Here is a 56,551-nt window from a genome sequence, read left to right as displayed (position 1 = left end):
CCAGCCTGAGGTCGATGCCGTCGAGCACGTGCAAGGTGCCGTCGAACGTGTCGAACGCCAGACGATAGTCGCGGATCTCGAGCAGGCTCATCCGCGGTTGCTGCGCGGATCGAGGATGTCGCGCAACCCGTCGCCCAGCAGGTTGAAGCCCAGCACCGAGGCATAGATGAAGGCGCCGGGAAAGATCGCGTACCACCACCAGTCCGGCAGGTAGCCGCGCGCGATCGAGATCATGGCGCCCCATTCCGGCGTCGGCGGCTTGGCGCCGAGGCCGATGAAGCCCAGCGAGGCGACGGCGAGGATGGCCTGGCCGATATCCATGCTCATCTTGACGATGATCGGGGAGATGCTGTTGGGCAGCACGTGGCGCCACAGGATGCGCAGCCTTGGCGCGCCAGCGACGCGCGCGGCCTCGATGAAGGCCTCCTCGCGGATCGACAGGGCCTTCGATTCGGCGAGCCGCACGTAGCCCGGCCACCACACCAGCACCAGCGCGATCATCGCGTTGACGATGCCGGCGCCGAGGGCGGCGACAAGGGCGATGGCCAGCACCAGCCCGGGCACTGACAGAAAGAGGTCGGTGAGGCGCATGATGATCTCGCGCACCCGGCCACCCACCGCGCCGGCCAGGATGCCGAGCGGCACGCCGATCGCCGCCGCCGCGAACGTGATGCCGATGCCGACCAGCAGTGACAGCCGGGCGCCGATGATGGTGCGGGTCAGCACGTCGTTGCCGACCTCGTCGGTGCCGAACCAGTGGGCGGTGCTGGGCGGTTGCAGCTTGCCCGACAACCGCACCGCGCCCGCAACGTCGTCGGGATAGGGCACGATCCATGGGCCGATCAGCGCCAGCAGCACGATCAGCGCCACCAGCACCAGCCCGAGCATCGAGGCGAAGCTCCGGCCAAGCTGCCAGGCCGCCAGCCGCAGGCCGCGCGACACCGCCATCAGGCGTGCCTCAGGCGCGGATCGAGCACGCCGTACAGGAGATCGACGATCAGGTTCACCAGCATGAAGTTGAGGCCGATGATCAGGGTCACGCCCATCACCGGCTTGAAGTCGCCGGCGATCGCCGACGACACCGCATAGAGGCCGATCCCCGGCCAGTCGAACACCGTCTCGACCAGCACGGTGCTGCTCATCATCCAGCCCCAGCGCAAGCCGATGATGGCGAGCGTCGGCAGCATCGCGTTCTTGAGCGCATGCACCGTCACCAGCCGCCATGGCGACACGCCATGGGCGCGCGCCGCGGTGATGTAGTCGGCGCGGAGCGCCTCCACCATCTCGCTTCTGTTGACACGCAAGATCGAGGCGAGGCAGGGCAGCGACAGCACCAGCGCCGGCAGCAGGACATAGGACAGGCACTGCACGAACAGCGGGCCGTTGCCGCGCAGCAGCGAATCGACCAGCAGCAGCCCGGTGATCGGATCGCCGGGGTCGGTCGAGACGCCGATGCGGCCGCTGGTCGGCAGCCAGCCCAGCCAGGCGGCGAAGCCCAGCTGCAGCAGCAGGCCGAACCAGAACGGCGGCAGGGCGATGCCCGAGACGGCGAATATCCGCGTGGCGTGGTCGAGCCATTTGTCCTTGAACAGCGCCGACAGCATGCCGAGCGAGATTCCCGCGACCAGACCGATCGCCATCGCCACCAGGCAGAGCTCGAGGGTGGCGGGAAAGTAGCGCGCGAGATCGCGGCCGACCGATCGCCCGGTCGCCACGCTGCGGCCGAACTCGCCGCGCGCGAGGTCGCTGACGTAGCGCACGAACTGCTCGGGCAACGGCTTGTCGAGCCCGTAGTCGCGCCGCACCTGCTCGATCTGGGCGCGGCCGGCATCCGGTCCCGCCGCCAGCGCGGCGGGATCGGACGGCGCCACGTTGGCAATCGCGAAGGTGAGGCAAACCAGGCCGAACAGCATCAACCCTGCCAGCGCAATGCGCCGCAGCAGGTAGACGAGCATCAGGCGTCGATCCACATCGGGTAGAGATCGACCTCGCCGGTGAAGCGCACGGGGCTGAACTCGAAACCCTTGACGTAGTCGCGCATCGACCAGGTGCGGTTCGGAATCATGCCGAAGATCTCGGGCTGGTCGGCGACGATGCGCTTCTGGATCTCGCCATAGAGCGCCAGGCGCTTCTGCTTGTCGGTCATGCCGCGCGCCTCGGCGATCATCGCCCAGGCTTCCTTGTCCTCGTAATGGGACATGCCGTAATAGAGGCCCCACGAATCGCGATGATACTGGTAGGCCACGGTGTCGGGGTCGGTACCGATCGGCGTGACGTAGACCGAGGTCATGTTGGCTGCGGTGTCAGGCTTGGAGCCGCGCGCCACCATGGTCGGCCACGGCTGGCCGACGATGTTCAGCTTGATGTCGAGCGCGCGCAGGCTGTCGAGCAGCACCAGGCCGATGCGGCGCGCGTCCTCAAGGCCCTGGACGTGGACATACTCGAGCTCGAGGCCGCCACTCGGCACCTTGCTCTTGGCGAGGAACTCCTTGGCCTTGGCGACGTCCTTGCGCGGGATGCCGGGCACGGAAATGTAGCCCTCCATGGTCGGCGGGAACGGGCTGTCCATCAACGTCGCACCGCCATTGTGAATGGTGATCAGCGCCTCGTAGTCGAACGCATAGGCGATCGCCTTGCGCAGGTTGATGTCGGCGGTCGGCCCGTTCTGGCAGTTGAACTTTATGCCGAAGGTGGTCGAGCCGGGATGATCCTCGTTGCGCACGCCGGGCAGCTTGGCGAGCTGCTGCATGTCGTCGGGCGACATGTTGGTGATGACGTCCATCTCGCGGCGCTGCAGGCCGGCGCGCCGCGGCGCCGCCTCGCGCACGATGCGGTAGATCGCGCCGGCCAGCCGGTTCTTGTCGCCCATCGGCCAGCCCTTCCAGTAGTCGGGCACGGCATCCATGTGGATCAGGGCGTTCGAGTCGAAGCGCTTCAGCTTGAAAGGCCCCGAGCCCGCCTCGTTCTCGGTCAGCCACTTCTTGCCGTAGTCGCCGTCGACGAGGTTGGCCTGGACCTGCTTCGGATTGACGATGTACCACCACGGCACGTAGCTGATGAACGGCTGGAATGGCCGGTCAAGGACGAAGCGCACGGTCCTGGCGTCGACCGCCGTGATTTTCTCGGGCTTGAGGAAATCCTTCAGCATCCAGGCGACGCCGGCATTGAGCTTCAGCCCGCGCTCGAACGAGTAGCGCACCGCCTCGGCATCGACCGGATCGCCGTTGTGGAACTTGGCGTTGCCGACCAGGTGGAAGGTGTAGGTGAGGCCGTCGGGCGAGGCCTCGTACTTCTCGGCCAGCCACGGGATGATTCGCGGCGGGTTGCCGACGTACTTCAGGAGCCCGTCATAGACCGACTGCTGGATCATGCGCGTCGACCAGTCGTAGCGCATATGCGGATCGAGGACCGGCACCGCCTGGTTGCCGGAGAACACCAGGATCTTGCGATCGCCCTCCTTGTCGAAGGCCCAGCTCATCGACGGCGCCAGCGCCGACAGGGCGGCGCCATGCAGGATAGCGCGACGGGTGGTGGTCATGGTCTTTTCGCTCCGCTTGAAGATTCGTGAATTCATTGGACGCATATCATTCTCCTCCCCAGCTTCGCTGGGGAGGTGTCCGCGTAATCGCGGACGGAGGGGTCATGAGCAGCGGGACTGAGGCTCATGACCCCTCCGCCCCGTATGACGGGGCACCTCCCCAGCAGAGCCGGGGAGGAGAATGAGAGGCGGACCCATATGCGAATGCCCCCCGTAAGACGGGGGAGGAAAACTGGTAGTCACAATCTCTCCGGTGTCAGTTCGCGCTGGCGCAAGGTCGCCTCGATGTCGATACGGCCATCGGCGGTCATCACGCAACCATAGTCGCGCGCCGCGCCTTCGGGCGTGATGTAGCCGTTCTCGAGGTCGCGCGCGATGTCCTCGATGGTGCGCTCGTGCGGCGGGTCGAAGCCCGAGCCGCCGGCGATCATGACGTCGATGACCAGCCGCTCGTCGGTCATCGCCACCGTCTCGCCCGTCGCCACGTCGTGGACCGTGCCGTCGGCACGCTCGACCCTGCCTACCGCGCCGCCCCCCGGCAGGCCGCCGAACAGGCCCTTCACGTGGATGCCGTGGCCCTCGGGGTACAGGCCGACCATGATCGGCTCGCCGTCGACCAGACGGCGTGCACGCATGCGCTGGCCGAGGCCGCCGCGCCGCCGTCCCGGTCCGCCGCTGTCGGGCACCAGGCTCTTCTCCAGGATCACGACCGGCATGCGACTTTCCAGCAGCTCGACCGGCGTATTCGCGGCGGAGGTCGGGAACAACAGGCCGGACTTGCCGTCCTGACGCTGCGAGGCGCCCTGCCCGCCGCCCATGAAGAAGTGATCCGAGGCAACGCGGCCCTGCAGGTTGCGGCCGTAGAAGCCGAAGGCTTTGGGCATGCCGGTGAAGGCCTGGACCTTGTCCGGGATGGCCGGCGCCAGCGCACGGTACAGGTTGGGCCCAAGCCACCACGAGATGCGCGTGCGGTAGGCGACGGCGGCCGGCGGATCGCAGTTCAGCGAGCTATGCGGCGGCGCCGTCACCGTGATCGGCGCGTAGCATCCGGCATTGCCGCGCACACCCGGCGTCAGCATGCACTTCACCGGGTAGCTCGAATGCGCCGCGGTGACGTTCATGGTGCAGTTGACGCCGCCCTTCGGCACCTCGGGCGGCGGATCGACATGCTCGATGCGGATGGTGTCGTCCTTCTTGTGGACGCGCACCTTGAAGCGAAGCAGGTCGACGGCACCGGGCCGCGCGTCGAGCTCGCTCTCGTAGACGCCGTCCGGCACGGCGCGGATGGCCGCCCGGGTCGCCGCCTCGCTGCGCGCCCGCACGACGGCGGCCAGGGCCGTGAGATCCTCGAGCCCGTACTCGGCCATAAAGGCCAGCAGCCGCTGCCCGCCCAGCGCATTGGCCGTGATCATCGACTGGATGTCGCCCAGCACCTGGTCGGGGTTGCGCACATTGGCGTGCAGCAGGCGCAATATCGACCGGTCGGGCTTGCCGGCCTCGTAGAGCTTCATCGGCGGGATCAGCACGCCCTCGTCGAACAGCTCGCGCACCACGCTGGAATCCTTGACGCCGCCGATGTCGCTCACGTGCCCGACGGTGCCCATCAGCGCCACCAGCCTGCCCTCGCGGAACACCGGACTGACCAGCGCGATGTCGAACAGATGTCCGGCGCAGAGCCACGGGTCGTTGGTGACCAGAACGTCGCCCTGACGCAGCGTCTCGGGCGGGAAGTGCTCGAGGAGCGACTGCACGCAGCGCGTCAGGGTGAGGTTGAACAGCGGCATGGCGCGCGGGCTGTGCGCCAGCGGGTTGCCCTGTGGGTCGAGGATCTCGTTGGCGAAATCCTGGCTCTCCGAGATGATCAGCGAGTAGGCGGTGCGGCACACCGTCTGCCACATCTCCTCGACGATCGAGATCAGCCGCGACCACATGATCTCGAGCCCGATCGGATCGGCCTCGATCCGCGCCATCGCCGCCTCCAGCGACATGCCGGGCGTCACGATCGCCTGCGCGTCCTGGGCCGCCGCGACGTCGATGCGCAGGTTGCGCGCCGCATCCACCCTCAGCCTGTCGCCCGGCGCGATCACGGTCGTCGCCTCGCGCTCTTCGACAATGGCCGGGCCTTCGACCGTCTGACCGGGCGCCAGCGCATAGCGGTCGTAGACCGGCGTGTCGTGGAACCTGCCGTCGAAGAAGGCCGGCCGATGGCCCTTGAGCGCTGCCCCGGCGGCGCTGCCCGCGACTGCGCCGCTGAGGGCAATCTGCGGCTCCGGTGCGCTCGCACGCACGCGGAAGGACAACACCTCGATCTCGGCATCCTCGACTACGCGCGTGTAGAGCACGCGGTAGGTCTCGGCAAACGCCGCGCGCAGGTCGGGCAGGCTGTCGCCCGAAAGCACGCCGTCAGGCAGCCGCACCATGATCTGATGCAGCTGGCCGACCAGCCGCATCTCGGCGTAGCGCTCGGCCTTGATGACGCCGTCGGCGACACCGGCCGCATGCAGCCGGCTGCGCGCCTGCGCCTCGAGCTCGCCGAGATCGACGTTAGCCTGCGCCCAGTCGGTGCCGTCGCTCAGCGCCGTCAGCGCGCTGCGCGACTGCTCGAAGGCGAGCGGCGCCACCAGGAAGCCCAGCGCCGAGGCGGCGCCGGAGGCCGGCGGGATCAGCACCTGGCCGATGCCGAGCACGCGGGCGACGCGCACCGCATGCGCCGGGCCGGCGCCGCCGAACGCCACCATGGCATAACGCCGCGGGTCCCTGCCCTTCTCGATCAGATGGACGCGAGCCGAGCTCGCCATTGCCTCACAAACGACGGCGTGAATCCCGGCCGCCGTCTCGATCGCCGGCAGGCCGAGCTTGTCGCCGAGCCGTGCCAGCGCGGCCTCGGCGGCCGCCTTGTCGAGCGTCATGCTGCCGCCCAGGAAGAAGCCCGGGTCGTAGTAGCCCAGCAGCAGGTTGGCGTCGGTGACCGTGGCGTCCTCGCCGCCCTGGCCGTAGCAGGCGGGCCCGGGCGAGGCGCCGGCGCTGAGCGGCCCGACCTTGAGCAGGCCAGTCTCGTCGAGGCCGGCGATCGAGCCGCCACCTGCACCGATCTCGATCATGTCGACGACGGGCGCCTTGATCGGCAGGCCGGAGCCGCGCTTGAAACGGCGCACGCGCGCGGTCTCCATCATCGGCACGACGGCGGCGCGGCCGTTCTCGATCAGGCACGATTTTGCGGTCGTGCCGCCCATGTCGAAGGCGATGGCGTCGGGCAGCCCGGCCTCGCGGGCAAACAGCACGGTGGCGAGCGCCCCGCCGGCCGGGCCTGACTCGAGCAGGCGGATCGGGAAGGTGCGGGCGACCTCGGGCGCGCACAGCCCGCCGTCGGACTGCATCAAGCGCAGCGTGCCGGCGAAGCCCAGCGAGTCGAGCTCGCGCAGCAGGCGGCCGATGTAACGATCCATCAGCGGCTGCACGAAGCCGTTGGCGCAAGTCGTCGCCAGGCGCTCGTACTCGCGGATTTCCGGCGCCACCTCGCACGACAGGCTGACCGAGACGTTGGGAAAGGCCTGGCGCAGGATTCGGCCGGCTGCCTGCTCGTGCGTCGGATTGGCGTAGCTGTGCAGGAAGCAGACGGCGATCGCCGAGCAGCCGTCGGCCACCAGGCGTGTGCCCTCGGCCAGCACCGCCGCCTCGTCGAGCGGCCGCAGGACGCGGCCGTCATAGGCCAGCCGCTCGGTGATCTCGATGCGGCGATGGCGCGGCACCAGCGCGTCGGGGAAGCTCAGGAACAGGTCGTAGATGTCGTAGCGCTGCTCGATGCCGAACTCGAGGACGTCGCGGAAGCCGCGCGTCGTCAGCAAGCCGAGCCGCGCGCCGCGATTCTCGATCAGGGCATTGGTGACCAGCGTCGTGCCGTGCAGCAGCTCGCCGACATCGGCCACCGAGATGCCCGCGGCCGAGCAGATGCTGCGAATGCCCTCGAGCGCCCCGTCCGCCGGATCGTTCGGCGTCGTCAGGCACTTATGGAGCGAAATCCCGCCGGTCGCCGCGTCGAGCAGCACGAAGTCGGTGAAGGTGCCGCCGATATCGAAGCCCAGCCGATACCGCGGCGACGCCGGAGATGCCGTCCCGGCAGATGCCAGATCAGGAGATGCTCGCCCAGTGGCCATCATTCGCCCTTCCAGAAAACGCGCGCGCGACAGGAGGCAAATCCTAGGCCGTGGGGGACGGTCGTCAATCGCTTCGCATCGTCGGGCGGACGGCTGGGGGCGCAGCCCTGCGGGCGGCCAGTCCGGCACTCGCTTCCGTGAAGGCTGATCTACCTCGCCTGAAATGAGGATATTCTCGCCTTGCCCGGCGGAGGGGACTCAAGTGGGTAGTGATACAGCTTGGAGACTGCAGCCGGCGGCGGTCAGGATTTGGGCGTGTAGACACGCCGGCAAGAGCTATAGGAATAGGTCAGGTAGAATGGGCGGGGTCCGCTGCCCGGAGCGAGCGTTACGTAGAACTCTCGCTTCTTGCCGTCTTTGCCGACAAATCTTCCAGAACCATCAGGTTGCAACGCCTTCAAGTCGACAGTGAATGAATGGTTCGGAATTGGGCTTGTACTTGTAAAGGTGAGCGTGTTCCCCTTTATGTTGACCTGTCCGTCAGCCCGCCCGACCCATTCCGGCATGGGAATCGTACCGCCCCCGCAGTAGGGCGAAATGCCATCCTCCAGGGTGCCAACGGCAGCCCACGTTGCGTCTGTCGAGATGGAGGTGGCGGCGCTGGAGATGTGAGAAGCACCTGCCAGCCCGATCAATGCCGCAAGAAACAGTCCCAATCTCACTATCGCCTCCACTGGCTCTGTAGCCGTGGGCGCATATCAACCCATGGGTCTGGGTTCGTCAAAGCAAAGATCAGTCTGCGAAGCGGCTTCACCTCGTGGATGATAATCATTCCCGATATGCGGGAGCCGATCATGGGCGCCAACTTTGCCGGAAAGGCGCGTCAGGGGAACATGCCACTCCAGCGGTGCATTCTCACCAAGAGGGCGCCCATCGTTCGAGTACCCGCTTCGCGCAAGTGGATGGGCGAAAGCCGGCCTACTCCGGAGCCCTGTCGAGAATCGCCTGCAGCGTCTTCGCCCCGTGCGCGTCGGCCGGTGGCGCGTGGCCGGCGTCGGCTATGCGGCGGCGCTGCGCGTCCTCCCAGTGGCGGCCGTCGAAGAAGCGAGTGGGCTTCAGGCTGGGCCCGTCGATGTCGTCGAGGCAGCGCGCATTGACGATGACCCGGTGCGGTTGTGAGCGCGGGATGTAGAAAGGGTGCATGCCGCAATGGGAGCAGAACGTATGCTGCGCGACATCGGTGCCAAAAGTGTAGGACTTGAGCGCGCTCTTGCCGCGCAGCAGCTGGAAGGTGGCGAGGTCGGTGCCGAGGTGCAGCATGCCTTTCTTGGTGCAGACCGTGCAGCTGCAGTTGGACATCAGCTCGAGGTCGACCTCAGCGCGAATCCGCACCCGACCGCAATGGCATCCGCCTTCCCGTGTTTCCAGCATCTCGCTTCCTCCCCTTGACCGGACCATAGCCTAGCACACGCCGGCGGGTCGGAGCGCAGGCGATGCCGCTTGTCAGCGACTGCGACGGTCTATCGGGCCCGCACTCCGGGACGATCACCGGCGCGGCGGACTTACCATCTTGAGATTCATCAACTTCCTGGGGTCGGCGCTTAGGGACTGTCACGAAATAAGTGCTTCATTTCGCGGAGTCACTGGGAGGCCGCCGTGGGACGAAGGTGTAGTTCCATTCAGGATGAAAAGCGTCGTATCTGATCTTGAGATTTGCGATCTCGCAGTCGGAGACCTTGGCTTCCTGGATATTGGGAGCCGTCGATGGCAGAGGCGATGTTGGGGACCGGAGTGGTCTTGGTGGCGGCGATGAGCTGGACGATGACTTTCAGCCAGTGGTAAGGGCTTGCCCCTCCAGTTCTGGCTGATGCAGAGGAGCCGGAACGCTGATGCTCGATGCAGTTTAATTCCGCTGGCGTGCCGGGCGGGTAGTGACGATGAGATCGTCAGCGCACGGTCTGGTCGGCGAGCTTCAGCTCGACCTTCCATGCTCGACGCGCGCACCATTGTTGCCGCCGCAATCGGCGGTGATCAACAGGCGCGTGGCGGCGGGATAGCGCTTGCGACCCATGCACTGCCACCAGCGCCGGATGCTCGACGGCGAAGGCGGCGGTGTCGTGATCGACCCCGACACCGACCAGCTCTTCATTGGCGGCAATGTCGTAGACCCCATAGATGGCTCTGCCCTTGCCGGGAATGGACGTCGACGCGGACGCCTCGGGCCGGCCCCTTGCGCCGCAACTCGCGACCGTTGTTCTTGAAATCGCCGACCAGCTCTTTCTTCTGGTGTCGACCGAGATGGCCGGCTGTTTGCCACGTCGAAAGCGCTCGATGGCATCGTTGATGTACTTGAACTGCTCGTCGCGATCGGGATGCTGGCCGCCTTCACGGTCTTGGCGTTGGCTTGCAGGCTGAAGCCGAGGTCGTTGAGCAGGCGGCCGACCAGGCTGCGGCTGGCGCGGTATCCTGCTCGGCGAGCGCCGCCGACAGATGCCGGTGGCTGCGGCTGACCCACAGCAGGTCGGCCTGCGGATCACCGCGCGTGGCCGACGCCACCAGGGCGCAGCAAGGCTTTGCGTAAGCCAGGTTGTTCGACGCTTGCTGCTTTACGCCCACCGCCACTACGACGGATCCGGCCGTGAGGCCGATTTCACCGCTTCCTGTCGAGGTCCTTCAGGCCTCGTCCAATCGTGCTGCGTGCGATGCCAGTAAGCTGCGACACCAGGCGATGCCGCCCGCCCGGCGGCGCGCGCCTCACTCGCAGCAAACAACCGCAGTCCTCGCTCATCGAGATGGCCAGCCACGGCCTCGTAGCGCATACGAATGGCGTCAGCGTCGATCACGCCCTACAAGATATCGCATTGCTCGCCGACCTGACTTATTTTAGTTGATTCGTTAAATGCGTTGTTCAACCCGTTTCGATTCGATTATTTCGTGACAGGCCCTTACCCGGTTCTTGCATCATCCCCGCTGTCGCCAGGTCAGCCTCGTCCCGCCTCGGATCGCGGGCGATCTGGGCCCTGCGACGTGCCCGGCGTGGCGACCCGCAACCGATAGAGCGACGTCGATGCTGTCACGTAGAGGCTGCGCAGGTCATCGTCGCCGAAGCAGAAATTGGCGGTGTGCTCCGGCATCCGGATGACGCCGAGGCATGCCGCATCCGGCGCAAACACGTGAATGCCGCCCGGCCCGCAGCAATAGATGTTGCCGGCACTGTCGATCTTCATGCCATCGGGCGCGCCGGCCCCTTCGCCGGTGGTCTCCGCCCAGACCCGGCCGTTCGCCAAGGTGCCGTCGGCGCGGACGTCGAAGCGGCGGATGTGCTTGCGGTCGGTGTCGTTGACGTACAGCTGCTGCTCGTCACGCGAGAAGCAGAGCCCGTTCGGCTGGCCGAAATCGTCGACCAGCAGGGAGAGCGACCCGCCATCCGGCGCAACGCGATAGACACCGCGGAAATCGAGCGGCACAGGTCGTGGATTGCCATAGTACTTGTTGCGCCCGTAGGTCGGGTCGCTGAAGTAGATCGCGCCGTCGGATCTCACGACGACGTCATTGGGGCTGTTGAGCTCCTTGTCGGCGTGATGGCTCGCCAGCACCGTGATGTCGCCGTTGGCCTCCGTCCGCGTGAGCCGACTCGTCGCGTGCTCGCAGACGATCAGGCGGCCCTCGCGATCCCAGGCGAGCCCGTTCGACTGGGCGCAGGGCTGGCGGAAGGTCGTGACGCCGTCCCGGGCGCTCCAGCGGCGCAGGTGATCGCCCGGCATGTCGCTGAACAGCAGGTAGCGGCCCGCGGCGTGCCACAACGGCCCCTCGGTGAACTGAAACCCCGTGGCGAGCTTCTCGAGGGCCACCGTCTCGCCGACGACCGACGCAAAGCGTGGATCGCGGATCTCGACCGTGTCGCTCATGACGCTGCCCGCGTCCCGGACGCGCGGTCTCTGCCTTTGTCGAGCATGTCGTCCCTCCCTGGTCGAGCAGTCTATTGCCGGCTGCGCCGCTGTCCAATCGGCTCATGGCTGGGAGCGCGGTCCGGCACGTCATTCAGGGGTCAACGATGGCCGCCAGCACCGTATAGTGTCGCCCACAGGCGCCTTTTTGGGGGGTGAGTGCCTCGGCAGTCCTTCTCCGTCGGCAATCTCGCCGGCGACTCGCGTGGTGGTGACATGAGCGTTGGTCTGGTGGCCCTTTTCGACGATATCGCGACGCTGGCCAAAGCGGCCGCCGCGTCGATCGACGACGTCGCAGGCCAGGCGGCCAAGGCCGGCACCAAGGCGGCCGGCGTCGTCATCGACGACACGGCCGTCACGCCGCGCTATCTCACCGACTTCAGCCCGTCGCGCGAGCTGCCGATCATCGGCCGGATCGCGCTGGGGTCGCTCAAGAACAAGCTGCTGATCCTGCTGCCCGCAGCGCTGGCGCTGAGCTTCCTGCTGCCCCAGGCGATAACGCCGCTGCTGATGCTGGGCGGGGCCTACCTCTGCTACGAAGGCGCCGAGAAGGTCTACGAAGCCCTGCTCCCGCACGACGCGCACGCCCACGAAGCCGACCTCGAAGCCGTGGCGCTCGACGCCAGGACCTTCGAGGACGAGAAGATCGCCAGCGCAATCAAGACCGATTTCATCCTCTCGGCCGAGATCATGGCAATCACGCTGGCCGCGGTCCCCGGCGGCGGCATCGTCAACCAGGCGATCATCCTCGCCCTCGTCGGCATCGGCATCACGGCGGGGGTCTATGGCGTCGTCGCCCTGATCGTCAAAGCCGACGATCTCGGCCTGGCGCTGGCGCGCCTGTCGCCCGCTTCGGCGGCAGCCGCGCCGCTGCGGATGATCGGCCGCGCCATCGTGTACGCCATGCCCCATCTGCTCGGCGTTTTATCGACCATCGGCACCGCCGCGATGATCTGGGTCGGCGGCGGCATCATTCTGCACGGTTTCGAGGAATACGGCCTGGGCTGGCCCGCCCATGCGCTTCACGACGCGGGTGCCGCCGTCGCCCACGCGGTTCCTTTTGCGCCGGCACTGATCGCCTGGCTGGTAGAAGCCACCGGCGCCGGCGTCGCCGGCTTCGCCATCGGCCTGCTGGCCATTCCGCTCGCCGGCCGGGTGATCTCGCCGCTCTGGCGGGAGGTCAAGTCGCTCACCCGCCGGATCGCGTTGCGCAACAGGACCTGACGAAGACGGGCGAACGCGACGCAGCGCGTGGCGAGCGGGAGGGCAGCAATGGTATCAGGCCGACAACAATGCTGTCATCGCACGCCAAGGTCCCGCGCTGCCCTCGGCGATGGCATATCATCGTGGTCACGGGCTCTCGGGAAGGAGACGGAGCGATGACGGCACGCAAGATGCGGCTCGGCCTGTCGATACGCGGCCATGGCTATCACCCGGCCGCCTGGCGCCATCCCGACGTGCCGGCCGACGGCACGCTGCACGTCGAGCACTACGTACGCAGCGCCCACACGGCAGAGCGCGGCAAGCTCGACATGATCTTCTTTGCCGACGGCGCCGGCATTCGCCAGGGCGACACGCCGCCCGGCTCGCTGGCCCGCACCGGCCGGGACATGGTCGAGCTCGAACCGATGACCTTGCTGCCGGCCCTGGCCATGGTGACGCGGCGCGTCGGCCTGGTGACGACGGCCTCCACGACCTACAACGAGCCCTACAATCTCGCGCGCAAGTTCGCCACGCTCGACCTGATCAGCAAGGGCCGCGCCGGTTGGAACGTGGTTGCCTCCTGGTCGGAGCTCGAGGCGCAGAATTTCGGGCTGGAAACAACGCTCGACTACGACACGCGGTACGCCCGCTCGGCCGAGTTCGTCGAGGTGGTCAAGGGATTGTGGGACAGCTGGGACGACGGCGCGCTGGTGTTCGACAAGGCGGGCGGCCGCTACTTCGACGAAGCAAAGATGCACGTGCTCAATCACCACGGGCGGTTCTTCAAGGTGCGCGGACCCTTGAATGTCGCTTGCATGCCGCAGGGCCATCCGGTGATCGTGCAGGCCGGCGCCTCGGAACAGGGCCGGGAGCTCGGCGCCGCGACCGCCGAGGTCATCTACGCGGTCTCCGGCTCGCTCGAGGGCGCGCGCGCCTACTACGCCGACGTCAAGGGGCGGATGGCGAAGTACGGCCGTGAGCCCGATGATCTGAAGATCATGCCGGCGCTCTGTCCAGTCGTCGCCCGCACGCGCGCCGAAGCCCAGGCCAAGTACGACGCCCTGCAGGCCCTGTTCGACCCGCTGGCCGGCCTGGGCGCGCTCTACAGCGCGTTCGGCGACCTCTCCGCCCATGCGCTGGACGAGCCCGTACCCGACGATGCGCTGGGCCCGCAGGAACTGCGCAGCCTCAGCACCCAGTTCGTCGAGCGGATGAGACGCGAGAAGCCCACGATCCGCGAGCTCTATCTTCGATCAGGCATCACCGGCTCGGCGCACATCGGCACGCCTGCCGACATCGCCGATACCATGCAGGAATGGTTCGAGACGTCGGCCTGCGATGGCTTCAACGTCACACCGGCCACCCTGCCCTGCGGGGCTGAGGATTTCGTCTCCATGGTCGTCCCCGAGCTGCAGCGCCGCGGCCTGTTCCGCACCGAGTACGAAGGCACGACCTTGCGCGAAAACCTTGGCCTGCGACCGGTGACGAGCCGCTACAGCCGGAATCGCCGAGCCGCGAGGTGAGAGCGAGCTCGATGAAGCGCCACGGTTCATCGTGATCGACCACCTCGGCCTGCTGCAACCCATGCGCCCGCCGGTGCCCGCCGATGTCTGGACCGGCCTGCCGAAGCGACCAAACGCCTCGCTTCGCTCAGATTGACAGGCTTGTGCGCCTACTGCGCCGTCATGCCGCCATCGATCACCAGTTCCGAGCCGGTGATCCACGACGATTCGTCCGACGCCAGGAACAGCACGCCGTTGGCGATATCCTCGGCGGTGCCAAGCCGTCCCATCGGCGTGCGATCGATCAATGCCTGGCGCACCGCGGGATCGCTGAAGCGCTTGTCGGTCAGCGGCGTGTCGGCATAGCCCGGATGCACCGAATTGATGCGGATATTCTCCCTGGCATATTGCAGCGCGGCCGACTTGGTGAAGATCGTGATGGCGCCCTTGGCGGCCGAATAGGCCGGCGAGGTCGGGCTGCCGACGATCCCCATGACCGAGGACGTGTTGATGATCGACCCGCCGCCGCCTTTGCGCATCGCCGGGATCGCCGTGCGGGCGCCCAGGAAGACTCCCTTGGCATGAACCCCGAGCTCGCGTTCCCAGATCTCCACCGTGATGTCCTCGACCTTGCCGGGAAAGGCGACGCCGGCGTTGTTGAACAGGATGTCGAGCCGGCCGTGCGCCGCCATCACCGCGTCCACCACCCGGGTCCAGTTCTGCTCCGACGTCACGTCGAGATGCAGGTAGCGCGCGTCGTGCCCGTCGGCACGCAGCGAAGCCGCCGCACGCTCGCCCAGCTCGTCGCGAATATCGGTCAGCACCACCTTGGCGCCCTCGCGCACGAACAAATGCGCCGCCGCTCCGCCGAAGCCCATCAGCTCGCCCTTGATTGCCGCCGCCGCCCCGGTCAGCAGCGCCACCTTGCCCCGCAATCGCATCGTGTCTCTCCCGATCCACCGCAAAACCTCAGCCTGAGGTCATTCTCAAAGGCGCTTCAAGTCAAGACGGCGCCCCGAGACCCCGCCTCACGGCGTCGGAACACCGATCGATTTCAGCCGCGCATGGGCGCGGGCGGCGCGCGCCTTCAGGCCGTCGAGCAAGGTGCTGACGTCGTTGCCTGGCAGGTTCAGCACCTTGCAGCCGAGCCGCCAGTACTCCTCGATCTGCTCCTCGGTTTCCGCCGACCCTCGGGCCAGCTTGCCCTGCGCGTTGCAGGCCTCGGCGATCCGCCGCACGGCCGCCTTGAATGTCGGATGCTCGAGCTGGAGATGAACACCCAGGCGCGCGCTGAGATCCGAATGGCCATAGGCGACCATGTCGATGCCCTCGACGGCCGCGATCGCCTCGACGTTCCCCAGGCCCTCGAGTGACTCGATCGAGACGCAGACGATGATGTTGGCATTGGCCCACGGCGCATACTCCGACGCGTGACGGGCGCCATGGCTCCTGTAACCGGTGTGCATCCCCTGCCCCGAGATACCGCGATTGCCAAGAGGCGGATACTTCGCCTCGCGCACGAGTTCGCGCGCCTCCTCGGCGCTGTCGACGTCCGAGACCTGGATGCCCATGATCCCCTGGTCGAGGATGGCGGGGATCAGATGGGTGAACGATTTGTGGATCCGCACGATTGCCGAGACGTCGGTGGCTTGGAACCAGCCGGCAAGATCGGCGATCGACTCGAGGTCGAAGGCGCCATGCTCGTGATCGATCATGCAATAGTCGAAGCCGGAGGCTTCGATGATCCACGGCACCCCGCGCGAGGCGAACTCCTTGAGCCCGGTCCCAAGTGCTGCCCGCCCCTCGCGCACCGCCCGCCTGATGCTGTTTTCTTTCATGGCCCGTACGAGCTCCCCTCTTGAAGCAAGGCTGGCATGATAGCAGCTGCCGCCGTACGGCAGGCGGCCGAATGCCCCGGAACGCTCGCGGGCGCAGGAGCGTCGCCTCACTTGCAGCGAGGGTTCTGCATATTGGACCATGATGAGTGGGTCATGCGGTCGCCATTGCTTGGCATCCACACCCTGTCCGGCTGTTCCGGCCGGCCGGGGTGTGCTCTAAGACCAGAGCCGGACGGCGCGCGCCCGCAGGCCATTGTGCCCCGGCAGCTGCGGTGAACCAACGATCGCGACGGCACGCCAACCGAACCAGAGGCCATCGTTGAAGCTCGGTATTGTTTCCGACCTGCACTGCAACATCGATGGTCTCGATCGAGCCCTCGAGACGATGGGCTCGATCGATGCGCTGCTGTGCCTCGGCGACAGCATCTTCGAGTACAGCTTCTCCAACGCCGTGATCGGCCGGCTGCGCGAGCTCGACGCGCTCACCATCCTGGGCAATCACGAGGAGATCTTCCTCGCGCCGGAAGGCGAGCGGGCGCGTGCCCGCGCGGACATCGACCGCCCCCTGCTCGATTGGCTCGCCGGGCAGCCGCATCGGCGCGCGCTGCAAATCGGCGGCAAGCGCATCCTGATGGTGCACTCGACGCCCTGGGAGCCGCGCGGCAGCTATGTAATTCCCACCAGCTCCCAGCTGCAGCGCTTCGGCGAGGCCGATGCCGACATCGTGCTCTACGGCCACACCCACCAGCAGGTCGTTCGTCGCGTCGGCCGGGTGCTGGTGGTCAATCCCGGCTCGGCCGGCGATGCCCGCGACCCGCGCAACGGCCGGCAGCTGAGCTGCGCCGTGCTCGACACCGCGTCGGAGGAGGTCGTCGTGCACGACTTCCCGACACGGCCGAGCGTATCTCTCCTGTCATCCTGAGCGCAGCGCCTGTCCTGAGCGAAGCCAAAGGAAACGATCTCATGCCAGAAGTTCCAGAGTACGCTTGCAGCAAGCGGCGGTGAGATCCTTCGCTGCGCGACGCCGCGTCCAGCGAGCGCGCCCGCAGGTCCGAAGATCCAGAACCTGGCTTGTCGGTGAGAGAAGGATCGCCGCGCTGCGGAGTCGGACGACGTGGCCGTCCTCGGGCCAGTCCACTGCCTGCACGTTGGAATCGACAAGGATCATGGCTCGACGGTTCAGCCTTCATCGGCGGAAGGGCCGCGCATCAACGCAACGATTTCATCGGTCGTCATCTTGAAGTCGCCGCGCCCGCGGAGGCTGTCCACCAGCTTCTGCCCCCGGGTCCGACGGCGGCCACCTGCCCGCGCCTTAACACGGCGCACGACGCCGCCCTCGATCTCGAACTCGACATCCGTTCCTGGCATGAGCCCCGCGCGCTCTCGCACGTCCTGGGGGATGGTGACTTGGCCCTTGGCGGTAATTCGCATGGGTGCGCCTTTCTTACCGCAGTCGGTAAGAACAGCGCTTGCGCGCTTGGAATTCAGTGCACGCCAGTCCTTCTGGACCGCCGCACATCATCCTGGTCCTTCATGCTTGCCCAGCGTATCCGCCGCCAGTCGCCTTTGGGCCGCACATTCCCGTGCCAGAAAATCCAGCAAGCCTCGCACCGAAGGCAGAAGGCCGCGCCGTGACGGGAAGACGGCGTGGACGATGCCGGCGCGCGGCCGCCAGTCGGGCAGCACATGGAGGAGCCGGCCGGCCTCGATGTCCTGCCAGATCATGATCGTCGGCAATTGCACGACCCCCACGCCGGCGATCGCCGCCTGGCGCAGCGCAGCCATGTCGTCGGTTGCAAGCCGGGGATGATGGGGCACGGCCGCCGTCTGGCCTTCCACGCTCTCCAGCTGCCATTGATGGTCGCGGCGCGGCGGGCCGAGATCGAGGCTCGCCAGGCCAACCAGGTCGGCGGGCGATCTCAGGGCCGCATTGACCAGCGCTGGACTGGCCACCAGGCACTGCGTGCTCTCATCGAGCCGGCGCATCACGAGGTCCGTGGGCTCGAGCGGCGGGAACCGCACGCGGATCGCGACGTCGAACCCCTCGGCGATCACGTCGACGCGGCGGTTGGTGCTTTCGAGATGGATCTCGACGGCAGGGTTCTCGACCATGAAGCGCGCGATCAGCGCCCCGAACTGGGAAGAGACCAGCGCGACCGGACAGCTCAGCTTGATCACGCCCCGCGGCTCGGCGCGTGTCTCGGCGATCACCTGCTCCGCCGCTTCCGCCTCGACCAGCATGGCGACGCACCGGTCGTGGAATTCGCGCCCGATCTCGGTCACCGAGAAGCGGCGCGAGGAGCGGTTGAGCAGCCGCACGCCCAGCCGCTCCTCGAGCCGCAGGATGCGCCGGCTGAGCTTCGACTTCTGGATGCCGAGGGCGCGCGCGGCGGCAGCAAAGCCGCCATAGTCGACGACCTGGGCGAAATAGTAGAGGTCGTTGAGGTCCTGCATCGTCCCACTAATAGGACGCTGCGTCGATCAAGGCAATCTTTCCCGCTGGTCGTCCCAACCCCATCTACCGTCTGACAGGCTGGCATTGAATCGGCCAGTCGATTTGGAGGACACCATGAGCAAGAAGGTCGTCGGCCGCTACGGCAACAACCGCGGCCACTGGGTGGGCGACGGTTTCCCGGTGCGCTCGCTCTTCTCCTACAACACGCTGGGCGAGCACATCAGCCCGTTCCTGCTGCTCGACTATGCGGGGCCGCACTACTTCGAGCCAACCAAGGCCCGGCGCGGTGTCGGCCAGCACCCCCATCGCGGGTTCGAGACTGTGACCCTCGTCTATGACGGCGAGGTCGAGCATCGCGATTCTGCCGGCCATGGTGGCATCATCGGGCCGGGTGACGTCCAGTGGATGACCGCGGCCGGCGGCATCCTGCACGAGGAGTATCACTCGCCGGCCTTCGCCAAGACCGGCGGGCCGTTCCGGATGGTGCAGCTCTGGGTCAACCTGCCGGCCAAGCACAAGATGGCACCCGGCGGCTACCAGGCGATCGTCTCCGCGGACATCCCGGTGGTGGAGTTGCCGGGCGGCGCGGGCAAGGCGCGTATCATCGCCGGCGAGCTGCTGGGGGCGAAGGGACCGGCGCGGACCTTCACGCCGATCAATGTCTGGGATGTTCGGCTCAATCGGGACGCCGACCTGACGCTCGACCTCCCGGCAAGCCACACAGCCATGCTGGTGGTGCTGGGCGGCCACGTGACCGTGAACGGGTCTCAGGAGGCCGACGAGGCCGAGATGGTGCTGCTCGGCCGCGAGGGCCGTGATGTGGCGATCCACGCCGACGGCGATGCGACGCTGCTGGTGCTCACCGGCGAGCCGATCGACGAGCCGATCGTGGGTTACGGGCCGTTCGTCATGAGCAGCGAAGCCGAGATCCGGCAGGCGATCGATGACTTCAACGCGGGCAGATTCGCGAAAGTCGCTGCCTGACGCGGTGGACCCGGTTTCCGAGAAGAAGCCGGGTTCATCACCTCAGAATACTCACCATTGGCCGCGCAGCAAGCCACGGCCGATCCGCTCGACCCTACATCGGGCCCCTTACTTCCTCGTCCCGCAAGCCGAGCTGACCGATCAGGGCAACGATACGATCTATCGCGAGACTGCGCATTGAATGGTCGAGAATCGCTCCCTGCGCACGGCTGATGGCGTCTTCGGCCCTGGTTTGGCGGACGCTCGAAAGTCCCGCTGGTTGACGGCCAATCCAGTATATGCAATTAAGAACTAGTCGCATTACATGGAGTCAAGCCATGAACGCCTTGGGACACGCCGCCAAAGCAGACGCACCTCTCTCTTCCACGCGCGACGCGCCGACTATCCCGTCGATCGAGAGCATCGATCTCCTCCAAGGAGGTCGCGAGCTTCTCATCCGACACGGCAGCAGCATCTACCGTCTCCGGGTGACCGCCTCGGAGAAATTGATCCTCACCAAGTAGGGCGCGTTCGATGGAGCCGGCCATGCCGTGGGGCGCGAGCGTTGCGGGACCTACAGAAAGCCGCCGATCTGCTCGGCGCGGTAAGGCGCACCGTGCATCGCTGGCAGGTCGAGGGGAGGATGCCGCCGCGCGTTTCCAACGGCCGTCGCCCCCGTACCGGCCTGTCGACATTCTCGCCGTGGCGGACGCGGCTTGCCGCGACCCAACATGCCTGCGATTCGCGACCGGACGGGCCTTCATCAACGATCCAGCCAACGGGCTCAGCACCATGACGCTGCCGTTCACGGGCGGCCTCGAATTGTCGATGCACAACGCCAAGAGCCAAGGCGCTGGACAGATGAGGCAACCAGGAAAGTAAGTGATCGCGGAGCAAGACAGCCATGGTGAGCTTTGGCCTGTTCCTCAATTGCGGCGCGCAGCTCGGCCGGTCCGATGACGAGGTCTTCGAGCTCGTTCTCAAGGAAGCGCGCCTTGCCGAGCAGCTCGGTTACCATGATGTCTGGGTCACCGAGCATCATTTCATTCCGTTCGGCATCAATCCCTCGGCGCTGACACTGGCCGCATTCCTCCTCGGCCAGACCTGCCGCCTGCGGGTGGGGACCGCCGTCACGCTGGCGCCCCTCTACCATCCGCTGCAGCTGGCCGAGCAGGCCGCCCTTCTCGACCAGTGCAGCGGTGGGCGGTTCGACTTCGGGATTGGCCGCGGCGGCTACCTCGCCGAGTTCGAGGCCTTCGGGATCGACCCGGAGCGCTGGACCGACGAAGTGGAATGCACGGCTTCGGTTCTTCTCGATGCTTGGCGCAGTAAAGAAGTCTCCGCCCGGAATCGATGGGCGACGTTCGGGCCGGTAAGCGTCAATCCGCGGCCGCGGACCAGCCCGCATCCTCCTCTGTTTCTCGCCAGCACGACGCCGTCCACAGTGGCGTTCGCCGCCGCCAACGGGCTGCCGCTGCTGCATTACTGGGGCACGCCTCTGGAGGCGCGTATGGCCACCGAACGCCTCTACGCCGAAGCGGCGAGCGCGCCGACAGACCATATCCACGCGCTCGTGGTCGTCGTCGCCGATGACGAGGCCTCGCGGGCCGCGCTCGCCGAAAAGCTGAAGCAGTCGTTTCGGAACGGCGACTGGCCGCATGTCCCGCAGGCCAGGAACCGCCACGTCGGCCCGGACGGCCAACCGATCGCCCGCGACAAGCTCGCCGAGGTCATCGCGCAACAGGCCCTCGTGGGGCCGCCCGACCGCATCTACAAGGCCCTGCAGGAGATCCATGCGAACTTTGGCGTCCAGCGCTTCGTTCTGTTCATGGAAGCCATCACCGACCGCAAGAGCATCCTGTCGTCGATCGAGCGCTTCGGCCGGGAGGTCATGCCGCGCTTCGCCTCCGGCTCTTCGGTCAGGCCTCAGGCCGCAAGGCTGGCATGACGATGGTACGCTACCTCCCGTGCCGCTCAAGAGCTAGCGAATTACCACAGGTTGAAGCTTGCTTATGTCGACACCGCGAAATGCGTACGCTTCATTCAAAGCGTTCTGAACGAAGCCGGAATTGGCCAGGTACGCAAACGACGTCGTCAGGAAGTTGCGCCAGCGCGGATCGAGTTCCTGGCGGATGGACGCCGTCGCCGGGAAGAGTGCCGGCGGATTCGGCATGGCGACGATCGAGTTCGGCAAGCGCGCACTGGCGAGCGTCATGCCCGTCAACGAGGAGGAGATTGCCCCCACGCGGCCAGCCTGGAACGCCGCGATCATCTCGGGAATGTTCTGGAAGCGCTCGAGCTTGGCGCCGGGGGCGCGGCGCATGATCTCCGTTTCCATGGTCGTGCCGACCGGCACGCCGATCTGCAGCTTGGCGTCGTCGATCGCTTTCCACGTGTCGATAGCCGTGCCCGACTTGGCCAGGATCGCCGTGCCGTACCACAGCAGCGCCTGCGGCACGAAATCGACGACGGCAGCGCGCTTGGGCGTGCCGTCCAGGGCGAAGATCAGGTCGAACTGGTTGGCCTGCAGGCCGGCGACGCCATTGCCGTAGGTGGTGTCGACCATCTCGAGCTTGACGTCGAGCGCGTCGGCCAGCTGCTTGCAGACGTTGACGGCCAGGCCGCGCCACAGCACGTCGCCGACCTTCACCGAGCCGGGCTTGTCGCTGTTGGTGACGTCCTTCCAGAGGAAGGGCTCGGAGATCGGCGCCGCCATGCGCAGCGTCTTGGTTTCCTGGATGCGCTCCCAGGTCGATTTTCCGGCCTGTGCCTGGGCCGTGCGCGAGGTGGCCACCAGGCCCGCTCCCACCGCGGCCAGGGCGGCCGCCATTCCCATTCCCCGTCTCGTCATATCGCTCATCGCCGATCTCCTCTTCCCATTTAAAAACGGAACGCGGTCAAAGCTTGGGCTCGGGCATACGGAACGTCGTATGGCCGCGCAGGAAGTCCTTGGTGCGGGCTTTCTCGGGATTGGCCAGCACCTTCTCGGGTGGCCCCTCCTCGTGGATCGTCCCGTCGTGCAGGAAGGCGACGCGATGCGCCACGTTGTAGGCGAAGCCCAGCTCGTGCGTGACGACGAGCATCGTGGTGCCGTCCTGCGCCAGCTGGCGCATGGCCAGCAACACTTCGCCCACCAGCTCGGGATCGAGCGCCGACGTGGCCTCGTCGAACAGCATGATGGCCGGTTCCATGGCCAGCGCTCTCGCGATGGCAACACGCTGCTGCTGGCCGCCGGAGAGCTGGCCGGGATAGCTCTTGGCCTTGTCGAGGATGCCGACCCTACGCAGGTGCAGCGCCGCGAGGTCGCGCGCCTCGGCCCTCGACCGGCCGCGGATCTTGATCGGCGCGATCATCACGTTCTCTTCCGCCGTCATGTGCGGGAAGAGATTGAACTGCTGGAACACCATGCCGACATGGGCCCGGACCGCGCAGAGCTCGGACTCGCGATAGGTCATCACCGGCTTGCCGGCACGGTCGCGGCCTTCCCGTCCGACGAGCTTGCCTTCGAGATACACCCGACCGCTGGTCGGATAGCCCAGGAAGTTCACGCAGCGCAGCAGCGTGCTCTTACCCGACCCCGAGGCGCCGATCAGGCAGACCGTCTCGCCGCGCCGCACCGTGAGGTCGATGCCCTTCAGCACCGGAACGGTGCCGTACGACTTGGTAAGCCCTTCGAGGCGCAGGACCTCAATCACGATGCTGCCCTGCACGGTTGGCCATCCGCCGCTCGAGCCAGATGAAGAAGTAGCTGACGGGCAGCAGGACGGCGGTGAACATCAAGGTGACGGCGGTGAAGGTCTCGAGAGGCCGCATCTGGTCCTCCGCGATGGTCTTCGCCGTGTAGAGCAGCTCGCCGAAGGCGATGGTCGAGGCCAGCGTCGTGGCCTTGGCCAGCTCGATCGCGCGGTTGCCGAAGGCCGGGATCATCCGCATCAAGGCCTGCGGCAGGATGACGTAGCGCATCTGGTCGCGATAGCCGAAGCCCAGTGCCCGCGCCGCCTCCCACTGTCCGTTCTCGATCGAGACGATGCCGGCGCGATAGATCTCCGCGGAGTAGGCGCCGGTGTAGATCGCCAGCGAGACGGACGCCGCCACCCAGGCCGAGCTCTGCATGCCGGTCAGGATCGGCAGGGCGAAGTAGAACCAGATCAGCTGCACCATGCCCGGCGTGTTGCGGATCGTCTCGACATAGAAGGTGCCGATGGTGCGCAGCGTGCGCGATGGCGCGGTACGGAAGATGCCCATGACGAGGCCGATCAGCAACCCGCAGGAAAGAGCCACCAGCCAGAGCTTCGCCGTGTTGGCCAGGCCCTGCAGCAGCAGCGGCCGCATCTGCCACAGGAAGTCGAAGTTCCATTGGTAGGTCATCGGCGATCAGCGCTCCACGATGGCGAAGCGCCGTTCCAGCCAGATCGCCACGCGGCCGGCCGTGAACAGGAAGCCGAAGCAGACCAGGCCGACCAGCGTGAATGTCTCGATCGGGCGATAGATCTCGGTGGCGACGCGGTAAGCCTCGTACACGATCTCCGGATAGGTCACGACACCGGCAAGCGTCGTGGTCTTCACGATCTCGATCATGAGCAGGAAGAACAGCGGGATCATCCGCCGCGCCGCCTGCGGCAGGATGATGTAGCGCATGCGCACGTGCCCCGGCATGCCGAGCGCCCGTGCCGCTTCCCACTGACCGCGCGATATCGAGCTCAGCCCGGCGCGCACCAGCTCGGCCATGTAGGCCGCGGCCTGCAGCGAGATCGCGATCGCGACCGCGGTGAAGGTGCTGAGATTGACGCCGAGCAGCACCGGCAGCGCGAAATAGCACCAGTAGATCAGCGCCAGCGCGACGGAGGTGCGGAAGAAGTCGATGTAGACGACGGCGATTGGCAGCAGGAACGGAATGCGCTGGTGCCTCACGATGCCGAGGAAGACGCCCAATGGCGCGGCGATGGCGATCGACGCCCCCGCCAGAGCGAGTGTGTGCAGGCCGCCCTCGATGATCTTGGGCAGATACTTGAGAATGACGAGGAAGTTCCAATCGTACGGCATCGCTCCGCTGCACTACGCCAGTCGGGCGAACGATAACATCGAGTGAAGTCGCATCAACAGCAAAATAGACCACCATTCTATTTTATGACATCAGCTTGCGCGCGCATGCCGTGACGGCCGATCGCGCAGGCTGTGGTAGAGGACGGCGCCGTCGACCAGCGGTCTGCGCAACGCGTAGTACGGCAGGCGACGGAAGCTCGAGGCAGGCAAAGCGAGCTCGTCGATCGTCGCCTCGCCGGCCGCCCAGCGCGCCAGCTCGCGGCCCATGATGGTGGCGGTGCAAATTCCGCGCCCGCTGTAGCCCAGCGCGGCTGCGGCGTTAGGCGCCAGCTCGAACAGCCGCGGATAGCGGTCGGGAGTCATCGCCATCCAGCCGGTCCAGCGATACTCCCATTCCACGTCGCCCAGATTGGGAAACAGGATGTTGGCCTGGCGCGCGAGCGGCTCGTAGAGCGCCGGCACGTCGGCGCCCGCCGTTCCGTTGCCGCCGCCGAGATGCATGCGGCCGTCGGCATGCATGCGGACGCCGACCGTCAGGTAGCGCGTGTCCGACATGATCTGCCCGTCCGGCAGGATCGATCGCGCGATGTTGTCGCGCAGCGGCCGGCTGACGAGCTGCGGCGTGCGTGCCGGCAGGAAGGTCTTCCGGAGACCGGGCCAGAGATCGTCGGTGTAGGCGTTGGTGCCGAGGATGACCTTGTCGGCGTCGACCGAGCCGCGCTGCAGCTCGAGCCGCCAGCGCGCGCCGGCGCGCACGATGCGGCGCACATGCGCGCCACGCCGGATCACGCCGCCGCGCGACAGCACCGCGGCCGCCAGGCCGCGTGCATAGCCCAGCGGGTTGATGGCGCCGCCGCGCGGATCGAGACAGCCGCCGAAGTAGTAGGCCGTGCCGCTGCGGCTCTCCAGCTCGGCGCGCGACAGCATCTGAAGCGGCGCGCCACGGCTGCGCCACACATCCACGCGGCGCTGCAGGTCGGAGAGGCTGGCCGGCGAATGCGCCGCTGTCAGGATGCCAGAGCGACGCGCATCGCATTGCATGCCGTAGCGCTCGATGAGTCCGAAGACGAGATCGGGCCCCTGCCCCACGACACGGATGAGCTCGCTGCCGCGCTCCTTGCCGAACTGCTCCTCGATCTCATGCGGCTCATGCTTCAGCGCCGCGACGACCTGGCCGTTGTTGCGGCCCGATGCGCCCCATCCCGGCTCGTTGGCGTCGAGCACCAGCAACGACAGGCCGCGCTCGGCCAGATGCAACGCCGCGGAGAGACCGGTGTAGCCCGCTCCGACCACGACGAAGTCGGCGCGTTCGCTGCCATCGAACTCGGGAATCGCGGGCGCGGGCGTGGCCGTCGCTGCCCAGTACGATGGAGGCGTCGACGGAGAATCATCCAGCGGAGCTCGGGGCATCGTCGTCTCCTCAGATCGGCTTGGGACGCTCGCGCTCCAGCCGGCGAACCTCGATGGCGTCGCGCGCCGCGTAGTACTGGATCAGCGCCGACACGAACGGACGCACCAGTCCATGAGCGAAGATGCGGCGCGGCGGCGTTGGCGGGAGGACGAACTCCCTGGCGGGCGTGCCGTGGGCGTAGCGAGCAAATTCCCGGCCATAGATGGTGGCGAGCGCGACGCCGCGACCATTGCAGCCAGCCATCGCCAGCAGGCCCGGCCCCAGCTCGTGGATGTGCCACGAATTGTCGCCGTTCATCGCCATGAAGCCCGTCCACCAGAAGTCGGTCTCGAAATCGCCGAGTTGCGGGAAGATGCTGCGCAGACGCGCCAGCGTCGCCCGCCAGGCCGGCTCGCCCTGCGGCCCGAAGGCCGGGCCCTGGCCGCCGAACTGCAGCCGGCCGTCGGAGTGAAGGCGAACGCCGGACAGGAGGCGCCGCGAATCGGTCATCGGCTGGCCGCCGGGCAGGATGGTCTTGCGGATGTTGTCGCGCAGCGGCCGGCTAGCGAACTGGAAGGCACGCACCGGCACGAAGGTCTGGCGCAATCCCGGCCACAGATCGTCGGTGTAGGCGTTGGTGCAGAGGAAGACCATGTCGGCCTCGACCTCGCCGTTGGGCGTCGTGATCTTCCAGCGGCTTCCCTGGCGCTCGAGTCGCGTTGCGCGCGTTCCTTCATAGAGCGAAGCGCCGGCCTTCACCGCCGCACGCGCCAGCCCACGGACATAGGCCATGGGATTGAGCTTGGCGCCACGACGGTCGAGCCAGGCGCCGAGGTAATAGTCGCTGCCGATCATCTCTGCCGCGCGGCGGCGATCGAGCAGCTCGACCGGACGGCCGAACGATTGCCAGTAGTCAACGCGCCTGGCCAGCGTCTCCATCGCGGCCGGCGTGTGGGCCGCCGAGATGATGCCGGGCACCGAGTACTCGCAGTCGATGCCGTGGCGCGCCACCAGATCGCCGACCAGCGACGGTCCCTGCTCCGCCGCGTCGATCAGGCGCTGGCCCGCTTCGTGCCCGTAGCGGGCGATCACCTCGTCGGGATCGTGCTTGGTAGCCGGCGCGACGTGACCGCCGTTGCGTCCTGACGCGCCCCAGCCGATCCGGTTGGCCTCCAGCAGGACGACCCGCGAGCTGCCCTCGGCGGCATGCAGTGCGGCCGAGCAGCCGCCGATGCCGCCGCCGACGATCGCGATGTCGGCGACGTGCCTGCCGCTCAGCTCGGACAGGCCGAGCTCGGACCCAGCGGTGGCGCTGAAGACCGTTCGCTGAAGCCGGCCGTCGTCCTGCATCGTCAAGTACATGCGAGCCCCCTAAACGCCGACTACAGCGCAGGATGGCCACGGCATCAATGAAAAAGAGAACGGAGTTCTATTCTTGTAGACTTCGGCCTGGGCCGCGAGGAAGATGCCGCCGTCTGAAATGTCGAGAGAGCGTGTGAAATGACCAAGGTTGCGATGGACGTATCGCCCGGTCCGCGAACCGGCGCCGACGATCTGGTTGCAACCCTGGTCGAAGGTGGGATCGACCTCTGCCTCGCCAATCCCGGCACCTCCGAGATGCATTTCGTCGCCGCACTCGATCGCTCCGACGGCATGCGCTGCGTGCTGGCCCTGTTCGAGGGTGTCGCGACCGGCGCCGCCGACGGCTACTACCGCATGAGCCGCCGGCCAGCCGCCACGCTGCTGCATCTCGGACCCGGCTTCGCCAACGGCGCCGCCAACCTCCACAACGGCAAGAAGGCGGGATCAGGCGTGGTCAACGTGGTGGGCGAGCATGCGACCTTCCACATCGCCTACAACGCACCGCTCACCGCCGACATCGAGGGGCTGGCACGTCCGGTTTCCCACTGGGTCAGGACGAATCAGGACGTCGCGAGCCTGGCGCAGGACGGCGCCGACGCTGTCACCGAGGCGCGTCAGGGCGCCGGCCGCATATCGACCTTGATCGTTCCCGCCGATGTCGCCTGGTCCGCCTCGACCGGCCGCACTGCGGCGCTGCGTGCGCCCGATCCGCTGCGCGTCGCCTCCTCCGAGTCGATCGGTGCCGCAGCAGCTGCCCTGCGCGCCGGATCTCGCAGCCTGCTCCTCATCGGCGGCACCGCGATGACGGCCAAGGGCAAGCAGATCGCGGCCGCGATCGCGCTGGCGACCGGATGCCAGCTGCGATCGCCGATCTCGAGCCCCCGCACGGAACGCGGCGCCGGTCGTATCGAGGTCGCGCGCGTTCCCTATGCCGGAGACCAGGCCATCCAGGCGCTCAAGAACATCGACCAGGTGGTGCTGTGCGGCGCGCGCCAGCCCGTCTCCAACTTCGCCTTTCCAGACCGCTCCAACGTCCTCACCCGGGCGGGCTGCCGCTTTGTGCCCCTGGCCGGTCCGGAAGACGATCTCATCGCGACGCTCGAAGCGCTCGCCGACGCGGCCGGCGCGCAAACCTCGAGCGTGCCGCTGCCGGCCGGCGAACGGCCGGAACGTCCGACCGGTCCGCTGTCACCCGAAGGGATCGCGCGCGCCATCACGGCGCTGCTGCCGGAAGACACAATCGTGGTCGACGAAGCCGTCACCACCGGCCGCGGCTGGGCCGGCATCACGGCCGCCGCCGCCCCGCACGACTGGTTGCAGAATACCGGCGGCTCGATCGGCTATGGCATGCCGGTGGCGATCGGTGCCGCGCTGGCCTGCCCCGACCGGCAGGTGCTCTGCCTCGAAGGCGATGGCAGCGCCATGTACACGAGCCAGTCGCTCTGGACGATGGCGCGCGAACGCCTCGACATCACCGTCGTGATCCTGGCCAACCGCGCCTACCAGATCCTGAAAGCGCAACTGCCGCGAGTCGGCATCGCCAATCCGGGTCGCCGATCGATCGACATGCTGACGCTCGACCGGCCGCACATCGACTGGGCCGCGATGGCCAAGGCGCACGGGGTCGAGGCCGGCGTGGCCACCGACCTCGACGAGCTGGTGCGCCACCTCAAGCGTGGCTTCTCGGTGCGCGGTCCATATTTGATCGAGCTGGTTCTCTAGCGAGGAAGACTATGCGTCACAGTGGAAAGTCCGCGGTCGTAACGGGTGCCGCCAACGGCATCGGCCTGGCAACGGCGAAGAGGCTGCACCAGGAAGGCGCGAAGGTCGTGCTGGCCGACATCGAATTCGAGCAGGCGCAGCAGGAAGCGAAGGCGCTCGATCCCGCCGGTCTGACGGCCAGGGCGATCAAATGCGACGTGGCCAGCCGTGACGAGGTCGTGGCGGCCATCGCGCTCGCCGAGGAATCCTTCGGCGGCCTGGACATCATGGTCAACAATGCCGGGCGGTCGCTTCCCAAGGACGTGCTCGAGGTCGACGACGCCGACATGCAGCGCCTGTTCGGCATCAACGTCATGGGCGCCTTCTACGGCACGCAAGAAGCCGCCAAGCGCATGGTGAAGAAGGGCAAGGGCGCCATCGTCAACATGTCCTCGATGCAGGGCCTGCTGGCGATCCCCAACCAGCTTCCCTACGGTACCAGCAAGGCGGCCATCACCCAGCTCACCCGCGTGTTCGCCGTCTCGCTGGCCCCCAAGGGCGTCCGGGTGAACGCAGTCGGCCCCGGCACGATCCTCACCGAGGCGAGCAAGCGCAGCGTGCTGCAGAATGAAGCGGCGCGGAAGGGCGTGCTGTCGCGCATCCCGATGCTTCGGCTGGGCATGCCGGCAGAGGTGGCGACGGTGATCTCCTTCCTCGCCAGCGACGAGGCCGCCTACGTGACGGGCCAGATCCTCTATATCGATGGCGGCCGCAGCGCGCTGAACATGACGGTGCCGGTGCCCGAGGACGTGTGACCGGCGCGCAGCATCGGCGGCGGCCCGGTCAGCCGGCGGCGTTGATCGCCTTCAGGCGGCGCATCTCGATCGAATCCCGGACGCGCCACCACTGGGCAATGGACGCCGCGCCGATGCCGGAGAAGGCGTGCAGGCCGACCGGATCGAGCGGCGTCATCGGCAGGGTGAGCTCCTCCGCCGGCGTGCCGCCGGCATGGCGCGCGAGGTCCCGCCCATAGATCGTCGCCAGCGCGACGCCCCGGCCATTGCATCCCAGCGCGGCGAACAGGCCGGGCGCCAGGGTATGCATCTGCCAGGAGTCGGCCTTGTTGAAGGCCATCCAGCCCGGCCACCAGTCGTCGACCTCGATGTCCCCGATCTGCGGGAAGACTTCCTGCAGGCGCGTCAACGCCTGCGCCCAGGTCGGCGCGCTGCCGACCCGCATCGACGGGCCACACCCGAAATGCAGCCGGCCGTCCTGGTGGATACGCACCGATATGAGGACGCGTCGCGTGTCGATCATCGGCTGACGGCCCGGCAGGATGGTCTTGAGCAGGTTGTCGGAGAGAGGCTTGGTGGTGAACTGCACGGTGCGGACCGGAACGACGGTGCGCCGCAGCCGCGGCCACAGGTCGTCAGTGTAAGCGTTCGTGCACAGGAACGCGTTGGTGGCGCGGATGCGGCCGTTCGCGGTCTCGATCACCCATCGCTGGCCGTCGCGCGACAGCCTCGTGGCGCGCGTGCGCTCGTGCAGCCGCGCACCGACCTTGATCGCCGCGCGGGCAAGGCCGCGTACATAGGCCAACGGATTGATGCTGCCGCCGCGCCGATCGATGACTCCGCCGAGATAGAAGCGGCTGCCCAGCAGCGCGGCCAGCTGCTCGCGGTCCAGCGTCTCCAGGGGCCGGCCGCGCTTCTGCCAGAAGGTCACGCGATCGCGAAGTCCCTGCAAAGCCTCGGGCGTGTGGGCGGCGGTGATGATGCCCGGAAAGAACAGCTCGCAGTCGATGCCGTGGCGCTGCGCGATGTCGGCCACCATGCGCGGTCCATTCTCGCTCGCATCGAGGATGCGCTCGCCGAATGCCTTGCCGTAGATCTGGACGACCTCCTCCGGCTCGTGCTTGGTCGCCGCCGGAAGATGGCCGGCATTGCGGCTGGACGCGCCCCAGCCGATCGACTGGCCCTCGACCAGGATGACGCGCGCGCCGGCCTCGGCGGCATGCAGGGCGGCCGAGCAGCCGGCGATGCCGCCGCCGACGATGGCGATGTCGGCATCGACGCCTCCGCCGAGCGGCGGGAGGTCCAGCGGGTCGCCGCCGCGCACACGGTATGGCGTCCTGGGGAGATCGGTTCCGTCCCAACGCGGCGTGTACATCGTTCCTCCTCAGCGCAACGAAGCACAGAAGGCCTGGATACGCTCGCAGGCGATGCGCAGGCTGTCCATGTCAGTGGCATAGGACAGCCTGATGTAACCGCTGGGTCCGAAGGCGGCGCCATGCACCGTCGAGACGTGCTGCTCGGCCAGCAAAGCGAGGCTGACATCGGCGTCGGTCTGCAGCCGTGCGCCGCCGGCGGTCGTGCGACCGAGACACCCGGCAACGTTGGGGAAGGCGTAGAATGCGCCGTCGGGCCGGTGGCAGGACAGTTGCGGCACTTGGCTCAGCATGCCGACGACCAGATCGCGACGCTCGCGATAGACTTGCCGCCACTGCTCGAGGATTTCCTGCGGCCCATCGAGAGCGGCCACCGCGGCCGCCTGGCTGATGGTGCAGATGCCGGACGACACCTGGCTCTGGACTTTCAGCATCTGCTCGATAAGGGGACGCGGCCCGCCGCAGAAGCCGACACGCCAGCCGGTCATGGCGTAGGCCTTGGAGCAGCCATTGACCGTTAGCACGCGGTCCTTCAGCTGCGGCTCGACCTCGGCGATGGTGCGGAACGGGACATCAGCATAGGTCAGGTGCTCGTAGATGTCGTCGGTCAGCACCCAGACATCGGGGTGGCGCAGCACGACCGCGGCGATCTCCTGGAGATGCTCGCGGCTGTACACCGTGCCTGTCGGATTGTTCGGGAAGTTCAGGATCACCCAGCGCGTGCGCGGCCCGATGGCTGCTTCCAGATCCTCCGGCCGCAGGCGAAAGCCGTTATTCTGGCCGCAGGTGACCGTGACCGGCACGCCGCCGACCGAGCGCGTCATGTCGGCGTAGCTGGCGTAGGCCGGCACCGGGACGATCACCTCGTCGCCGGGTTCCAGCGTGGCCATCAGCGCGTTGAAGATGATCTGCTTGGCGCCATTGGCGACCATGATCTCGTTGAGAGCGTAGCCGAGCCGGTTGTCGCGCTGGAACTTACGCTGCACCGCCTCCTTGAGGCTCATCACGCCGTCGAGCGGCGGATAGTGCGTGTTGCCGGATCGGGCGGCGCGCACGGCCGCCTCGACGACATGTTCTGGGGTGTCGAAGTCGGGCTCACCGGTCGACAGGCTCACCACCTTGACGCCGCGCCCGGTCAGCTCGCGCGCCTTCGCCGTCATCATCGAGGCCGGCGAGACCGATATCGCGCGGATGTTGGAATTGACGTGCAGCATGCTTGCTCCGCTCATCGGTTGCCCGGCGCGAAGCCGTAGGATCTCTCGGCCTGCTCGCGCGTGATGAAGCCGTGCCCGACATCCCGTTCGACGAGTGCGCGGTCGCGTTCCTTCGGATCGCCGTAGCCGCCGCCTCCCGGCATCTCGATGCTCACCCGGTCGCGGCCAGTCAGGAAGCGCGCGCCCTCTCGACGACCGAGCAACTTTTCCCGACGGCAATCCGGCACGGAACACCCTTCTGCGATCGCGACCGGGCCGAAGATTTGCATAGGGTGCGGGGATCTGTCCAGAAAAAGAACGTCGTTCTATTTTCTCGCACGTTGGGCTACCCTGATGCTGCGCTGCATCGCCAAGCAATCGCGGACACGGTATCCATCGCGCGCAATCGAGATCGGAGAGGAGAGACCATGGCCATCAGGGCACGCGCCCGCAGCACCTCGGGAACGATCGGCCGAGGGCAGGCGGCGAGGTCAGCCCCGCGCTCTTCGCGCGCCGATCGCCCCAAGGCCGGCGACACCAAGCCGATCGCCGCGGTCGAGCGGGCCCTGCAGGTACTGAGCGCCTTCCGGTCGAGATCCCGGCTGACCCTGAGCGAACTCTCGCAGGAGACCGGACTGTTCAAGAGCACGCTGCTGCGCATCCTCTCGACGCTCGAGAGGCACGGCTATGTGACCCGGCTCAGCGATGGCCAGTACCGGGTCGGCGGCGTGCTGTTCGAGCTGGGATCCAGCTACATCGCATCGTTCGACCTTGGGGAGATCGTGAAGCCCGCCCTCGCCACGCTGTCGCGCGTCACCGGCGAAAGCTCCTCCTTCTACGTGCGGTCGGGCACCCAGCGGCTCTGCATGTTCCGGACCGAATCGCCCCAGGCGGTCCGTCACGTGATCAATGTCGGCCAGGTCGTCGATCTGGACGGGGCCGCGACCAGCCAGCTGCTGCGGCGCTACGATGGCGACACCAGCCGTCCCGCCCGATCGGTGGACTATGCGACGCTCTGCATTTCGACATCAGGCATCGGCGATTCGCAAACAGCGTCAGTCGCCGCCCCCATCTTCAATAGCGCGGGCTTCGTCGGGGTCATTAACGTTTCCGGACCGGTCGGCAGGTTCACTGAGCAAAGCGCCACACGTTATCTACCTGCCATTGCAAAGATCTCGAAAGAGGTAACGACTGCTCTTGGGGGGCTAGTCAGTTAGCCCGTTCAGCATCGATCGCTCGCTTCCCTGAGAGATCTCACCACTCTCCTTCGATCTGGCCGTCAGTCAGAACACCGTCCACACACCAGTGCCCACGTCTTCTGACGCACCCCATGCCACAAGTCGGAACATGGCTGCCAGGTTAAAATCGCGGGAGCGCTGCCTACGCCACGTCGTCCTTGCGGAAGGGCACGCCGCCCGGCTTGAGGCGAATGACGCCCTGGTTCGCGAGGACGCCCAGTTCCTCGCTGGTGACGCCCAAGTCCTGCAGCACTTCGCAAGTGCTCGCCCCCGCGCTCTCGGGTGCCGTGGGGATACCCGTCCTGGTGCGCGAAAAGCGGGGTGCCGGAGCGGGCTGCACGATGCCGTCAATCTCGATGAACGTTTCGCGCTGCCTGTTGTGCGGATGAGCCGGCGCCTCGGCGAGCGTAAGCACCGGCGCCACGCAAGCGTCGCGGCCGTCAAACAGCGCACACCACTCGGCTCTGCTGCGGCTCCGGAACGCGGCCGCCATGCTGCGGCGAAGATCCGGGCCATCGGCCGCTGGAGCAATCCCGAGGATCCGGAACAGCTCCATCCGGAACTTGTCCTCAATGGCGCCGACCGACACTTCCAGTCCGTCCGCACACTCATACACGTCGTAGACGGCCGAGCCTCCGTCGAGCGCGTTGGTGCCCCGTTGGATGCTATAGAGACCGGCGGCATGCATCCCATAGAAGAACGTCATGAGGGAGGCCGCGCCGTCGACGATCGCAGCATCGACGACTTGACCCTTCCCTGAGCTCCGCGCCTCGACGAGCCCGCACAGGACGCCGAAGGCGAGATAGAGCGCGCCGCCGCCGAAGTCCCCGATCAGGCTGAGCGGCGGCGGCGGCCTGTCGCCTGTCCGGCCGAGCGCTGCCAGGACGCCGGACAGTGAGATGTAGTTCAGGTCGTGGCCAGCGGCCTGGGCCAGCGGCCCATCCTGGCCCCATCCCGTCATTCGGCCATAGACGAGTCGCGGATTGCGCGCGAGCGCAATGTCCGGTCCCAACCCCAGCCGCTCCATGATGCCCGGTCTGAAGCCTTCGATCAGCGCATCGAACCGCTCGATCAGCCGCAGCACGAGCTGCACGCCGGCCGGCTTCTTGAGGTCAATCGCGGCGGAGCGGCGGCCGCGCTGCATCAGGTTGTAGCGATCGGGCTTGGGGAGGCCGAGCTTCGACGGTTCGAGCCGATCAATTCGGATGACCTCGGCGCCCATGTCGGCCAGCAGCATCGCCGCCATCGGGCCGGGACCGATGCCGGCGAACTCGACGACGCGCAATCCCGCCAGTGGTCCGTTCCTGGCCGGTTCCATCCCGCTCTCAGGGCAGCTGGTTGCGCGGATCGGCCCGTAGCACGAGCTCCCACGCCTGGCGCGCCATCGGCGTCTGCTTCTCCTCCAGAATGTGGGCCAGCAGGCCGGCCGACCGTCCGACCAGGGACAGGCCGCGCGCGATCAGCGGATCGAGCTCCATCGCTGCCACGATCGCGGCGATGGCGCCGACAGCATTGACCGGCAGGTTCTTGCCGTGCTCGGTCGACAGGATCTGGGAGACCGCATCCATCAGGCGCCAGTGCACACCGAAGAAACCATTGGCGCGTGAAAGCTCGCGCAGAGCGGGCACGCGAGGGTCGCCCTCGACATGGATGGGATGGCCGACGCCGTAGATCGGCAGGCGCTGCTCGCGATGGCGCTCCACCAGCGTCCGGGCGGCATGGAGGATCGAGGCGTCACCGACGTCATGATCGAGCGAGCGGCCGGCGGCGACCAGCATCTCCGTCGCGTTCTGCATGGTGCCGAGGAAGACGCTGCCGGCGCCGAGCAGGCCCGTGGCGACGGCGCCCTGCAGGGCCTCGGGCGCGCCGATGTAGGTCAGGCGGGCGCTGAGCGAGCTCGGCGTGATGCCGTGGTCGGCGGTCGTCACCAGCAGCGCGTTGACCATCACCTTCTCCTCGCGCGTCGGGCGGCGCGACAGGACGGTGTGGAAGATCATGTCGACGAAATCGAGCTTGCCGATGATCTCGGTCGCGAGGTTCAGCCCGCGGACCATGATGGTGTCGGTCGTGGTGTAGCCGATCTCCGTCTTGACGCCGGCCGCGGTCACGACGCTGCTCCGGGATGACGCCGCTTCAGGAGGCAGGTGGCGCCAAGCTCGGCCACGAGCTCGCCGCGCTGGTTGATGGCCTTGCGTATGAAGCCGACGATGCCGCGCGCGGGATTGCTGGTCTCGCGCTGCTCGACGACCTCGATGTCGACATGCACGGTGTCGCCGATGAAGGTGGGCTTGGGGAACTTCAAGCGGTTCTCGAGCACGCCGAACAGCGCGCTCTCCATCAGCTGGTTCGGGATCGAGCGCGACGTCAGGCCGGCCATGAAGGAGGCGACCAGCATGCCGTGCGCGATGCGCTGGCCGAAGATCGTCGTCTTGGCGTACTCGGCGTCGACATGGACGCGATTGAAGTCGCCGGTCAGCGCCGCGAAGGCCGCGACATCGGCCTCCGTGATGGTGCGCGACGAGGTCGTGTAGCGGGTGCCGACCGGCAGATCTTCCCAGTAGATCGAGGCCTGTCCGACCTCGTCGATCACAGATGTGGTGGCCATGCCGTCCTCCTAGGTGAGCGCCGAGATGCCGAGGATTTCCCGGCCGATGATGAGCGTCTGGATCTCCGTCGTGCCCTCCGGGATCATGCCGCCCCGGGTGTCGCGGAAGATGCGCTCGATCGGATAGTCGGTGGCGTAGCCGATGCCGCCATGCACCTGCAGCGCGAGGTTGGCGACCTGGTGCGCGGCTTCGGTAGCGTACAGTTTGGCGATCGAGCACTCCGTGCGTGCCGAGCCGGCCTGCAGGGCGCGGGCGGCACGGTAGCCCAGCAGCCGCGAGGCCTGGGTCTTCATCGTCATGTCGACGATGTGCTTCTGGACGAGCTGGAACGAGGCGATCGGCCGGCCGAACTGCCGGCGGCTGCGGGCATAGTCCGTCGACAGGTCGAGCGCGCATTGCGCCGCTCCGACCGCGCCCATCGCCACGTTCAGGCGGCCGAAGTTGAGGCCGATCAGGATCTGCTTCAGGCCCTCGCCCTCGCCGCCCAGGAGGTTGGCGGCCGGCAGCTCGGCATCCTCGAAAGTGAAGGCCGCCGTGCCGGTGCTGCGCACGAACATCGTGTCGACCGGCCGGCAGTCGAACCGGGTCTCCGCCTTCTCGACCAGGAACAGCGACAGCTTGCCGTCGCAGCTGTCGCTGAAGGTGCGGGCCACGACGATGCCGAAGTCGGCAAACATGCCGTTGGTCACCCAGAGCTTGCTGCCGTTCAGCACCCAGCGGTCGCCTCGCTTGTCGGCGCGGGTGCGGATCTCGGCGACGTTCGAGCCGACGCCCGGCTCGGAGATCGAGACGAAGGTGCGGCGCCGGTTGCGCAGCAGCGGCCGCATGAAGCGCTCCTTCTGCGCCTCGCTGCTGCAATTCTCGATGATGCCGGCGACGATGTTGAGGCCACTCAGCAGCACGCGCAGCGACAGCCAGCAATAGCCTGCCTCCTCCATCATCACTGCCCAGGTGAGATAGTCGAGACCGAGGCCGCCCGCGGACTCCGGCAGATGGCCGCCGAGATAGCCGAAGTCGCCAAGCCCATCGATCAGCTCGAAGGGAAAGCGCTTGTCGGCCTCGCTCTTGTGGATGTGCGGGCCGACATGCTCCTTCAGGTAACGGCGGATGTTATCGCGCAGCAGGCGCTGCTCGTGCGACAGGCCGTCCTCGTCGAGCTCAGGCGCCATAGCGGCCTCCCGTCACGAACAGCGTCGTGCCCGTGATGTAGCGGGCGTGCTCGGAGGCCATGAAGGCGACCGCGGAGGCGATGTCGCGCGTCTCGCCGCCGAACGGCACCTGGTTCTTGGCCAGCGCGTTGTCGCGCACCCGCTCGAAGTTGGGCAGGCTCTTGATGTAGTCGGTCTCGATGTAGCCCGGCGCGATGGCGTTGACGGTGATGCCGTTGCGCGCCTGCTCGAGCGACAGGGCGCGCGTGAAGCCCACCAGCCCGGCCTTCGCGGTCGAGTAGTTGGTCTGGCCGGGATTGCCGAACAGCGCGCGCGACGTGATGTTGACGATACGGCCCCACCGGCGCTCGTACATCGACGGCAAGACGGCGCGGCAGCAGTGGAAGGCGCCCTTCAGCGTGACGTCCAGCACGAGGTTCCAGTCGGCCTCGTCCATCTTCACGAGACTGCGGTCCTTCACCAGGCCGGCATTGTTGACCAGGACGTCGATCCGGCCGAAGGCCGCGAGGCTGGCCTCGGCCATCGCCTGCACGTCGTCCTTGCTGCGGATGTCGCAGGCCACGCCGATCGCCTTGCCGCCCTCGGCCTTGATGGCATCGGCCGTGGCGGCCGCGCCCGCGGCGTCGATGTCGGTCACGACCACCGCCATGCCCTCGCCGGCCAGCGTGCGCGCGGTCTCTGCGCCGATGCCGCGTGCCGAGCCGGTGACGATGGCGACACGATCCTTGATGCCGAGATCCATTCTCTTCTCCTGGGAGGGGTTCAGTTGTCGGCGAACAGCATGTCGCGCACCTCGCGCAGCGCCTGCAGATAGGCCTTGCGGTTGCGGTCGATGCGCTCGACCGGACCGGCCAGCGACATCGCCACGGGCTGGCCGCCCAGCCGGCCGGAGACTGCCAAGGCGGCGACGCCTTCGGTGCCTTCCTCACGGGTCTCGTGCCAGCCGCGCTCGCGGCCCTGCTCGAGCTGCGCCAGCAGCTGGCCGATGTCGGTGACGGTGGACGGCGTCACCTGGCGCAACGGCCGGCGACGCAGGATGTCGGTGGCCTCGCCCGGCGGCAGCAGCGCCAGCAGCGCCTTGCCCACGGCCGAGGCGTGCGGCGCCACGCGATCGCCGACATCGAGGATGTAGCGCAGCGGCAGCTTGCTGGCCTGCGCTGCCAGGACCTTCACGGCGGCGCCGTCGAGCGCGCCGAAGAACGCGGTCTCATTGGTCTTCTCGCCCAGCAGCTCGACGGCCTCGCGCGCTGCCGCCGACAGGGGATCGTTCTCGGCGATCTGAACGGCGAGATCGTGGAGGCGGCCGGTCGGATAGAAGCGGCGCGTGCGGGCGGTCCGCATCAGGTAGCCCAGCGAATGCAAGGTATGCAGCAGGTCCGAGCAGCTGCTGTCGGCAACTGACAGCAGGCGGGCCACGTCCGAATTGGAGAGTTCGCGCTTTTCACGGGCAAAGACCTCGAACACCGCAAGTGTGCGGCCGGCCGCAGGGATGAGTGTCGGCATCGCTTCCTTGACTCTTTTACGATATTTCGGATACTAGTACGAAATATCGGATAGTCAAACTGAATTCGCACTCAAGCAATCAGGAGGAGGAAGCATGTTCCCGAGGGGCAGCCGGCCGGAGCTAATGCTGCGGCGGACGATATGTGGGGGAGTGGTGATGGCGTCAGTCCTTGCGCCCGCCATTGCGCTTGGCCAGCAGGTCTATCCGTCCAAGCCGATCCAGTTCGTCATCCCTGGAGCGCCCGGCGGCATCACGGACCAGCTAGGCCGCCTCATCGCCGACCGGCTGTCGGGGGCGCTGGGTCAGCGGGTCATCGTCGACAACAAGGCGGGCGCCGGCGGCAACCTCGCGGCGGAGTTCGTCGCGCGGGCGGCGCCGGACGGCTACACGATCCTGATGGGCACCCAGGGCACGCAGGTGGCCAACCAGTATCTCTACAGCTCGTTGAAATTCGATCCCGCCAAGGACTTCGTGCCGGCGCATGCGCTGATCTCCATCTCCAGCGTCGTGGTCGCCAACGCCAACCAGCCCTATCGGTCGCTGAAGGAGCTCGTCGACTACGCCAAGCAGCATCCGGGGAAGCTGACCTTCGCCTCCGCCGGCAACGGCACGTCGACCCATCTGGTGGCCGAGCTCTTCCAAAAGGTGGCGGGTGTGAAGTTCGTGCATGTCCCTTACAAGGGCAGCGCGCCGGCCATCTCGGATCTGCTGGGAGGCCAGGTCGACCTCGCCTTCGATTTCCCGGTGACGACGGTGCCGCACATCAACGCCGGCAAGCTGCGTGCGCTGGCCGTCACCGGCCCGGCACGCCTGGCCGACCTGCCCGACGTCCCGACGACCACCGAAGCGGGTTATCCCGAGGCGCAGGCCGTCGCCTGGATCGGCATGTTCCTTCCGGCAGGCACGCCGGCGCCGATCGTCGACCGCATCCAGCGCGAGACTGCGCGGGTGCTTGCCGAGCCTGCGGTGGTCGAAGCGGTCGCCCGCTTCGGCGGCACGCCGTTCAACCAGGGCGGCGCGGCGTTCGGCACCTTCGTCCAGTCCGAGCACGCCAGGTGGAAAGCCATCATCGAGCAATCGGGCGCCCGTCTCGACTGACGCCCGCGAACCTCCGACCGCGAAGGAGCCCCCAATGGACATGCCCTATGCGCGCGCGCTGTTCCTGAACGCGCGGCGCTTCCCGCAAAAGCCGGCTGTCGTCTTCGAGGAGAGGTCGTGGAACTACGCGCAGTTCTACGATCGCGTCGCGCGGCTTGGCGCGCTGCTCGCGGCGCACGGCGTCGGCCGCGGCGATCGCGTCAGCCTGCTGTCGGAGAACCATCCCGACATGCTGGCCGCTATGTTCGCGGCGCTGGCGCTGGGAGCCAGCCCGGCGCCGATCAACTACCGCCTGAAGGACGACGACATCGCCTTCATCGCCCGCAACAGCGCGGCAAAGGTGGTGTTCCTGGGCAAGGGCTACGGCCGGTACGGCGACCTGATGGCGGACGCGCTGCCGAAGGCGCATCGGATGTCGCTGGAGTCCATCGATGACCTGCTCGCCGAGGCAAAGCCGCTTACCTTCGACTGGACGGCGGCAACGAACCTCGCCCTGCTCCATACGTCGGGCACGACCGGCCGGCCCAAGGGCGCGCTGCGCTCTCGCTGGGGACTCGGCGCGCGCGCGATCGAGCAGGGCTTCTCCCAAGACGACCGCACGCTGGGCGTGATGCCGCTCTGCCTGTCCTACGGCTACGGCTACAGCCTGCTGCCGCTCTATCTCGGCGCCACGCTCTATCTCGAGGCCGACTTCGAGGCCGAACGGGTGATGCGGCTGCTCGAGGACGATGGCATCAACTCGACATTCATGATCCCGACCCTGATCCAGCGGCTGGTCGACCACGGGAAATTCGCCAGCCTGCGCTGCCCGTCACTGCGCCTGATCCAGAATGCGGCCGGCGCCCTGCCCTATGAAACGCGCCAGGCAATCGTCGACAGGCTGGGGCCGGTCCTCAGCACCTACGCCGCCTCGACCGAATCGGGCCCCTACGCCAATCTCAAGGGACGCGACATCCTGCGTCACGAGACTGCGAGCTGCATCGGCCGGCCCTTCTTCGGATCCGAGGTCCGCCTGCTGGGCGACGACGGGCGCGAAGTTGACCGCGGCGAGGTTGGGGAAATCTGCGTGCGCGGGCCGTGCCAATACGAGGCGTACCTCAACGAACCGGCGCTGACGGCCGAGACCCGGCGCGGCGACATGATCACCGTGGGCGACCTCGGGCGCTTCGACGAGGACGGGTTCCTGTTCCTGGTCGGGCGCAAGCGAGACATCATCAAGACGGGAGGCATCAACGTGCCTGCCGGCGATGTGGAGGATGTTCTTGCGCGGCATCCTGCCGTGGCGGAAGTCGCCTGCGTCGGCGTGCCCGACCGCGCGTGGGGCGAGGCGATCTGCGCGGCGATCGTCGTCAAGCCGGCGACCAAGACCGAGGAGATCGATTTCGCGGGCTTCTGCACCCAGCATCTCAGCCGCTTCCAGGTGCCCCGGAAATTCGTCTTCCTGCCGGAACTGCCCCGCAATCTGACGGGAAAGGTGGTCAAGGACGAGCTGCGCAGGCGTATTCTTGACCGCGGCGGAAGCGACTAGATACGCACACGAGTATTGGTCTTGCGTGTGCCGACGGGAGGGCAGCGGAGCCTGTCTTCAGATACGGCTGCTATCGATACCTTCTGTCAGGATTTGGTTGTCGAGCTACCCTACACTATCCGTTTCTATCCCCCTCACTCCCACTCGATCGTCCCCGGCGGCTTCGATGTAATGTCATATGTCACCCGATTGATCCCCCGGACCTCGTTGATGATCCGGTTCGCCACCCGCCCGAGGAAGCCGTGATCGAACGGGTAGTAGTCCGCCGTCATCCCATCCGTCGACGTCACCGCCCTGAGCGCGCACGCCTGGTCATACGTTCGCCCGTCCCCCATCACCCCCACCGTCCGCACCGGCAGCAGCACCGCGAACGCCTGCCAGATCTCGTCGTAGAGTCCCGCCTTGCGGACCTCGTCGAGATAGACCGCATCGACCTGCCTCAGCAGGTCGAGCTTTTCCTTGGTGATGTTGCCCGGAATGCGGATCGCCAGCCCCGGTCCCGGGAACGGGTGGCGGTTCACCAGCTCGGCCGGCAGGCCGAGCTCGCGGCCCAGCACCCTCACCTCGTCCTTGAACAGCTCGCGCAGGGGCTCGACCAGCTTCATGTCCATGCGGGCCGGCAGGCCGCCGACATTGTGATGGCTCTTGATGGTCACCGACGGGCCGCCGGTGAACGACACCGATTCGATCACGTCGGGGTAGAGCGTGCCCTGGGCCAGGAACTGGGCACCGCCGACCTTCTTCGCCTCGGCCTCGAAGACGTCGATGAACAGCGCGCCGATCGTCTTGCGCTTGTGCTCGGGGTCGGTGACGCCGTCGAGCGCCTTCAGGAACTGCTCCGAGGCGTCGGCGTGGATCAGCGGGATGTTGTAGTGGTCGCGGAACAGACGGACCACCTCGGCGCCCTCGTCGAGCCGGAGCAGCCCGTGGTCGACGAACACGCATTGTAGCTGATCGCCGATCGCCTCGTGCAGCAGCACAGCCACGACCGAGGAGTCGACGCCGCCCGACAGGCCGCAGATCACCCTTCCCTTGCCGACCTGCTGGCGGATCTGGGCGATGGCGCGCTCCTTGAAAGCGGCCATCGTCCAGTCGCCCTTGAAGCCCGCGATGTTGAGGGCAAAGTTGCGCAGCAGCTTGGCGCCGTCGGGCGTGTGCATCACCTCGGGGTGGAACTGCACGCCGTAGAACTTGCGTTGCTCGTCGGCGATGGCGGCGAACGGCGCGTTCTCGCTGGTGGCGATGATGCCGAAGCCGGGCGGCAGGCGGGTGACGCGGTCGCCGTGGCTCATCCACACCTGTTTTTTGTCGCCGGGCTGCCACACGCCGTCGAACAGGGCCGACTTCGCCTTGACCTCGAGCTCGGCCCGGCCGAACTCGCGGTGGTGGCCGGATTCGACCGTGCCGCCCAGCTCTTTGGCCATGGTCTGCTCACCGTAGCAGATGCCCAGCACCGGCACCTTGGCGGCGAAGATGGCAGGGTCCGCGGCCGGTGCCTCGCCCTCGATCACCGAGGCAGGGCCGCCCGAGAGCACGATGGCCTTGGGATCGAACCGCTTCAGCCGGGCGGCGTCTACCTGCTGGAAGGGATGGATTTCGCAGTAGACGCCAGCCTCGCGCAGGCGGCGGGCGATGAGCTGGGTGACCTGGGAACCGAAATCGACGATCAGCAGACGGTCGGACATGCGGCGATATACGGAACGCCGGCCCGTGCTTCAACTCGCAGGGTGTGGGTTTCTGGCCCCCGCCCAAGCGCCCCAGCTGGTTTCAAGCGGGCTGGCGGAACAGATCGGTAGGCGCCAGCCCCACTCAGTCCGCGCCGACAGGCAGCAGGGCAAGGCCCAGGCGGGCCCCGAACTTTGCCCGTCGCTCGTCGGCACGGCGGGCCATCGCCAAGTACATGGCTGCGAGATCAAGCATGGTGGCCTTCGCCCCCGGATCGAGCATCAGGACCGCGACCGCGTGCGCTTCCTCCGCCCGTCCCTGCCAATAGGACGAGTCGCAGGTCTTGGGGGTGCCAGCGGGTGTGGGGTGAGCCTCGTCACACATACGCTACCTCTTCCAGTTCCATAAGCAACGCGTGGCGCGGCGAAAGGTGACAATCGCCAGAAAGGGTAAAGCTGCGACGGACTGCCTTCTTTGCGGCCCAAACGGGGGCGACGGCCGTCACCAGCCTGTGACAAAATAAGGGGAAGCGGCGCATTGTGTCGTTCCAAGGCCGGCCGCGGGTGCTTCGTCGCTGCCGATTCAGTCGTGAGAAGAACGGGTGCAGACCAGTTCATCGCTCCAGACTTGAACGTGCATTCCCTCACGATCTGTCAGGATATACAAACTGCGGTCACGACGCCCTGCAAGGCGATACGAAATGCGATCCTGCCTAACGCATGAGCGGCGGGATGAGGTATCGATGGTCGTGTCGAAGCGGTGGCACCGGAGCCGCCCCGGTCCCCGGGCACCGATCGGTCAGGGAGAGGTGTAGATGTTTTCGCATGTCTTTGTCGGCGCGGATGACGTTCCGGCTTCGAAGAAATTCTACGATGCGGTGCTGGGCGCCATCGGCGTGCCGGAGGGCAAGACCGATCCCAGGGGTCGGGTCTTCTATCGCACTCAGAGCGGCCTTTTCGGACTCACCAAGCCGATCGACGGCAAGGCAGCCACGCATGCCAACGGCGGCACCATTGGCTTCGCCTGCGATAGCGCGGACAAGGTGAAGGCCTTCCACGATGCCGGCGTGGCCAACGGCGGCACCAGCATCGAGGATCCGCCCGGCTGGCGCGAGGGCCCGGCGGGCAAACTCTATCTGGCCTATCTGCGCGATCCCTGCGGTAACAAGATCTGCGGCCTGTTCCGCGGCTGACCTGGCTTGGCGTGCCTCTCCCGTTCTTACGGCTGAGCTACCCCATCAATGCGCATGGCTGGGGGCGCCGCCGCTCCCAGCCGCTGACTTTGTCCAAAGGGCACGTCATGCGCCGGAGAGCGCCACTCTGAGTTTGTGAACTTAATCCTCCGCCGCGAGCTTGCGGCGGATCAGCGGCGCATCGAGGTTGCGCCAGGCGTAGGCGACCTCCTCGACGTCCTTGCCGGCCATGGTGTCGATGCGCTCGCCGCAGCGGGCGCCGCCCATGCCTTCGTAGAAGAAGCGCGTCGGATTATCGGCCAGCATCCACAGCACGGCGGTGTCGTTGCCGTCGGCGCGCAATTGGCGGAACAGCGCATCGAGCAGGCGGCGGCCGAGGCCGATGTTCTGGAAGTCGGGCTCGACATAGAGCGTGTAGACCTCTCCGACGCGCGTCTCGGTGCCGTCCAGGCCTTCGGGCGGATCGCGCACCGGGCCGCAGCTGCCGAAGCCCACCACACCCATCTCCTGGTCATCGGCGACGAACACGCCGCGCGCCTGGCCAGGATCGGCGAGCAGGCGCTGCCACCACGCCGACTGGCGCACGTCGGACATCGCGGCAAGCAGCGCATCGGGCAGCAGGCCGGCATAGGTCGCCTGCCAGGTCTCGACATGGACGCGGCCGATCGCGGCGGCGTCGCTCTTCTGGGCGCGGCGGATGCGAATCATGCGCCTTCCATTTGAGTCTCATGCTCTTCCGGACCGCGAGAGTCTCGCTCGCTCATGAACTTGAGCGAGCGAGACGCTTCTGCGCGGCTCGCGAAGCGAACGCGCTCACGCGGTCCGGAAGACAATGAGCCTCCACTATGCCGAGCTGCGTTCGGCTTCGGTCGGGATGACGGCCTCCTCGTCATAAGCGCATACCCTGATCGGCGTCGGCGGACGCCTCATCTCTGACTGCAGGGACCGAGTCGCCAGGGCTGGCCTCGGCCCCCTCCTCTGGCCCGGCCGCCGCAGCTGCCGCCGCGCGGCGCACCAGCATGGCGGCGAAGAAGCCGTCGGTGCCGTGGCGCAGCGGCGACAGGCGCAGATACGGACCCGCGGCGATCTCGCCCGGCGCCTCGCTGCCCATGGCGTCGCGCCACACGTCGGCGACCGGCACGACGGCGAAGTCGGGATGGCGCTCGAGGAAGGCCTCGATCTGGCGCTCGTTCTCGGCCGGCAGCACCGAGCAGGTGGCATAGACCAGCCCGCCGCCCACCTTCACCAGGCGCTGCGCGGCATCGAGGATGGCGGCCTGCTTGGGCACCAGCTCGGCGAGGTCCTCGGGACGCAAGGTCCAGCGGCCATCGGGATTGCGCCGCCACGTGCCGGTGCCGGTGCACGGCGCATCGACCAGCACGCGGTCGAAGGCGCCGCCCTGGCGCTTCAGCCATTTGCGATTGTCGCCGTCGATCGCGCGGCGCTCGACGTTGTGCGCGCCGGCGCGGCGCAGGCGCTGGGCCGAGCGGTCGAGCCGCGTCTCCAGCACGTCCATGGCGACGACGCGGCCCTTGTTGTTCATGCCGGCCGCGATGGCCAGCGTCTTGCCGCCCGCGCCGGCGCAGTAATCCATCACCTGCATGCCGGGCCGCCCGTCGACCAGCGCGGCAACGAGCTGCGAGCCCTCGTCCTGGATCTCGATCAGCCCGTCCTGAAAGGCCTGGCCGGCGACGATGGAGAGGCGGCGCTTCAGCCGCAGGCCGTTGGCGGCGTAGCGCATCGGCTCGGTCTCGACACCTTCGCGCTGCAGCGCGGCGCGCGCCTCGGCCGGCGTCGCCTTGAGGCGATTGACGCGCAGGTCGACCGGCGGCGCCGCGTCGAGCGCGGCGATCTCGCGGCCCCACGCCTCGCCATAGGCTTCCTTGAGATGCGGTGCCACCCATTCCTGAACGTTGAGCCGTACCCAGTCGGGCTGCTCGGGATGGGCAAGCGAATGGCCCTCCATCTGGCGCAGCGCGCGGAACTCGGCTTCGTCGAGCGGCGGCGGGCGGTAGCGACCGCCGTCGAACATCGCCGCAACGTCGGCGAACGCGAGACCGTCGACCAGCAGCAGCTCGGCCGACACGATCGCACGGGCGATATTGGGCGCGCGCGCCGAGTTGTCGGGATGCCCCGTGCGCTGGAGCCACCAGCGAAGCTGTCCCCAGCGCCGCAGGATCGCCCACACGCGCTCGGACACGGCGCGGCGATCGCCGCCGCCGATGAAGCGGCGGGTGCGGAAGTAGGCATTGGCGACGCCATCGGCCGGTCGCTCGGGGCGACTGACGATCTCGTCGAGAAGCTCTATGGTGGCCGCCACCCGCGCGCCGGGCGTCATGCTGTTCCCCTTTTCCTTCCTGCCGCTACGATGATTGAGCCCGCCGCGCAACGTCCTACAGAGCAATCCTGTCATTTCAAGGGACGGGTTTCATGCTCCTCCCCAGCTTCGCTGGGGAGGTGTCCGTGTAATCGCGGACGGAGGGGTCGTGAGCAACACCTCCTGTGCCCTTGACCCCTCCGTCGGCGAAGACGCCGACACCTCCCCAGCAAAGCTGGGGAGGAGAAGGACGAAAGCGCCCGCCTGATGCGTGAATTCCTGCGCCGCGCCGGCCTCGTGCTGCTGTCGATCGTGGTCAGCCTGGTCGTGCTCGAGCTCGGCCTGCGCGCCAGCACCTGGGGCTATCTGTTCGCCTGGTCGAACTTCGTGCTCGACGCGCGCACGGTGCTGGCGGAGCGCGACGCCGGCCGCTATGCGCCCGACGAGCGGCTGGGCTACGTGCCGCGGCCAGGCTACGCGGCGCCGGGCATGACCATCGATGCAGCCGGCCTGCGCCGCACGGGCGACAGCGACGGTGCCAGCGCCACCGGCGCGCCGATCCTGGCGGTGGGCGATTCCTTCACGTTCGGCGACGAGGTGACCGATCCCGAGACCTGGCCTGCTCAACTGCAGCAGATCACCGGGCGGCGCGTGCTGAACGGCGGCGTGAGCGGCTACGGCTTCGACCAGATCGTGCTGCGCGCCGAGCAGCTCGCTTCGCGCGATACGATGGCGCCACATGACAAGCCGTCCGACATCGTCGTCGCCTTCATCGCCGACGACATCCGGCGCACCGAGATGCGCCGCCTGTGGAGCGCCGACAAGCCATGGTTCGTGATCGAGGGCGGCAAGCTCGAGCTGCGCGGCGTGCCGGTGCCGCCGCGCGCCGATCCGTGGGCCACCCTCTCCTTCTGGCAGAAGATGCTGGGCTACTCCTACCTGTTCGACTTCATCCTGCGCCGCCTCGACCTGCTGCACGACTGGTTCGGCGACCACATCCGCGTGCACGCATCGGGCGTCGGCGAGCTCCTGGCCTGCCGGCTGACGGAGCGATTGGCCGAGCTGCAGAAGCAGAGCGGCGCCCGCGTGCTGCTGCTCGCCGAATACGACCCTGTCGTGCTCGAAGACCCTGCGTTCGCCGCCGAGCAGCGCCGCCTGACCGGCGGCCTGCTGGCCTGCGCCGAGAAGAACGGCCTCGCCACGCTCGACAGCTTTTCCGCCCTCAGCGCCACGGCCCAGCCACGCCGGCTCTACGGACTCTGGCACATGAACAACGCCGGCAACCGCCTGATCGCCGAGCTCGTGGCGAAAGCGTTGAACTAGCTCATGTTCCTCCGGACCGCGAGCATCTTGGTCGCTCGGCATCATGAGCGAGCAAGATGCTCGCGGTCCGGAGGAACATGAGCTTGCCTCGCCCTCCCATGGTTCACACGCCACTCGCTCGGGCTCGCGCGCGACCAGAGGCGGAAGGCGCGCGTGAAGGCGCCGATGTTGGCATAGAGGAGGGTCGCGGCGATCTCGGTGATCGGCAGTGCGGTATTCTCCAGCAGATCGCGCGCGATCTGGAATCGCACCGCTTTTGTCAGCTCCAGCAGTGACGTCCCTTCGCGAGCCAAGCGGCGGTTCAGGGTCCGGGGATGCAGCCTCATGACGGCCGCGACCGCGTCTACCGACAGATTTCCCCGGGCGATGCAGGCGATCAAGGCGCGGCGGGCCGTCGTCGCAGCGGGAAGCTGGTGCTGCTGGGCAATCACGGCGAGTTCGCGCTCGAGTAACGCTCTCCTGGTGGCGTTGGCGCCGTGGACGCGCCGTGTGAGCCAGGCCGCATCGAAGGTGATGGCATTGCGATCGCTGCCGAACTGCACCCGAACGCCGAAGGCTGAATCATACGGTTTGCGGCTCGCGAAAGGCTGGTGCACCAGGAGGACCTCCAGGGGCATCCAGTGCGGCCCGCACAGCGTGCTCACGATCGTGAAGGCAGCGGCCATGCCGAGATCGACCGCAGGGACCGTGTTGCCTTGCAGGTCGGACGACAGCCGCATTCCGAACTCGGCCGTCCCCGAAACCACGCCCAGCGTCGGCACGAAGGCGTGGCCATGGAGATGGAGGTTGAGGATCAACCCGCGGAGAGCGCTGCCGACGTCGCTCGCATTCTGCGCCAGCCGTCCCACGATGCCGATCGTGTTTGGAGAGAAGCGCCGGCCACAGAGCAAGCCGAGATGAGGACAGCCTGACTGCTTTGCCGCGACATCGAGCAGCCGGCCAGCGCTCGCGATGTCGACCAGGTTCTCCTCGTCGTCGAACAGGGTGCGCGGCAGGCCGGCGGCGTCGAGCAACGGGCTGAGCGGGACGCGCCTGTGCTCGAGAAGGACAGGCAGCGGACCGAGTCCGGCAACACGCACCGTGCCCGGCCGGACCATGGTGAATGCGGGCGACGTCCGCCTGCGTTGGGCCGAAAGTGTCACAGGCAATCGCCTGCCAGTGTCGTGAAATGATAAACGCCGCACGATGTTTGCATTTATCGCGTGGTTAGTCGACGGCCCGTCGAATTGTGATCGTGCTCTCCCGAGCCCACCGGCAAGCCCATAACGGAAAAGGCCGTGTCGCGCGTACCCCTGAAGAATGCCACGCCAAGCGGACCGGGCTTCGCCTTGGTGGTGGCTGCCATCCTGGCCGCAGCGCTTGTGCACGGCTCGCCGGCAGCGGGGCAGCAGGCAGCCCAACCGACGGGGCAGACCGCTTCGACGACGAACGACGATGGCGCGCCCTGGCGCCTGCGCGCGGCGAGCTACGGCTGGCTGATGAATGTTGCCGGCAGCCTGACCGCCAAGGGCCAAGCGGTCGACGTCGACGCGAGCTTCATCGACCTGGTGCAGAAGAGCGACTCGCTGATCGGCTACATGGGTTACTTCGAGGCCAACAAGGGAACGGTCGGCTTCTTCGCCGATGCGGTGTTCTCCAGGCTAGGCTTCGCCAGCGGCACGATGAGTTACCGCAATCCGGTGGCCGGCTTGAAGGTCAGCACGACAGCCAATACGGGGGCGACCTACTCGATGGCGATCGTCGAGGCCGCCGGCACCTACGAGCTGCATCGCTGGGCCGGGACGGCGGGCACGGCGACGGCGCTCGACGCGCTGGCGGGCTTTCGCTTCTGGAACCAGACCGCCGACGTCAATCTCGACGTGACCGGCACCGTCGACCTCAGCCGGCTCGGATTCCAGCGCGGCATCGGCTTCTCGACCGCGTCGAGCGGCAACCTCACCTGGATCGATCCCGTGATCGGGCTTCGCCTGCGCCATCAGTTCACGCCGAGCCAGGACATCGTGCTGCTGGGCGACATCGGTGGTTTTGGGCTGCAGAGCAATCTCACCTGGCAGGCGTTCGCCGGCTACAACGCCGTCTGGCAGCTCACCGGCTACCAGCTCGCCGCGGTCGTCGGCTTCCGCGCGCTCGGGGTCGACTATTCGAGCAGTGCCGGAGGCGCGGTCAACAGCGTCAACCTCGTGCTCTACGGCCCGATCGTCGGCGGAAGCATACGGTTCTGAGGAGCGCGGCGGTGGAAGCAGGCAATCGCTGGCGGAGGCTGGGAGCGCGCGGGATCGACGAGTTCCGCCGCTTCCTGGTGATGTTCGTTTGTCCGGTGTCGCTGCTGCCCTTCTTCGCGCTGCGCGAGATTAGCCAACTGCTCGGCGAGGGTCGTCTCTGGACGCTCATGTTCCATCGCGATGGCCGTGCCGCAATCGGCAGGTACGGTCCGGCCGATCACGGTCGTTGACCACGGCCAGGTCGTCGCCGCGCTTCCTGCTTTCATCGTCAAGCTTGTCATCAAGGAGGAGCCAATGATCACCCGCCGCTTTGCTACCGTCGGAGGCTTGAGCCTGCTGGGCAGCACGTCCATCGCGGCGCTGGCGTCCCCCAACCCCGGCGGCGAGTTCCGCCTCGGCGACGGGATCGAGGAGCTCTGGCTTGCGACCGATGCCTACATCTACGGCTATCCCCTGGTGACCATGGAGATGACCCGACGCGTCATGACGAACGTGGCTGCCCCCGAGGCGACCCGGGCGCCCATGGGGCACCTGCTCAAGATACGCCAGTATCCCGACGCCTCCTTTCGCGACGTGACGGCGCCGAACGCCGACACGCTGTACACGACGGGCTGGGTCGACGTCGGCGCCGAGCCGTGGGTGCTCAGCCTGCCCGACATGAAGGGCCGCTACTATCTGTTCCCGATGCTCGACGGCTGGACCAACGTGTTCCAGGTGCCGGGCAAGCGAACGACGGGAACGGGCGCGCAGACCTACGCCATTACCGGTCCCGGCTGGAAGGGCACGCTTCCGGCGGGCGTGAAGCAATACAAGTCGCCCACCAGCATGGTGTGGCTGCTCGGCCGGATCTACTGCACGGGAACGCCGGAGGACTACAAGGCCGTCCACGAGATCCAGGATGACTGCAAGCTCGTTCCGTTGAGCGCCTACGGAAAGCCCTACACGGCGGCGCCGGCCAAGGTCGATCCGTCCATCGACATGAAGACGGCCGTGCGCGACCAGGTGAACCGCATGGACGCCAAGGAGTACTTCACGTTGCTGGCGCAGCTCATGAAGACGAACCCGCCACCGGCGGCGGATGCCCCGGCGCTGGCGAAGTTCGCCAGGATCGGGCTAGTTCCGGGCCAGGACTTCGACGCCGGCAAGCTCGACGCCGAGCTCGCCAGGCGCGTCCCGCCGCTCGCTTTCGACCGCATCATGCTCCAGTTCAAGATCAACAAGGACGTGCAGCACATCAACGGCTGGAACTTCACCACCAAGACCGGGATCTACGGCACCGATTACCTGATGCGCGCGCTCGTCACCGCGATCGGGCTGGGCGCCAACCGGCCGCAGGACGCCGTCTATCCGACGTCGCTCAAGGACGCCGAGGACAACGACTATGTCGGCTCCGCGAAGTACGTGATCCGGTTCGATCGCGGCCAGGCCCCGCCGGCCGAGGGCTTCTGGTCGATCACCATGTACGACGCCAACTACTTCTTCGTGGCCAACCCGATCAACCGCTACTCGATCAGTGCCCGCCAGGCGCTCGAGGCCAATCCGGACGGCTCCATCGACATCCACGTCCAGAAGGACTCGCCGGGCGCCGACAGGGAGGCGAACTGGCTCCCGGCGCCGGCTGGCAAGTTCATCCTGATGATGCGCCTGTACTGGCCCGACGAAGCCAATCCTTCGATCCTCAATGGGACTTGGGGGATCCCTGCAGTCAGGCGCGCATAGCAGTTGTAGGATCACGAAGGACTGGAATGGCCGCCGATTGCAATTGAGCTGGGTGGTCGGACTCGTGCCGCATCAGGCTCAGCTGTTCCTCGGTGATTTCCACATGAGTTCGGGTGCGCTTGCCGGCCACCAACTGCGCGGGCGGGCAGTTCAGACCGTGGTCCTGGCGACTTCGCTCAACCAGTTGCGGTCGAACAGTGCTGTCAGAGCTTCGTAGCGCTCCGACCCGAGCTGATCGATGCCTCCGCGTTCGACCTCGAGAAACGCCGAGAGCTGGCGATCGATCTCGGCTGGATCGCGCAGGGGCAAGCCGACCGTGGAAAGATCAGCAGCGACGGAGGCGCCGGGCGGAAGATAGGCCGCGGCCGAGCGGCGACTGATGGTCGAAGGCAGACGTATCAGCACCACGCGGGTCGTGGTGAGCTCAGTCTCCGAGCTGAGGAATGTAGGGCCGGTAAAGAATCCGGCGAGGACACTCGCAGGCGGCGCCGGTCGGAACAGACGCATGTTGTACGGCTCGTCGATATCGGCGCTGTGTAGATCGACACCGAGCGTGCGCCGGCTCGCCGACACCGCCCCGTAGGCGTGAGTGGCCCCAGTCGGCAGATTCTGAACATAGGTTGCGGCAAGCTGCCGTTGGGGATCAAGTCGGGGCAACCTCGGTTCAATCCTGAACGACAGCTCGCCGCAGATCAGTTGGCCGCGGAAATAGCGCGACCAGGCATGCGAGTAGCTGAGATAGGTGCCGGCAAGGCCCGCGATCGGGTTGGTTGACGGGTCGGCGTCGGTGGCCTTGGGGGCACGGGCGATGCCGTTGGCTTGGCGCAGCAACCCGTCACGATTGTGGCCGTGGCGGCTGCATAGCGCATCGACGAAGGCGTCGACGTCGCATTCTGCAATCCAATGCCCGGAGCGTCCGAGATCGAGGAGCCTGGCCCAGTCCTCGTAGACCTGCCTCTCCCGTGGCCGGGCACGGCCCTGCAGCCATTTCTGGGCCCGCTCGACATCGAACGTGGTCGCCGGGTTGATGAGACGGAATTGGGCCGCAAGGTCTTTGCGCGTGATGGTGCCGAGCACAGCCGCCGTCAAACGCAACTTGCGATCAATGTCCCGTGCCACCTTACCCCCCGGTCTTCCTTCGGGGCATTTTCCGTCATTTTCCGGAAAAAGACGAGGAATTCTGCCGTCTTCCGCACGCGGCAGGTGCTCGCACGAAGGTCCTTGCGGCAAAAACGGCGCTACGAACCGGGGATGCAGCGAGGATCCCGATGACACGTTTCATGCATTGCTTCTGGGGACCTTCGCCCTCCGCTCTGCTGCTCGCGCTGGCCGCGCTGGCATCTGGCGCGGGGGCGCCGTCACCGGCCCGCGCCGTCGATGTCGCGACCGAGGCGCAGCTCCGCAACGCCATCACCAGCGGCGCGCACAGCATCTTCTTCACCGCCAACATCACGCTGACCGCCAACCTGCCGACCGTGACCACCAACTTCACGGGCGTCAGCATCAATGGAGGCGGCTTCACTCTGTCGGGTGACAACAGGTTTCGCGGCCTCTTCATCGAATCGGGCACCCTCGAGATCACCAATCTCACCATCGCCAACGCGGTGGCCCAGGGCGGCACCGGCGGCAGCGGCGGCGGCGGCGGGGGCGGCGGCGGCGGGCTGGGCGGGGCGCTGTACGTCGGCAGCGGTGCCTTCGTGGCGGCGTGGGATCTCACCCTGCTGAACAATCAGGCGGTGGGTGGCAGCGGCGGCAACGGCAACACGGCGTCGGGCAATAGCTTGACCGGCGGCGGGGGCGGCGGTTCCTCGCCGACCGGCGCCAACGGCACCGACGGCGGCGTCTTCATCAACGGCAAGGGCGGCGCCGGCGGGGGCGGCAATGGCGGGCGGTTCACCTACGGCGACAATGGTGGTTTGGGCGGCGGCGGCGGCGGCGGTGCCGCGCCCGGCGCCATCGACGAGGCGGCGCCGGCGGCGATGGCGGCCTGGGCGGCGGCGGCGGCGGCGCCGGCGGTGGCTTCACTGGCCGGACCGGCGGCACAGGTGGCATAGGCGGCGGCAACGGTGGGTCCGTCAGCGGCGAGAGCGGCGCCGGCGGGGGTGGCGGCGCAGGACTGGGCAGCGGCATCTTCGTCGCGCCCGGCGGGGGGTTGACGCTGAGCCACGCGTTGAACGTTGCCGGCGGCAGCGTCTCCGGCGGCTCGGGCGGCAGCGGCACGACCGCGGGCCACGCCGGTCAGGGCATCGGTTCGGGAATTTTCCTGGGAGGCTACGGGATTTTGAATCTGGTCCCGGGCGATCCGTGGACCATCACTCCTGCGATCACCGGGGCGCGGTTCACGCAGACGATCAGCGACGCCATCGTCGACGAGAAAGGCGCCAGCGGCACCGGCGCCAATGTCGGCAGCTGGCAAGTGCAGAAGTCCGCCGACGGCACGACGATTCTGACTGGGGCCAACAGCTATACCGGCGGCACCTTCGTCTATGGCGGCACCCTGCAGGGCACCAGCACGAGCTTGCAGGGCACGATCATGAACGCGACCATCGTCGTCTTCGACCAGGGCTTCAACGGCACCTATGCCGGCGAGATGTCGGGCGGCGGCCAGCTCGTCAAGAAAGGCGACGGCACGCTGACGCTCGCTGGCAACAACAGCTACGAGGGCGGCACCGTCGTCGATGGCGGCGTTCTGCGCGGCACCACCGCGAGCCTGCAGGGCAATATCGTGAACAACGCCAACGTCGTGTTCGACCAGTCGGGCAACGGCACCTATGCCGGCATCATGTCGGGCACCACCGGCATCCTCTCCAAGGAGGGCGCGGGCACGCTGACGCTCTCCGGCGCCAACACCTACGGCGGCGGCACCGTCGTCAACGGCGGCATCCTGCAGGGCACGACCACGAGCCTGCAGGGCAACATCCTGAACAATGCCAACGTGGTGTTCGGCCAGGCGGGCAATGGCACCTATGCCGGAGTCATGTCGGGCAGCGGTTTGCTGACCAAGAACGCCGGCGGGATGCTGACGCTCGCCGGCAGCAACAGCTACGCCGGTGGCACGCTGGTCAACGGCGGCGCGGTGCTGTTCACGACCGACGCCAATCTCGGCGCGGCGGGCACGCTGATCACCCTGAACGGCGGCGCACTCGGAACGACCGGGGATGCCGTGGCGGGTCTCGTCATGACGCGGCCCATCACCCTGACCGCCAACGGCGGGGCCATCTCGGTGTTCAACAATCCGATCACCTGGGCCGGCAACATCGGCGGGCCCGGCCAGTTCATCAAGGACGGCGACGGCGTGCTCACGCTGTCGGGCCAGACCAACACCTGGGCGGGCGGCACGTTCGTGGCCAAGGGCGCGCTGCAGGTCTCCTCCGACGACAAGCTCGGCGCGGCGGGCACCAGCGTCACCCTGTACGCCGGCGGCAGCCTGTGGGCGTCGGGAACCTTCACGACGACGCGGCCGATCACGCTGCTGAACGGCGGCGGCACGTTTCAGGTCGACGGTGGCCAGACCCTCACGTTGGGCGGCAGCCTCGCGGGCGAGCAGCTCGCCAAGGTCGGCGCCGGCACGCTCGTGCTCGCCGGCAGCAGCGGCTTCACCGGCACCATCATCCAGAACGGCGGCACGGTACAGGGCAACAGCGCGACCCTGCAGGGCAACATCGTCTTCGACAGCAACGCACAGAACCCGGTCGCCCGCTCGGTCACCTTCGACCAGGCGAGCAACGGCACCTTCGCGGCCACCATCACCGGTATCGGCAGCGTGCTGAAGACCGGCGCCGGCACGCTGACCTTGAGCGGGGACAACAGCTACAGCACCGGCACTACCGTCGCCGCCGGCAGCTTGCAGGGCACCAGTCGCAGCCTGCAGGGCGCCATCGCCAACAACGCCGCCGTGATCTTCGACCAGGGCTTCAATGGTACCTATGCCGGCAGCATGACCGGCGGCGGCACGCTTACCAAGAACGGCACCGGCACGCTCAATCTTGCCGGCAGCAGCAGCGTCGGCGGCGGCACGACGATCAATGCCGGAGGCCTTGCGGTGAACGGGCACCTCACCAGCAACGTCACGCTCAACAAGGACGGCACCTTGAGCGGTGTCGGAAACATCACCGGCGACATCACCAACAACGGCGGCACCATCAAGCCCGGCAACTCGATCGGCCATCTCACGGTGAACGGCAACTTCACCTTCAACGGCGGCAGGTACGAGGTCGAGGTCAATGCCAGAGGCGACAGTGACCGCGTCAACGTGATCGGCGCGGGACACAAGGTGACGATCAACGCCGGCACGCTGCTGATCGTGCCGGAGGCCGGCACGTACGCGCCCAATACCAAGTACACGATCATCACGACGCAGGATGGCGGCACCGTCACGTTCGACACCATCGCGGGCGGCGTCGGCTTCCTGACGCCCACGGTCTCGCTCGATCGCGAGCACGTCTACGTCACCCTGGCGCTGGCGCCCAACGCCTTCCGCTCGGCCGGCCAGACGGTGAACCAGCAGGCAGTCGGCGGTGCGCTCGATGCCGCCGCGGCCGGCGGCAGCATTGGCGGCCTGGTAACGTCGATGG

Annotated in this window: 50 protein-coding genes and 1 pseudogene (2 of these 51 cut by a window edge); 18 read left to right on the top strand and 33 right to left on the bottom strand. The window is 67.2% G+C overall.

Annotated elements, in window-relative coordinates; all coding sequences use genetic code 11:
• The 9 genes and pseudogenes from ACILR9_RS09340 to ACILR9_RS09300 form a co-directional block, all read right to left on the bottom strand.
• Positions 1–91 carry the 5' end (the start) of an ABC transporter ATP-binding protein gene (locus tag ACILR9_RS09340; RefSeq protein ID WP_395709637.1) on the bottom strand. 896 nt of this gene lie to the left of the window's left edge, so 91 of the gene's 987 nt are visible here — the first part of the coding sequence; its start codon is at positions 89–91; its stop codon lies off the left edge, out of view.
• Positions 88–948: an ABC transporter permease gene (locus ACILR9_RS09335; protein WP_395709636.1), complete on the bottom strand. Its 861-nt coding sequence runs from the start codon at positions 946–948 to the stop codon at positions 88–90. The genes ACILR9_RS09340 and ACILR9_RS09335 overlap by 4 nt, the downstream gene beginning before the upstream one ends.
• A complete protein-coding gene (locus ACILR9_RS09330; RefSeq protein WP_395709635.1) occupies positions 948–1,955 on the bottom strand; it encodes an ABC transporter permease in 1,008 nt (335 codons plus the stop codon). The genes ACILR9_RS09335 and ACILR9_RS09330 overlap by 1 nt, the downstream gene beginning before the upstream one ends.
• Complete coding sequence (locus ACILR9_RS09325) at positions 1,955–3,538, bottom strand: ABC transporter substrate-binding protein (protein WP_395709634.1); 1,584 nt, start codon at positions 3,536–3,538, stop codon at positions 1,955–1,957. The genes ACILR9_RS09330 and ACILR9_RS09325 overlap by 1 nt, the downstream gene beginning before the upstream one ends.
• 239 nt (positions 3,539–3,777) lie before the next feature.
• On the bottom strand, positions 3,778–7,692 hold the full coding sequence (locus ACILR9_RS09320; RefSeq protein WP_395709633.1) for a hydantoinase B/oxoprolinase family protein: 3,915 nt from the start codon (positions 7,690–7,692) through the stop codon (positions 3,778–3,780).
• 242 nt (positions 7,693–7,934) lie between these two features.
• Positions 7,935–8,354: a hypothetical protein gene (locus tag ACILR9_RS09315; RefSeq protein WP_395709632.1), complete on the bottom strand. Its 420-nt coding sequence runs from the start codon at positions 8,352–8,354 to the stop codon at positions 7,935–7,937.
• Positions 8,355–8,610: 256 nt separating this feature from the next.
• The gene (locus tag ACILR9_RS09310; protein ID WP_395709631.1) at positions 8,611–9,063 is read right to left on the bottom strand and encodes a GFA family protein; all 453 of its coding nucleotides are present in this window, start codon (positions 9,061–9,063) and stop codon (positions 8,611–8,613) included.
• A gap of 541 nt (positions 9,064–9,604) precedes the next feature.
• Positions 9,605–10,169: pseudogene (locus ACILR9_RS09305) on the bottom strand (ISAzo13-like element transposase-related protein).
• A 444-nt stretch (positions 10,170–10,613) separates the two neighbouring features.
• The gene (locus ACILR9_RS09300; protein ID WP_395709630.1) at positions 10,614–11,540 is read right to left on the bottom strand and encodes an SMP-30/gluconolactonase/LRE family protein; all 927 of its coding nucleotides are present in this window, start codon (positions 11,538–11,540) and stop codon (positions 10,614–10,616) included.
• A gap of 255 nt (positions 11,541–11,795) precedes the next feature.
• Here ACILR9_RS09300 and ACILR9_RS09295 point away from each other — a divergent pair, with 255 nt between their 5' ends.
• Both ACILR9_RS09295 and ACILR9_RS09290 read left to right on the top strand, forming a co-directional pair.
• Positions 11,796–12,803, top strand: a complete 1,008-nt coding sequence (locus ACILR9_RS09295; protein WP_395709629.1) for a DUF808 domain-containing protein — start codon at positions 11,796–11,798, stop codon at positions 12,801–12,803.
• 155 nt (positions 12,804–12,958) lie between these two features.
• Positions 12,959–14,305 (top strand): LLM class flavin-dependent oxidoreductase, encoded by a 1,347-nt coding sequence (locus tag ACILR9_RS09290; protein WP_395709628.1) that lies wholly within the window; start codon positions 12,959–12,961, stop codon positions 14,303–14,305.
• A 149-nt stretch (positions 14,306–14,454) separates the two neighbouring features.
• Here the strand turns inward: ACILR9_RS09290 and ACILR9_RS09285 are convergent, their stop codons facing one another.
• Both ACILR9_RS09285 and ACILR9_RS09280 read right to left on the bottom strand, forming a co-directional pair.
• On the bottom strand, positions 14,455–15,225 hold the full coding sequence (locus ACILR9_RS09285) for an SDR family NAD(P)-dependent oxidoreductase (RefSeq protein ID WP_395709627.1): 771 nt from the start codon (positions 15,223–15,225) through the stop codon (positions 14,455–14,457).
• Between the two features lie 87 nt (positions 15,226–15,312).
• Entirely contained in the window at positions 15,313–16,122 is an 810-nt protein-coding gene (locus ACILR9_RS09280; RefSeq protein WP_395709626.1) for an HpcH/HpaI aldolase/citrate lyase family protein, read from the bottom strand.
• A 319-nt stretch (positions 16,123–16,441) separates the two neighbouring features.
• On the opposite strand from ACILR9_RS09280, the gene ACILR9_RS09275 reads away from it, so the two are divergent.
• Positions 16,442–17,044, top strand: a complete 603-nt coding sequence (locus tag ACILR9_RS09275; RefSeq protein WP_395709625.1) for a metallophosphoesterase family protein — start codon at positions 16,442–16,444, stop codon at positions 17,042–17,044.
• A 257-nt stretch (positions 17,045–17,301) separates the two neighbouring features.
• Here the strand turns inward: ACILR9_RS09275 and ACILR9_RS09270 are convergent, their stop codons facing one another.
• Both ACILR9_RS09270 and ACILR9_RS09265 read right to left on the bottom strand, forming a co-directional pair.
• Positions 17,302–17,553 carry an AbrB/MazE/SpoVT family DNA-binding domain-containing protein gene (locus tag ACILR9_RS09270; RefSeq protein ID WP_395709624.1) on the bottom strand — a complete coding sequence of 84 codons (252 nt, stop codon included), beginning with the start codon at positions 17,551–17,553 and terminating at the stop codon, positions 17,302–17,304.
• 87 nt (positions 17,554–17,640) lie between these two features.
• Positions 17,641–18,576: a LysR substrate-binding domain-containing protein gene (locus ACILR9_RS09265; RefSeq protein ID WP_395709623.1), complete on the bottom strand. Its 936-nt coding sequence runs from the start codon at positions 18,574–18,576 to the stop codon at positions 17,641–17,643.
• Between the two features lie 115 nt (positions 18,577–18,691).
• Here ACILR9_RS09265 and ACILR9_RS09260 point away from each other — a divergent pair, with 115 nt between their 5' ends.
• From ACILR9_RS09260 to ACILR9_RS09250, 3 genes are all read left to right on the top strand, one after another.
• The gene (locus tag ACILR9_RS09260; RefSeq protein WP_395709622.1) at positions 18,692–19,561 is read left to right on the top strand and encodes a pirin family protein; all 870 of its coding nucleotides are present in this window, start codon (positions 18,692–18,694) and stop codon (positions 19,559–19,561) included.
• Between the two features lie 278 nt (positions 19,562–19,839).
• A complete protein-coding gene (gene hemP / locus ACILR9_RS09255) occupies positions 19,840–20,064 on the top strand; it encodes a hemin uptake protein HemP (RefSeq protein WP_395709621.1) in 225 nt (74 codons plus the stop codon).
• Between the two features lie 380 nt (positions 20,065–20,444).
• Complete coding sequence (locus ACILR9_RS09250) at positions 20,445–21,488, top strand: LLM class flavin-dependent oxidoreductase (protein WP_395709620.1); 1,044 nt, start codon at positions 20,445–20,447, stop codon at positions 21,486–21,488.
• Between the two features lie 33 nt (positions 21,489–21,521).
• Here ACILR9_RS09250 and ACILR9_RS09245 read toward each other — a convergent pair whose 3' ends face one another.
• From ACILR9_RS09245 to ACILR9_RS09220, 6 genes are all read right to left on the bottom strand, one after another.
• On the bottom strand, positions 21,522–22,400 hold the full coding sequence (locus ACILR9_RS09245; RefSeq protein WP_395709619.1) for a transporter substrate-binding domain-containing protein: 879 nt from the start codon (positions 22,398–22,400) through the stop codon (positions 21,522–21,524).
• Positions 22,401–22,437: 37 nt separating this feature from the next.
• Positions 22,438–23,235, bottom strand: coding sequence for an amino acid ABC transporter ATP-binding protein (locus ACILR9_RS09240; protein WP_395709688.1), 798 nt, complete (start codon positions 23,233–23,235; stop codon positions 22,438–22,440).
• Complete coding sequence (locus ACILR9_RS09235) at positions 23,228–23,908, bottom strand: amino acid ABC transporter permease (RefSeq protein WP_395709618.1); 681 nt, start codon at positions 23,906–23,908, stop codon at positions 23,228–23,230. The genes ACILR9_RS09240 and ACILR9_RS09235 overlap by 8 nt, the downstream gene beginning before the upstream one ends.
• A gap of 6 nt (positions 23,909–23,914) precedes the next feature.
• Positions 23,915–24,583, bottom strand: coding sequence for an amino acid ABC transporter permease (locus ACILR9_RS09230; protein ID WP_395709617.1), 669 nt, complete (start codon positions 24,581–24,583; stop codon positions 23,915–23,917).
• A gap of 90 nt (positions 24,584–24,673) precedes the next feature.
• A complete protein-coding gene (locus ACILR9_RS09225) occupies positions 24,674–25,993 on the bottom strand; it encodes an NAD(P)/FAD-dependent oxidoreductase (RefSeq protein WP_395709616.1) in 1,320 nt (439 codons plus the stop codon).
• 10 nt (positions 25,994–26,003) lie between these two features.
• On the bottom strand, positions 26,004–27,335 hold the full coding sequence (locus ACILR9_RS09220) for an NAD(P)/FAD-dependent oxidoreductase (protein WP_395709615.1): 1,332 nt from the start codon (positions 27,333–27,335) through the stop codon (positions 26,004–26,006).
• Between the two features lie 138 nt (positions 27,336–27,473).
• Here ACILR9_RS09220 and ACILR9_RS09215 point away from each other — a divergent pair, with 138 nt between their 5' ends.
• Both ACILR9_RS09215 and ACILR9_RS09210 read left to right on the top strand, forming a co-directional pair.
• A complete protein-coding gene (locus ACILR9_RS09215) occupies positions 27,474–29,057 on the top strand; it encodes an acetolactate synthase large subunit (RefSeq protein ID WP_395709614.1) in 1,584 nt (527 codons plus the stop codon).
• Positions 29,058–29,068: 11 nt separating this feature from the next.
• Positions 29,069–29,851: an SDR family NAD(P)-dependent oxidoreductase gene (locus ACILR9_RS09210; RefSeq protein ID WP_395709613.1), complete on the top strand. Its 783-nt coding sequence runs from the start codon at positions 29,069–29,071 to the stop codon at positions 29,849–29,851.
• A gap of 28 nt (positions 29,852–29,879) precedes the next feature.
• On the opposite strand, the gene ACILR9_RS09205 is transcribed toward ACILR9_RS09210, so the two are convergent.
• Genes ACILR9_RS09205 through ACILR9_RS09195 form a run of 3 tightly spaced genes read right to left on the bottom strand, consistent with a single transcriptional unit; the run spans position 29,880 to position 32,644 of the window.
• Positions 29,880–31,205 carry an NAD(P)/FAD-dependent oxidoreductase gene (locus ACILR9_RS09205; protein ID WP_395709612.1) on the bottom strand — a complete coding sequence of 442 codons (1,326 nt, stop codon included), beginning with the start codon at positions 31,203–31,205 and terminating at the stop codon, positions 29,880–29,882.
• A 9-nt stretch (positions 31,206–31,214) separates the two neighbouring features.
• Positions 31,215–32,417, bottom strand: coding sequence for a pyridoxal phosphate-dependent aminotransferase (locus ACILR9_RS09200; RefSeq protein ID WP_395709611.1), 1,203 nt, complete (start codon positions 32,415–32,417; stop codon positions 31,215–31,217).
• An 11-nt stretch (positions 32,418–32,428) separates the two neighbouring features.
• Positions 32,429–32,644, bottom strand: a complete 216-nt coding sequence (locus ACILR9_RS09195) for a hypothetical protein (protein WP_395709610.1) — start codon at positions 32,642–32,644, stop codon at positions 32,429–32,431.
• Positions 32,645–32,824: 180 nt separating this feature from the next.
• Between ACILR9_RS09195 and ACILR9_RS09190 the strand changes: the two genes are divergently transcribed.
• Positions 32,825–33,613, top strand: coding sequence for an IclR family transcriptional regulator (locus tag ACILR9_RS09190; RefSeq protein ID WP_395709609.1), 789 nt, complete (start codon positions 32,825–32,827; stop codon positions 33,611–33,613).
• Positions 33,614–33,776: 163 nt separating this feature from the next.
• On the opposite strand, the gene ACILR9_RS09185 is transcribed toward ACILR9_RS09190, so the two are convergent.
• The 6 genes from ACILR9_RS09185 to ACILR9_RS09160 are packed head-to-tail and all read right to left on the bottom strand — an operon-like array spanning position 33,777 to position 38,912.
• A complete protein-coding gene (locus ACILR9_RS09185) occupies positions 33,777–34,952 on the bottom strand; it encodes a CaiB/BaiF CoA transferase family protein (RefSeq protein ID WP_395709608.1) in 1,176 nt (391 codons plus the stop codon).
• Between the two features lie 7 nt (positions 34,953–34,959).
• The gene (locus ACILR9_RS09180; protein ID WP_395709607.1) at positions 34,960–35,742 is read right to left on the bottom strand and encodes a citryl-CoA lyase; all 783 of its coding nucleotides are present in this window, start codon (positions 35,740–35,742) and stop codon (positions 34,960–34,962) included.
• A complete protein-coding gene (locus tag ACILR9_RS09175; RefSeq protein WP_395709606.1) occupies positions 35,739–36,239 on the bottom strand; it encodes a MaoC family dehydratase in 501 nt (166 codons plus the stop codon). Before ACILR9_RS09175 ends, ACILR9_RS09180 begins: the two co-directional genes overlap by 4 nt.
• A gap of 9 nt (positions 36,240–36,248) precedes the next feature.
• Positions 36,249–37,409: an acyl-CoA dehydrogenase family protein gene (locus ACILR9_RS09170; RefSeq protein ID WP_395709605.1), complete on the bottom strand. Its 1,161-nt coding sequence runs from the start codon at positions 37,407–37,409 to the stop codon at positions 36,249–36,251.
• Positions 37,399–38,151 (bottom strand): 3-oxoacyl-ACP reductase FabG, encoded by a 753-nt coding sequence (gene fabG / locus ACILR9_RS09165; protein ID WP_395709604.1) that lies wholly within the window; start codon positions 38,149–38,151, stop codon positions 37,399–37,401. Before fabG ends, ACILR9_RS09170 begins: the two co-directional genes overlap by 11 nt.
• 20 nt (positions 38,152–38,171) lie before the next feature.
• Positions 38,172–38,912, bottom strand: a complete 741-nt coding sequence (locus tag ACILR9_RS09160) for an IclR family transcriptional regulator (protein ID WP_395709603.1) — start codon at positions 38,910–38,912, stop codon at positions 38,172–38,174.
• A 157-nt stretch (positions 38,913–39,069) separates the two neighbouring features.
• On the opposite strand from ACILR9_RS09160, the gene ACILR9_RS09155 reads away from it, so the two are divergent.
• Entirely contained in the window at positions 39,070–40,011 is a 942-nt protein-coding gene (locus ACILR9_RS09155; protein ID WP_395709602.1) for a Bug family tripartite tricarboxylate transporter substrate binding protein, read from the top strand.
• Positions 40,012–40,045: 34 nt separating this feature from the next.
• On the top strand, positions 40,046–41,539 hold the full coding sequence (locus tag ACILR9_RS09150) for a class I adenylate-forming enzyme family protein (protein WP_395709601.1): 1,494 nt from the start codon (positions 40,046–40,048) through the stop codon (positions 41,537–41,539).
• A gap of 134 nt (positions 41,540–41,673) precedes the next feature.
• Here ACILR9_RS09150 and guaA read toward each other — a convergent pair whose 3' ends face one another.
• Positions 41,674–43,224: a glutamine-hydrolyzing GMP synthase gene (gene guaA, locus ACILR9_RS09145; protein WP_395709600.1), complete on the bottom strand. Its 1,551-nt coding sequence runs from the start codon at positions 43,222–43,224 to the stop codon at positions 41,674–41,676.
• Between the two features lie 794 nt (positions 43,225–44,018).
• Here guaA and ACILR9_RS09140 point away from each other — a divergent pair.
• Positions 44,019–44,396, top strand: a complete 378-nt coding sequence (locus ACILR9_RS09140) for a VOC family protein (protein ID WP_395709599.1) — start codon at positions 44,019–44,021, stop codon at positions 44,394–44,396.
• A gap of 141 nt (positions 44,397–44,537) precedes the next feature.
• Here the strand turns inward: ACILR9_RS09140 and ACILR9_RS09135 are convergent, their stop codons facing one another.
• Both ACILR9_RS09135 and ACILR9_RS09130 read right to left on the bottom strand, forming a co-directional pair.
• Complete coding sequence (locus ACILR9_RS09135) at positions 44,538–45,104, bottom strand: GNAT family N-acetyltransferase (RefSeq protein WP_395709598.1); 567 nt, start codon at positions 45,102–45,104, stop codon at positions 44,538–44,540.
• Positions 45,105–45,285: 181 nt separating this feature from the next.
• Complete coding sequence (locus ACILR9_RS09130; RefSeq protein ID WP_395709597.1) at positions 45,286–46,734, bottom strand: RsmB/NOP family class I SAM-dependent RNA methyltransferase; 1,449 nt, start codon at positions 46,732–46,734, stop codon at positions 45,286–45,288.
• 246 nt (positions 46,735–46,980) lie between these two features.
• Here ACILR9_RS09130 and ACILR9_RS09125 point away from each other — a divergent pair, with 246 nt between their 5' ends.
• A complete protein-coding gene (locus ACILR9_RS09125; protein WP_395709596.1) occupies positions 46,981–48,036 on the top strand; it encodes an SGNH/GDSL hydrolase family protein in 1,056 nt (351 codons plus the stop codon).
• Between the two features lie 41 nt (positions 48,037–48,077).
• Here ACILR9_RS09125 and ACILR9_RS09120 read toward each other — a convergent pair whose 3' ends face one another.
• Positions 48,078–49,049, bottom strand: coding sequence for an AraC family transcriptional regulator (locus tag ACILR9_RS09120; RefSeq protein ID WP_395709595.1), 972 nt, complete (start codon positions 49,047–49,049; stop codon positions 48,078–48,080).
• Positions 49,050–49,313: 264 nt separating this feature from the next.
• Between ACILR9_RS09120 and ACILR9_RS09115 the strand changes: the two genes are divergently transcribed.
• The 3 genes from ACILR9_RS09115 to ACILR9_RS09105 all read left to right on the top strand — a co-directional run bounded on the left by ACILR9_RS09115 (position 49,314) and on the right by ACILR9_RS09105 (position 51,977).
• On the top strand, positions 49,314–50,258 hold the full coding sequence (locus tag ACILR9_RS09115; RefSeq protein ID WP_395709594.1) for a hypothetical protein: 945 nt from the start codon (positions 49,314–49,316) through the stop codon (positions 50,256–50,258).
• A gap of 11 nt (positions 50,259–50,269) precedes the next feature.
• Positions 50,270–50,488, top strand: a complete 219-nt coding sequence (locus ACILR9_RS09110) for a hypothetical protein (protein WP_395709593.1) — start codon at positions 50,270–50,272, stop codon at positions 50,486–50,488.
• A gap of 64 nt (positions 50,489–50,552) precedes the next feature.
• Positions 50,553–51,977, top strand: a complete 1,425-nt coding sequence (locus tag ACILR9_RS09105) for a DUF1254 domain-containing protein (RefSeq protein ID WP_395709592.1) — start codon at positions 50,553–50,555, stop codon at positions 51,975–51,977.
• A gap of 150 nt (positions 51,978–52,127) precedes the next feature.
• Here the strand turns inward: ACILR9_RS09105 and ACILR9_RS09100 are convergent, their stop codons facing one another.
• Positions 52,128–53,054, bottom strand: a complete 927-nt coding sequence (locus ACILR9_RS09100) for a hypothetical protein (protein ID WP_395709591.1) — start codon at positions 53,052–53,054, stop codon at positions 52,128–52,130.
• 191 nt (positions 53,055–53,245) lie between these two features.
• Between ACILR9_RS09100 and ACILR9_RS09095 the strand changes: the two genes are divergently transcribed.
• Both ACILR9_RS09095 and ACILR9_RS09090 read left to right on the top strand, forming a co-directional pair.
• Positions 53,246–54,031 (top strand): hypothetical protein, encoded by a 786-nt coding sequence (locus ACILR9_RS09095; RefSeq protein ID WP_395709590.1) that lies wholly within the window; start codon positions 53,246–53,248, stop codon positions 54,029–54,031.
• A 116-nt stretch (positions 54,032–54,147) separates the two neighbouring features.
• Positions 54,148–56,551, top strand: the 5' portion of a protein-coding gene (locus ACILR9_RS09090) for an autotransporter domain-containing protein (RefSeq protein WP_395709589.1). It continues 1,067 nt past the right edge of the window; the window shows 2,404 of its 3,471 coding nt (coding positions 1–2,404); the start codon lies at positions 54,148–54,150; its stop codon lies off the right edge, out of view.

This window comes from Reyranella sp. (assembly GCF_044224635.1).
GTDB lineage: Bacteria > Pseudomonadota > Alphaproteobacteria > Reyranellales > Reyranellaceae > Reyranella.
Note: the sequence above shows the minus strand (reverse complement) of the source record. Positions and strands in the feature narration are given on the sequence as shown.

What these genes read in the sequence shown, in the direction of transcription:
- ACILR9_RS09335 (WP_395709636.1), bottom strand. Translation starts at nt 948, where the DNA reads ATGGCGGTGTCGCGCGGCCTGCGGCTGGCGGCCTGGCAGCTTGGCCGG.
- ACILR9_RS09330 (WP_395709635.1), bottom strand. Translation starts at nt 1,955, where the DNA reads ATGCTCGTCTACCTGCTGCGGCGCATTGCGCTGGCAGGGTTGATGCTG.
- ACILR9_RS09325 (WP_395709634.1), bottom strand. Translation starts at nt 3,538, where the DNA reads ATGACCACCACCCGTCGCGCTATCCTGCATGGCGCCGCCCTGTCGGCG.
- ACILR9_RS09320 (WP_395709633.1), bottom strand. Translation starts at nt 7,692, where the DNA reads ATGGCCACTGGGCGAGCATCTCCTGATCTGGCATCTGCCGGGACGGCA.
- ACILR9_RS09310 (WP_395709631.1), bottom strand. Translation starts at nt 9,063, where the DNA reads ATGCTGGAAACACGGGAAGGCGGATGCCATTGCGGTCGGGTGCGGATT.
- ACILR9_RS09300 (WP_395709630.1), bottom strand. Translation starts at nt 11,540, where the DNA reads ATGAGCGACACGGTCGAGATCCGCGATCCACGCTTTGCGTCGGTCGTC.
- ACILR9_RS09295 (WP_395709629.1), top strand. Translation starts at nt 11,796, where the DNA reads ATGAGCGTTGGTCTGGTGGCCCTTTTCGACGATATCGCGACGCTGGCC.
- ACILR9_RS09290 (WP_395709628.1), top strand. Translation starts at nt 12,959, where the DNA reads ATGACGGCACGCAAGATGCGGCTCGGCCTGTCGATACGCGGCCATGGC.
- ACILR9_RS09285 (WP_395709627.1), bottom strand. Translation starts at nt 15,225, where the DNA reads ATGCGATTGCGGGGCAAGGTGGCGCTGCTGACCGGGGCGGCGGCGGCA.
- ACILR9_RS09280 (WP_395709626.1), bottom strand. Translation starts at nt 16,122, where the DNA reads ATGAAAGAAAACAGCATCAGGCGGGCGGTGCGCGAGGGGCGGGCAGCA.
- ACILR9_RS09270 (WP_395709624.1), bottom strand. Translation starts at nt 17,553, where the DNA reads ATGCGAATTACCGCCAAGGGCCAAGTCACCATCCCCCAGGACGTGCGA.
- ACILR9_RS09265 (WP_395709623.1), bottom strand. Translation starts at nt 18,576, where the DNA reads ATGCAGGACCTCAACGACCTCTACTATTTCGCCCAGGTCGTCGACTAT.
- ACILR9_RS09260 (WP_395709622.1), top strand. Translation starts at nt 18,692, where the DNA reads ATGAGCAAGAAGGTCGTCGGCCGCTACGGCAACAACCGCGGCCACTGG.
- hemP (WP_395709621.1), top strand. Translation starts at nt 19,840, where the DNA reads ATGCAATTAAGAACTAGTCGCATTACATGGAGTCAAGCCATGAACGCC.
- ACILR9_RS09250 (WP_395709620.1), top strand. Translation starts at nt 20,445, where the DNA reads ATGGTGAGCTTTGGCCTGTTCCTCAATTGCGGCGCGCAGCTCGGCCGG.
- ACILR9_RS09245 (WP_395709619.1), bottom strand. Translation starts at nt 22,400, where the DNA reads ATGAGCGATATGACGAGACGGGGAATGGGAATGGCGGCCGCCCTGGCC.
- ACILR9_RS09235 (WP_395709618.1), bottom strand. Translation starts at nt 23,908, where the DNA reads ATGACCTACCAATGGAACTTCGACTTCCTGTGGCAGATGCGGCCGCTG.
- ACILR9_RS09230 (WP_395709617.1), bottom strand. Translation starts at nt 24,583, where the DNA reads ATGCCGTACGATTGGAACTTCCTCGTCATTCTCAAGTATCTGCCCAAG.
- ACILR9_RS09225 (WP_395709616.1), bottom strand. Translation starts at nt 25,993, where the DNA reads ATGCCCCGAGCTCCGCTGGATGATTCTCCGTCGACGCCTCCATCGTAC.
- ACILR9_RS09220 (WP_395709615.1), bottom strand. Translation starts at nt 27,335, where the DNA reads ATGTACTTGACGATGCAGGACGACGGCCGGCTTCAGCGAACGGTCTTC.
- ACILR9_RS09215 (WP_395709614.1), top strand. Translation starts at nt 27,474, where the DNA reads ATGACCAAGGTTGCGATGGACGTATCGCCCGGTCCGCGAACCGGCGCC.
- ACILR9_RS09210 (WP_395709613.1), top strand. Translation starts at nt 29,069, where the DNA reads ATGCGTCACAGTGGAAAGTCCGCGGTCGTAACGGGTGCCGCCAACGGC.
- ACILR9_RS09205 (WP_395709612.1), bottom strand. Translation starts at nt 31,205, where the DNA reads ATGTACACGCCGCGTTGGGACGGAACCGATCTCCCCAGGACGCCATAC.
- ACILR9_RS09200 (WP_395709611.1), bottom strand. Translation starts at nt 32,417, where the DNA reads ATGCTGCACGTCAATTCCAACATCCGCGCGATATCGGTCTCGCCGGCC.
- ACILR9_RS09190 (WP_395709609.1), top strand. Translation starts at nt 32,825, where the DNA reads ATGGCCATCAGGGCACGCGCCCGCAGCACCTCGGGAACGATCGGCCGA.
- ACILR9_RS09185 (WP_395709608.1), bottom strand. Translation starts at nt 34,952, where the DNA reads ATGGAACCGGCCAGGAACGGACCACTGGCGGGATTGCGCGTCGTCGAG.
- ACILR9_RS09175 (WP_395709606.1), bottom strand. Translation starts at nt 36,239, where the DNA reads ATGGCCACCACATCTGTGATCGACGAGGTCGGACAGGCCTCGATCTAC.
- ACILR9_RS09170 (WP_395709605.1), bottom strand. Translation starts at nt 37,409, where the DNA reads ATGGCGCCTGAGCTCGACGAGGACGGCCTGTCGCACGAGCAGCGCCTG.
- fabG (WP_395709604.1), bottom strand. Translation starts at nt 38,151, where the DNA reads ATGGATCTCGGCATCAAGGATCGTGTCGCCATCGTCACCGGCTCGGCA.
- ACILR9_RS09160 (WP_395709603.1), bottom strand. Translation starts at nt 38,912, where the DNA reads ATGCCGACACTCATCCCTGCGGCCGGCCGCACACTTGCGGTGTTCGAG.
- ACILR9_RS09155 (WP_395709602.1), top strand. Translation starts at nt 39,070, where the DNA reads ATGGCGTCAGTCCTTGCGCCCGCCATTGCGCTTGGCCAGCAGGTCTAT.
- ACILR9_RS09150 (WP_395709601.1), top strand. Translation starts at nt 40,046, where the DNA reads ATGGACATGCCCTATGCGCGCGCGCTGTTCCTGAACGCGCGGCGCTTC.
- guaA (WP_395709600.1), bottom strand. Translation starts at nt 43,224, where the DNA reads ATGTCCGACCGTCTGCTGATCGTCGATTTCGGTTCCCAGGTCACCCAG.
- ACILR9_RS09140 (WP_395709599.1), top strand. Translation starts at nt 44,019, where the DNA reads ATGTTTTCGCATGTCTTTGTCGGCGCGGATGACGTTCCGGCTTCGAAG.
- ACILR9_RS09135 (WP_395709598.1), bottom strand. Translation starts at nt 45,104, where the DNA reads ATGATTCGCATCCGCCGCGCCCAGAAGAGCGACGCCGCCGCGATCGGC.
- ACILR9_RS09130 (WP_395709597.1), bottom strand. Translation starts at nt 46,734, where the DNA reads ATGACGCCCGGCGCGCGGGTGGCGGCCACCATAGAGCTTCTCGACGAG.
- ACILR9_RS09125 (WP_395709596.1), top strand. Translation starts at nt 46,981, where the DNA reads ATGCGTGAATTCCTGCGCCGCGCCGGCCTCGTGCTGCTGTCGATCGTG.
- ACILR9_RS09105 (WP_395709592.1), top strand. Translation starts at nt 50,553, where the DNA reads ATGATCACCCGCCGCTTTGCTACCGTCGGAGGCTTGAGCCTGCTGGGC.
- ACILR9_RS09095 (WP_395709590.1), top strand. Translation starts at nt 53,246, where the DNA reads ATGACACGTTTCATGCATTGCTTCTGGGGACCTTCGCCCTCCGCTCTG.